This is a genomic window from Robertmurraya sp. GLU-23 (assembly GCF_052983275.1).
In genome coordinates this window covers 56,265-113,935 of record NZ_JBRKCV010000013.1, presented here as the reverse complement: position 1 = coordinate 113,935, position 57,671 = coordinate 56,265, and the positions used below count along the sequence as shown (strand labels likewise).

General features: G+C 40.8%; 51 protein-coding genes and 3 riboswitches (1 of these 54 only partly in view). Of the genes, 39 read left to right on the top strand and 12 right to left on the bottom strand.

Features of this window, described 5'->3' with window-relative positions; translation table 11 throughout:
• The 6 genes from ACVBAX_RS18515 to ACVBAX_RS18490 all read left to right on the top strand — a co-directional run.
• Positions 1–262 carry the final stretch of an MFS transporter gene (locus ACVBAX_RS18515; protein WP_447118312.1) on the top strand. It extends 1,058 nt beyond the left edge of the window, so only the last 262 of its 1,320 coding nucleotides appear in the window; its start codon lies off the left edge, out of view; it ends in the stop codon at positions 260–262.
• 120 nt (positions 263–382) lie between these two features.
• Positions 383–751, top strand: a complete 369-nt coding sequence (locus ACVBAX_RS18510; RefSeq protein ID WP_430774969.1) for an ArsR/SmtB family transcription factor — start codon at positions 383–385, stop codon at positions 749–751.
• A gap of 10 nt (positions 752–761) precedes the next feature.
• On the top strand, positions 762–2,882 hold the full coding sequence (locus ACVBAX_RS18505; protein WP_447118333.1) for a heavy metal translocating P-type ATPase: 2,121 nt from the start codon (positions 762–764) through the stop codon (positions 2,880–2,882).
• Positions 2,883–3,008: 126 nt separating this feature from the next.
• Positions 3,009–3,341: a metal-sensitive transcriptional regulator gene (locus ACVBAX_RS18500; RefSeq protein ID WP_119709870.1), complete on the top strand. Its 333-nt coding sequence runs from the start codon at positions 3,009–3,011 to the stop codon at positions 3,339–3,341.
• Positions 3,342–3,354: 13 nt separating this feature from the next.
• Positions 3,355–3,561, top strand: a complete 207-nt coding sequence (copZ, locus tag ACVBAX_RS18495) for a copper chaperone CopZ (protein WP_430774970.1) — start codon at positions 3,355–3,357, stop codon at positions 3,559–3,561.
• Between the two features lie 195 nt (positions 3,562–3,756).
• Positions 3,757–6,180, top strand: coding sequence for a heavy metal translocating P-type ATPase (locus ACVBAX_RS18490; protein WP_447118311.1), 2,424 nt, complete (start codon positions 3,757–3,759; stop codon positions 6,178–6,180).
• A 501-nt stretch (positions 6,181–6,681) separates the two neighbouring features.
• On the opposite strand, the gene ACVBAX_RS18485 is transcribed toward ACVBAX_RS18490, so the two are convergent.
• From ACVBAX_RS18485 to ilvD, 6 genes are all read right to left on the bottom strand, one after another.
• Complete coding sequence (locus ACVBAX_RS18485; RefSeq protein ID WP_447118310.1) at positions 6,682–7,644, bottom strand: NAD(P)H-dependent flavin oxidoreductase; 963 nt, start codon at positions 7,642–7,644, stop codon at positions 6,682–6,684.
• A 163-nt stretch (positions 7,645–7,807) separates the two neighbouring features.
• Positions 7,808–8,899: an iron-containing alcohol dehydrogenase family protein gene (locus ACVBAX_RS18480; protein ID WP_447118309.1), complete on the bottom strand. Its 1,092-nt coding sequence runs from the start codon at positions 8,897–8,899 to the stop codon at positions 7,808–7,810.
• Positions 8,900–8,963: 64 nt separating this feature from the next.
• Positions 8,964–9,806 carry a MetQ/NlpA family ABC transporter substrate-binding protein gene (locus ACVBAX_RS18475; RefSeq protein WP_447118308.1) on the bottom strand — a complete coding sequence of 281 codons (843 nt, stop codon included), beginning with the start codon at positions 9,804–9,806 and terminating at the stop codon, positions 8,964–8,966.
• A 97-nt stretch (positions 9,807–9,903) separates the two neighbouring features.
• The gene (locus ACVBAX_RS18470) at positions 9,904–10,569 is read right to left on the bottom strand and encodes a methionine ABC transporter permease (protein ID WP_430774975.1); all 666 of its coding nucleotides are present in this window, start codon (positions 10,567–10,569) and stop codon (positions 9,904–9,906) included.
• A complete protein-coding gene (locus ACVBAX_RS18465; protein ID WP_447118307.1) occupies positions 10,559–11,572 on the bottom strand; it encodes a methionine ABC transporter ATP-binding protein in 1,014 nt (337 codons plus the stop codon). Before ACVBAX_RS18465 ends, ACVBAX_RS18470 begins: the two co-directional genes overlap by 11 nt.
• A 73-nt stretch (positions 11,573–11,645) precedes the next feature.
• Positions 11,646–11,752: riboswitch (SAM riboswitch) on the bottom strand.
• Positions 11,753–11,931: 179 nt separating this feature from the next.
• Positions 11,932–13,605, bottom strand: coding sequence for a dihydroxy-acid dehydratase (ilvD, locus tag ACVBAX_RS18460; RefSeq protein ID WP_447118306.1), 1,674 nt, complete (start codon positions 13,603–13,605; stop codon positions 11,932–11,934).
• A gap of 245 nt (positions 13,606–13,850) precedes the next feature.
• Here ilvD and ACVBAX_RS18455 point away from each other — a divergent pair, with 245 nt between their 5' ends.
• The 15 genes from ACVBAX_RS18455 to ACVBAX_RS18385 all read left to right on the top strand — a co-directional run bounded on the left by ACVBAX_RS18455 (position 13,851) and on the right by ACVBAX_RS18385 (position 35,837).
• Entirely contained in the window at positions 13,851–22,490 is an 8,640-nt protein-coding gene (locus ACVBAX_RS18455) for an Ig-like domain-containing protein (protein WP_447118305.1), read from the top strand.
• Positions 22,491–22,493: 3 nt separating this feature from the next.
• On the top strand, positions 22,494–23,060 hold the full coding sequence (locus ACVBAX_RS18450) for a class D sortase (RefSeq protein ID WP_447118304.1): 567 nt from the start codon (positions 22,494–22,496) through the stop codon (positions 23,058–23,060).
• A 134-nt stretch (positions 23,061–23,194) separates the two neighbouring features.
• Positions 23,195–23,381: riboswitch (cobalamin riboswitch) on the top strand.
• Positions 23,382–23,582: 201 nt separating this feature from the next.
• Positions 23,583–24,548, top strand: coding sequence for an adenosylcobinamide-phosphate synthase CbiB (gene cbiB, locus ACVBAX_RS18445; RefSeq protein ID WP_447118303.1), 966 nt, complete (start codon positions 23,583–23,585; stop codon positions 24,546–24,548).
• Entirely contained in the window at positions 24,523–25,602 is a 1,080-nt protein-coding gene (gene cobD / locus ACVBAX_RS18440) for a threonine-phosphate decarboxylase CobD (RefSeq protein WP_447118302.1), read from the top strand. The genes cbiB and cobD overlap by 26 nt, the downstream gene beginning before the upstream one ends.
• Positions 25,581–26,189: a bifunctional adenosylcobinamide kinase/adenosylcobinamide-phosphate guanylyltransferase gene (locus ACVBAX_RS18435; RefSeq protein WP_447118301.1), complete on the top strand. Its 609-nt coding sequence runs from the start codon at positions 25,581–25,583 to the stop codon at positions 26,187–26,189. The genes cobD and ACVBAX_RS18435 overlap by 22 nt, the downstream gene beginning before the upstream one ends.
• Positions 26,170–26,601 carry a bifunctional adenosylcobinamide kinase/adenosylcobinamide-phosphate guanylyltransferase gene (locus ACVBAX_RS18430; protein ID WP_447118332.1) on the top strand — a complete coding sequence of 144 codons (432 nt, stop codon included), beginning with the start codon at positions 26,170–26,172 and terminating at the stop codon, positions 26,599–26,601. The genes ACVBAX_RS18435 and ACVBAX_RS18430 overlap by 20 nt, the downstream gene beginning before the upstream one ends.
• Positions 26,602–26,626: 25 nt before the next feature.
• Positions 26,627–27,118 carry an ECF transporter S component gene (locus ACVBAX_RS18425; RefSeq protein ID WP_447118300.1) on the top strand — a complete coding sequence of 164 codons (492 nt, stop codon included), beginning with the start codon at positions 26,627–26,629 and terminating at the stop codon, positions 27,116–27,118.
• Positions 27,115–27,825 (top strand): ATP-binding protein, encoded by a 711-nt coding sequence (locus tag ACVBAX_RS18420; RefSeq protein ID WP_447118299.1) that lies wholly within the window; start codon positions 27,115–27,117, stop codon positions 27,823–27,825. Before ACVBAX_RS18425 ends, ACVBAX_RS18420 begins: the two co-directional genes overlap by 4 nt.
• A 21-nt stretch (positions 27,826–27,846) precedes the next feature.
• A complete protein-coding gene (locus tag ACVBAX_RS18415) occupies positions 27,847–28,467 on the top strand; it encodes a histidine phosphatase family protein (protein ID WP_447118298.1) in 621 nt (206 codons plus the stop codon).
• A 186-nt stretch (positions 28,468–28,653) separates the two neighbouring features.
• Complete coding sequence (locus tag ACVBAX_RS18410) at positions 28,654–30,198, top strand: cobyric acid synthase (RefSeq protein WP_447118297.1); 1,545 nt, start codon at positions 28,654–28,656, stop codon at positions 30,196–30,198.
• Entirely contained in the window at positions 30,195–30,977 is a 783-nt protein-coding gene (gene cobA, locus ACVBAX_RS18405) for a uroporphyrinogen-III C-methyltransferase (protein ID WP_447118296.1), read from the top strand. The genes ACVBAX_RS18410 and cobA overlap by 4 nt, the downstream gene beginning before the upstream one ends.
• A gap of 127 nt (positions 30,978–31,104) precedes the next feature.
• Positions 31,105–31,881: a type I 3-dehydroquinate dehydratase gene (aroD, locus tag ACVBAX_RS18400; protein WP_447118295.1), complete on the top strand. Its 777-nt coding sequence runs from the start codon at positions 31,105–31,107 to the stop codon at positions 31,879–31,881.
• A gap of 126 nt (positions 31,882–32,007) precedes the next feature.
• Positions 32,008–32,469, top strand: coding sequence for a MarR family winged helix-turn-helix transcriptional regulator (locus ACVBAX_RS18395; RefSeq protein ID WP_430775020.1), 462 nt, complete (start codon positions 32,008–32,010; stop codon positions 32,467–32,469).
• A 3-nt stretch (positions 32,470–32,472) separates the two neighbouring features.
• Entirely contained in the window at positions 32,473–35,508 is a 3,036-nt protein-coding gene (locus tag ACVBAX_RS18390; protein WP_447118294.1) for an MMPL family transporter, read from the top strand.
• Between the two features lie 56 nt (positions 35,509–35,564).
• The gene (locus ACVBAX_RS18385) at positions 35,565–35,837 is read left to right on the top strand and encodes a hypothetical protein (protein ID WP_447118293.1); all 273 of its coding nucleotides are present in this window, start codon (positions 35,565–35,567) and stop codon (positions 35,835–35,837) included.
• A 33-nt stretch (positions 35,838–35,870) separates the two neighbouring features.
• Here ACVBAX_RS18385 and ACVBAX_RS18380 read toward each other — a convergent pair whose 3' ends face one another.
• Positions 35,871–36,005: a hypothetical protein gene (locus tag ACVBAX_RS18380; RefSeq protein WP_447118292.1), complete on the bottom strand. Its 135-nt coding sequence runs from the start codon at positions 36,003–36,005 to the stop codon at positions 35,871–35,873.
• Positions 36,006–36,201: 196 nt separating this feature from the next.
• On the opposite strand from ACVBAX_RS18380, the gene ACVBAX_RS18375 reads away from it, so the two are divergent.
• Positions 36,202–37,062 carry a GNAT family N-acetyltransferase gene (locus ACVBAX_RS18375; protein WP_447118291.1) on the top strand — a complete coding sequence of 287 codons (861 nt, stop codon included), beginning with the start codon at positions 36,202–36,204 and terminating at the stop codon, positions 37,060–37,062.
• 25 nt (positions 37,063–37,087) lie between these two features.
• Here ACVBAX_RS18375 and ACVBAX_RS18370 read toward each other — a convergent pair whose 3' ends face one another.
• From ACVBAX_RS18370 to spoIIP, 3 genes are read right to left on the bottom strand one after another with little or no spacing between them, the layout of a single operon-like run.
• Positions 37,088–37,837 (bottom strand): (S)-benzoin forming benzil reductase, encoded by a 750-nt coding sequence (locus tag ACVBAX_RS18370; protein WP_430775025.1) that lies wholly within the window; start codon positions 37,835–37,837, stop codon positions 37,088–37,090.
• 59 nt (positions 37,838–37,896) lie between these two features.
• Entirely contained in the window at positions 37,897–38,085 is a 189-nt protein-coding gene (locus ACVBAX_RS18365; RefSeq protein ID WP_447118289.1) for a hypothetical protein, read from the bottom strand.
• Complete coding sequence (spoIIP, locus tag ACVBAX_RS18360) at positions 38,078–39,202, bottom strand: stage II sporulation protein P (protein ID WP_447118288.1); 1,125 nt, start codon at positions 39,200–39,202, stop codon at positions 38,078–38,080. The genes ACVBAX_RS18365 and spoIIP overlap by 8 nt, the downstream gene beginning before the upstream one ends.
• A gap of 239 nt (positions 39,203–39,441) precedes the next feature.
• Between spoIIP and ACVBAX_RS18355 the strand changes: the two genes are divergently transcribed.
• Positions 39,442–40,614, top strand: a complete 1,173-nt coding sequence (locus ACVBAX_RS18355; protein ID WP_430775027.1) for an FtsW/RodA/SpoVE family cell cycle protein — start codon at positions 39,442–39,444, stop codon at positions 40,612–40,614.
• A gap of 106 nt (positions 40,615–40,720) precedes the next feature.
• Here the strand turns inward: ACVBAX_RS18355 and ACVBAX_RS18350 are convergent, their stop codons facing one another.
• Positions 40,721–41,698, bottom strand: coding sequence for an ABC transporter substrate-binding protein (locus ACVBAX_RS18350; RefSeq protein WP_447118287.1), 978 nt, complete (start codon positions 41,696–41,698; stop codon positions 40,721–40,723).
• Between the two features lie 239 nt (positions 41,699–41,937).
• On the opposite strand from ACVBAX_RS18350, the gene ACVBAX_RS18345 reads away from it, so the two are divergent.
• The 6 genes from ACVBAX_RS18345 (at position 41,938) to ACVBAX_RS18320 (ending at position 47,388) form a co-directional block, all read left to right on the top strand.
• Entirely contained in the window at positions 41,938–42,942 is a 1,005-nt protein-coding gene (locus ACVBAX_RS18345) for a FecCD family ABC transporter permease (protein WP_447118286.1), read from the top strand.
• Entirely contained in the window at positions 42,939–43,994 is a 1,056-nt protein-coding gene (locus ACVBAX_RS18340) for a FecCD family ABC transporter permease (RefSeq protein WP_447118285.1), read from the top strand. The genes ACVBAX_RS18345 and ACVBAX_RS18340 overlap by 4 nt, the downstream gene beginning before the upstream one ends.
• Positions 43,995–44,019: 25 nt before the next feature.
• Positions 44,020–44,841 carry an ABC transporter ATP-binding protein gene (locus tag ACVBAX_RS18335; protein ID WP_447118284.1) on the top strand — a complete coding sequence of 274 codons (822 nt, stop codon included), beginning with the start codon at positions 44,020–44,022 and terminating at the stop codon, positions 44,839–44,841.
• Positions 44,834–45,631, top strand: coding sequence for an IucA/IucC family C-terminal-domain containing protein (locus ACVBAX_RS18330; protein ID WP_447118283.1), 798 nt, complete (start codon positions 44,834–44,836; stop codon positions 45,629–45,631). Before ACVBAX_RS18335 ends, ACVBAX_RS18330 begins: the two co-directional genes overlap by 8 nt.
• Positions 45,628–45,876, top strand: a complete 249-nt coding sequence (locus ACVBAX_RS18325; RefSeq protein ID WP_447118282.1) for a YusU family protein — start codon at positions 45,628–45,630, stop codon at positions 45,874–45,876. The genes ACVBAX_RS18330 and ACVBAX_RS18325 overlap by 4 nt, the downstream gene beginning before the upstream one ends.
• A gap of 594 nt (positions 45,877–46,470) precedes the next feature.
• Positions 46,471–47,388 (top strand): proline dehydrogenase family protein, encoded by a 918-nt coding sequence (locus tag ACVBAX_RS18320; protein ID WP_447118281.1) that lies wholly within the window; start codon positions 46,471–46,473, stop codon positions 47,386–47,388.
• A 63-nt stretch (positions 47,389–47,451) separates the two neighbouring features.
• On the opposite strand, the gene ACVBAX_RS18315 is transcribed toward ACVBAX_RS18320, so the two are convergent.
• Positions 47,452–47,583: a YuzL family protein gene (locus ACVBAX_RS18315; RefSeq protein ID WP_160546284.1), complete on the bottom strand. Its 132-nt coding sequence runs from the start codon at positions 47,581–47,583 to the stop codon at positions 47,452–47,454.
• 223 nt (positions 47,584–47,806) lie between these two features.
• Here ACVBAX_RS18315 and ACVBAX_RS18310 point away from each other — a divergent pair, with 223 nt between their 5' ends.
• The 10 genes from ACVBAX_RS18310 (at position 47,807) to ACVBAX_RS18265 (ending at position 57,300) form a co-directional block, all read left to right on the top strand.
• Complete coding sequence (locus ACVBAX_RS18310; RefSeq protein WP_447118331.1) at positions 47,807–50,191, top strand: 3-hydroxyacyl-CoA dehydrogenase NAD-binding domain-containing protein; 2,385 nt, start codon at positions 47,807–47,809, stop codon at positions 50,189–50,191.
• Between the two features lie 44 nt (positions 50,192–50,235).
• Positions 50,236–51,411 (top strand): acetyl-CoA C-acetyltransferase, encoded by a 1,176-nt coding sequence (locus tag ACVBAX_RS18305; protein WP_447118329.1) that lies wholly within the window; start codon positions 50,236–50,238, stop codon positions 51,409–51,411.
• Positions 51,412–51,429: 18 nt separating this feature from the next.
• Positions 51,430–53,214, top strand: a complete 1,785-nt coding sequence (locus tag ACVBAX_RS18300; RefSeq protein ID WP_447118280.1) for an acyl-CoA dehydrogenase family protein — start codon at positions 51,430–51,432, stop codon at positions 53,212–53,214.
• A 144-nt stretch (positions 53,215–53,358) separates the two neighbouring features.
• The gene (locus ACVBAX_RS18295; RefSeq protein ID WP_430775037.1) at positions 53,359–53,721 is read left to right on the top strand and encodes an arsenate reductase family protein; all 363 of its coding nucleotides are present in this window, start codon (positions 53,359–53,361) and stop codon (positions 53,719–53,721) included.
• Between the two features lie 35 nt (positions 53,722–53,756).
• Positions 53,757–54,140, top strand: a complete 384-nt coding sequence (gene gcvH / locus ACVBAX_RS18290; protein WP_447118279.1) for a glycine cleavage system protein GcvH — start codon at positions 53,757–53,759, stop codon at positions 54,138–54,140.
• A gap of 99 nt (positions 54,141–54,239) precedes the next feature.
• Positions 54,240–54,479: a YusG family protein gene (locus tag ACVBAX_RS18285; protein WP_430775039.1), complete on the top strand. Its 240-nt coding sequence runs from the start codon at positions 54,240–54,242 to the stop codon at positions 54,477–54,479.
• 127 nt (positions 54,480–54,606) lie between these two features.
• Positions 54,607–54,963 (top strand): toprim domain-containing protein, encoded by a 357-nt coding sequence (locus ACVBAX_RS18280; RefSeq protein WP_430775040.1) that lies wholly within the window; start codon positions 54,607–54,609, stop codon positions 54,961–54,963.
• A 14-nt stretch (positions 54,964–54,977) separates the two neighbouring features.
• The gene (locus tag ACVBAX_RS18275) at positions 54,978–55,283 is read left to right on the top strand and encodes a thioredoxin family protein (RefSeq protein WP_447118278.1); all 306 of its coding nucleotides are present in this window, start codon (positions 54,978–54,980) and stop codon (positions 55,281–55,283) included.
• 245 nt (positions 55,284–55,528) lie between these two features.
• The gene (locus tag ACVBAX_RS18270) at positions 55,529–55,879 is read left to right on the top strand and encodes a hypothetical protein (RefSeq protein ID WP_447118277.1); all 351 of its coding nucleotides are present in this window, start codon (positions 55,529–55,531) and stop codon (positions 55,877–55,879) included.
• A gap of 107 nt (positions 55,880–55,986) precedes the next feature.
• On the top strand, positions 55,987–57,300 hold the full coding sequence (locus ACVBAX_RS18265; protein WP_447118276.1) for an O-acetylhomoserine aminocarboxypropyltransferase/cysteine synthase family protein: 1,314 nt from the start codon (positions 55,987–55,989) through the stop codon (positions 57,298–57,300).
• Positions 57,301–57,407: 107 nt separating this feature from the next.
• Positions 57,408–57,513, top strand: a riboswitch (SAM riboswitch).
• Positions 57,514–57,671: the final 158 nt, after the last annotated feature.

Sequence of the window (57,671 nt, the reverse complement as noted above, 5' to 3'; positions counted from 1 at the left end):
TGGCCGCCTGTTAGATGTAGGCGGTGTGAACAATGCCTCTCCTTCGATCGTCTTTACGATTGCTGGATGCGTCATATTTTTTCTTGTGATGATGTTAAGAAGATGGGGTCCATTAACCGAGTCTTTAACAAGGGCAGCGCAAGATCCGCGAAGGCCGGAGGAGGCTCCAAGGATTTCGGCAGAACCAGCGCAGAATCGAACACATCCTCTACACCGTTTTGAACCAGAAATCTTTTTCCGAAAAAAGCCTACAACGGAATAATAGGTAGGAGGACAGCTAAATTGTCCTCTTTTTCCATTATCTATAGATTTGTCACAACTATCATTTCATCTCATATGCTATAATATTCAAAAGAACGTTTGAATGAAATGGGGAAGTGTAATGGCGAAAGAGGATGTATGTGAGGTCACCTGTTTTGATGAGGAGAAGGTTACGAAAGTAAAAAATGAGCTTAATATGCAAAACACAATGGAGGTCTCGAAGCTTTTTAAAGCATTAGCGGATGACACGCGTGTGAAAATTGCTTATTCGCTAAGTGTGGAAGAGGAGCTTTGCGTATGCGATGTGGCTAATATAGTTGGATGCACGGTTGCTACCGCTTCGCACCATCTTCGACTCCTTCGAAACCTGGGTCTTGCCTCATATCGAAAAGAAGGGAAACTGGTCTACTATTCCTTAGACGATGAGCATGTTAAACAACTCGTTAACATCGCCTTTACCCATCAAAAGGAGGTGGCATTACGTGGATAATTCAACTGCAATGACGAATAGTAAGCAAGTGTACCGCGTTCAAGGGCTTTCTTGAGCCAGTTGTGCTAAAAAGTTCGAAACGAACGTAAAGCACCTGGATGGTGTTTTTGATGCAAATATAAACTTTGGTGCTGCCAAACTAACCGTGTTTGGTGAGGCAACGATAGAAGAAATTGAAAAAGCCGGTGCATTCGACGGTATAAAGGTTCAACCTGAAAAGGCTCGTATTCAAGAGGTGAAGGAGCCATTTCTACAAAAGCATGCGACGGTTCTTGCTTCCTTTGTGCTTTTAATTATAGGATGGATTATTGGTGAGCTCCGTGGCGAAGAATCCTTAGCATCGATGATAGCTTATGCATCCTCCATGGTTTTAGGAGGTTATCGCCTGTTCAACACAGGATTCAGAAATCTACTGCGCCTAGAGTTCGATATGAAAACACTCATGACCATAGCCGTTATTGGAGCTGCGATTATCGGTGAATGGGGCGAAGGAGCAACAGTTGTTATCTTGTTTGCGATTAGTGAAGTGCTTGAATCATATTCGATGGATAAAGCTCGCCAATCGATTCGCTCACTTATGGATATCGCTCCGAAAGAAGCCGTAATACGACGTGGACTTCAAGAGATGATCGTTGACGTAGAAGACATCCAAATCAATGATATTCTACTCGTAAAGCCTGGCCAAAAATTAGCGATGGATGGCATCATCGTAAAAGGCATGTCAGCCATTAATCAGGCAGCTATTACTGGAGAGTCGGTACCTGTTGCAAAGGGCGTGAACGATGAGGTTTACGCAGGAACCCTAAATGAAGAGGGCTTCCTTGAGGTAAAGGTAACAAAGCATGTGGAAGATACCACGATTGCGAAAATCATCCATTTAGTTGAAGAAGCACAAGCGGAAAGAGCGCCCTCACAGGCATTTGTTGACCGCTTTGCAAAGTATTACACACCGCTTATTATGCTATTTGCTCTCGGAGTAGCGGTTGTCCCACCATTACTGTTCGGCTTAGAGTGGAATGAGTGGGTATATCAAGGCTTAGCCGTGTTAGTAGTGGGGTGTCCATGTGCTCTCGTTATTTCTACACCTGTTGCTATCGTAACAGCCATTGGAAATGCAGCGAAAAGGGGCGTTTTAATCAAAGGTGGCATTCATTTAGAGGAAATGGGTGCCATTAAGGCGATTGCTTTTGATAAAACGGGCACCTTAACTAAAGGCATTCCGGTAGTCACCGACTATGAAACTGCTCCGAACATTCCTGCCAACGAGACATTTGCCATTATATCAGCACTAGAGAAGGTTTCTCAGCATCCACTTGCCTCTGCTATTTTAAAAAAGGCAGATCAAAGGGGATTAAATTTCGACCATTTAGTACTTGAGGATTTCTCCTCTGTAACGGGCAAAGGCATCTTTGGGAAAATTGCAGGAACGGTGTACTATATTGGAAGTCCAAGTTTTATTCATGAACAACTTCAGGGTGGCTTGGCAAACGTCTATCGTGAAAGAATTTCTAAGCTTGAGGAACAAGGAAAAACGGTGATGGCTGTTTGTTCATCTCAACAGTTCCTTGCCATTGTAGCAGTGGCCGATGAGATTCGAGAAGAAACAAAAGACGTGGTACAACAGCTTCACTCACTCGGACTGCAAAAGACCATTATGCTTACAGGAGACAATGAAGGTACGGCTAAGGCGATTGGACAGAAGGCAGGAGTAAATGAGGTTAAAGCGAATCTTCTCCCGCAAGAAAAGCTCTCTTTTATTAAAGAATTACGTGCTACTTATCAGCGGGTAGCAATGGTTGGGGATGGTGTAAATGATGCACCTGCCTTAGCAGCTTCTTCCGTTGGCATTGCAATGGGTGGAGCAGGAACAGATACTGCCCTTGAAACAGCGGATATTGCGTTTATGGCTGATGATTTAAGAAAGCTACCGTTCACTGTAAAGTTGAGTAGAAAAGCATTAAATATTATTAAACAAAATATCACTTTTTCACTTGGTATTAAGCTATTAGCTCTATTATTAATCGTCCCAGGCTGGCTTACATTATGGATTGCCATCTTTGCAGATATGGGAGCCACGCTAATTGTGACACTGAACAGCCTACGATTGCTTCGGGTGAAAGATGAATCATAGGGCTTCCTTTTGGGGAGCCTTTTTCATATAGAAGGTGTTCGAAAAATATCCATATATTTCTTTTATTTTTCATTTACATACTATACAGGGGTATGCTATTATAAAAGCATAAAAGGAGGGAGTCATATGAATCCAGATGATTCTTTGCTACATGAAGAGGAAAGCTGCCATAGCAGTGATCGGAAAAGTCATCATTCAGATAAAGTGAAAAGCAATCTTGTCACACGACTAAACCGCATTGAAGGCCAAATTCGTGGAATCAAGGGACTGATTGAAAAAGACACATACTGCGACGATGTCATTACACAAATTTCAGCCACACAATCAGCTTTAAACAGTGTCGCAAAAATATTGCTAGAAGGCCATTTAAAGGGATGTGTGGTTGATCGTCTGCAAGAGGGCGATGTAGAAGTATTAGATGAAGTACTTGTCACAATTCAAAAATTAATGAAAAAATAAGGAGTGGTTAATCATGGAAAAAGTAACACTACAAGTAGAAGGTATGTCATGCGGACATTGCGTAAAAGCAGTAGAAGGTAGCGTTGGGGAATTAGCAGGGGTTGCAGCTGTAAAGGTTGACTTAGAAAACAAATCAGTTGCTGTAGAATTTGATGCTGACAAAGTATCATTAGATTCAATTAAAGAAACGATTGATGATCAAGGTTATGATGTAAAGTAAACAGAAAAGCGGAGCCGACTGTTCTGGCCCGACAAGCATAAGGCAGGCCACGCAGGAATGCCTGCTTTCCGAAGGGGAATGACTTATGACTCGAGGGGCAAGGAGGCGGAGCTAGACAAAAAGACAACGTGCTAGAAATAGCACGTCCTCTTTTCAAAAAAAATATACCCTGTATAGGTATAAGGAGTTTTTCGTATGAGTGAAAAAGTACTAGAAAGCCAATTTCAAATTACTGGTATGACTTGTGCTGCGTGTTCTACTCGCATTGAAAAAGGTCTGAAAAAAATGGATGGTGTCACGGATGCAAATGTAAATTTGGCACTCGAAAAAGCGACGGTGAAGTTTGATGCTGCTGTAATAGGACCAGCTAACATTCAAGAGAAGATTCGTGCCCTCGGGTATGATGTAATCACTGAAAAAGCAGAGCTAAATGTGACAGGTATGACGTGTGCAGCTTGTTCCACACGTATTGAAAAAGGTTTAAACAAACTTGACGGTGTCGTCGGTGCCAACGTGAATCTCGCTTTAGAAAAAGCATCAGTTGAATATAATCCAGCGACTGTATCTGTTACGGATATGATTCAAAAAATAGAAAAGCTTGGATACGGGGCATCTGTGAAATCCGACGAAAATGAAAAGGAAACAGTCGATCACCGTTTAAAGGAAATTAAGAAGCAGCAAGGAAAGTTTATTTTCTCTTTGATCTTATCTCTTCCACTTTTGTGGGCAATGGTAGGGCACTTTTCATTTAGTTCCTTTTTATATGTTCCCGAAGCGTTCATGAATCCATGGGTACAAATGGCGTTAGCGACACCTGTCCAATTTTTCATTGGTAAGCAGTTTTATGTAGGTGCCTATAAAGCACTACGAAACAAAAGTGCGAACATGGATGTGCTTGTTGCGCTCGGAACATCTGCCGCTTATTTCTATAGTGTGTATATTGCCATTGGAACCATTGGTCACAACGCTCACGGTGTCGGATTGTATTTTGAAACGAGTGCAGTTTTAATCACCTTAATCATATTAGGAAAATTGTTTGAAGTGAAAGCAAAAGGTCGCTCTTCTGAAGCGATTAAAAAGCTCATGGGGCTTCAAGCAAAAACAGCTCTTGTTGTTCGGGATGGAGCGGAAGTAGAAATCCCGTTAGAGCAGGTAATTGCTAGCGATGTGTTGTTGGTTAAGCCTGGGGAAAAGATTCCTGTGGATGGCGTCATTTTAGAAGGACAGTCTGCACTTGATGAGAGCATGCTTACCGGTGAAAGTGTTCCAGTTGATAAAACAGTGGGTGATGTGGTCATTGGAGCAACACTTAATAAAAATGGATTTTTAAAGGTGCAAGCAACCAAAGTCGGGAAGGACACAGCTCTTGCACAAATCATTAAGGTGGTAGAGGAAGCACAAGGATCAAAGGCCCCGATTCAACGCTTGGCTGATTATATTTCAGGTATTTTTGTCCCGATCGTAGTCGGAATTGCAGTTGTAACCTTCCTTGTATGGTTTTTCTGGGTCGCACCTGGTGACTTCCCAGAAGCATTAGAAAAATTAATTGCCGTTCTAGTGATTGCTTGTCCTTGTGCGCTTGGTCTTGCTACACCAACTTCAATTATGGCAGGATCTGGTCGTGCAGCAGAATACGGTATTCTTTTTAAAGGCGGCGAGCACTTAGAAATGACGCACCGCATTCAAACGGTTATTCTTGATAAAACAGGTACGATTACCAATGGAAAGCCGGTATTAACGGATGTAGTAACTTCCATGAGTGAAGAAGAATTCTTAACATTGGTCGGTTCTGCGGAGAAGCAATCGGAGCACCCTCTTGCACAAGCCATTGTGGAAGGAATTAAGGAAAAAGGAACAGCGCTTGTCGATGTGACTCAGTTTGAAGCGATTCCTGGCTTCGGAATTAAGGCTATGGTAGCTGAAAAAGATGTGTTAGTCGGGACTCGTCGTTTGATGAAGAAGTATGAAATTGATGTAGAAGAAATGGTTCTTGAACACATGGTCTCTTTTGAAAAAGAAGGGAAAACAGCGATGCTAGTAGCGGTTGATGGCACTTTTGCTGGTATCGTTGCAGTTGCTGATACGATAAAAGAAACGTCACGGTCAGCCATTGCGCGCTTGAAGGAAATGGGACTTGAAGTGATCATGATTACTGGTGACAACGAGCAAACCGCTCAATCAATCGCAAAAGAAGCAGGAGTAGATCGCGTCATTGCCGAAGTGCTTCCAGAAGGAAAAGCCGAGGAAGTGAAAAAGCTACAAGCTGCTGGAAAGAAAGTGGCGATGGTTGGCGATGGAATCAACGATGCTCCAGCTTTGGCAATCGCTGATATCGGTATGGCGATTGGAACAGGTACCGATGTAGCGATGGAAGCAGCGGACATTACGCTTATCCGCGGTGACTTAAACAGCATTGCAGATGCCATCTATATGAGTAAAAAGACGATCACAAATATTAAGCAAAATCTATTCTGGGCGTTTGCCTACAATACACTAGGTATTCCGATTGCCGCACTGGGCTTCTTAGCTCCGTGGCTTGCGGGAGCAGCCATGGCCTTCAGTTCTGTATCAGTTGTGTTAAACGCATTACGGTTACAGCGAGTGAAGCTAAAACAATAAAGACTGCATGCCTCGACTTTGGTCGGGGTATTTTTTTGTTTGGGTTGAGCGTGGTTATGACTTGAAGGGGATAGAATAGGAGGGGGCTCGAGTCATAAAGTGAAGGTTATGACGTGTGAGGCATAGGAAATGGATGGAGATAGGTCATAAAGTGAAGGTTATGACGTGTGAGGCATGGGAAAAGGAAGGAGAGAGGTCATAAAGTGAAAGTTATGACGCGGGAGGCATGGGAAAAGGAAGGAGAGAGGTCATAAAGTGAAGGTTATGACGTGTGAGGCATGGGAAATGGAAGGAGAGAGGTCATAAAGTGAAAGTTATGACGCGGGAGGCATGGGAAAAGGAGGGAGAGAGGTCATAAAGTGAAGGTTATGACGTGTGAGGCATGGGAAATGGATGGAGATAAGTCATAAAGTGAATGTTATGACATTTAAGGCAAGAAAAAGTTAGAGTCTCTGTCATAATATTCAGAGGGTTAGCCACTTCAGCTAACCCTCTCGATATTTATTTACTAATCGCTACTCGATATTCGTTTGTTAGATTTTCAAAGATTTTTTTCACAGGAAGAATCTCTTTAATTTCATGAACTCTTGCTCCTGCAAACACAAGTCCATTTTCAACATCGCCCGCCATAGACTTTAATAGAGAATCAAGGGTACAGAAGCGATACGAACAATTTTTCAAGCAATCCAGGCATTTCGTGATTTTTAGCTTTTCAGAAGTAGTGATTAATTCTGTAAAGTGATTCGCAATCGCGCGACCATGAAGACCAACTGTCGTTTTGACGAGGAGCGTATCTTTCTTCGTCGCTTCGACGTATTTCTGCTTAAAGGAAAGTGGTGCATCACATTCCTCACTCGCAACAAACCGAGTTCCCATTTGGACTCCAGAAGCTCCCATGCTGAACGCTTTGGCAATGTCTGCTCCTGTCATGATTCCACCCGCTGCGATAACTGGGATCGATACGGCCTCCACTACTTCAGGAAGAATCTCAAATAATGGACGTTCAGTCCCAAGATGGCCACCCGCTTCATGTCCTTCAACAACAACTGCCGCTGCACCGAGGCGCTCAGACATTTTCGCTAGTTTCGCTGAGGACACAATTGAAAGAACCGGAATACCTGCTTTCTTGCCCCATGCATACATATCCCTTGAAATCCCAGCCCCTGAAATAATAAAATCGACCTTTTCTTCAAGAGCCGCCTTCATTTTCTCTGCAAAGTCATTCATTGCAAATAATACATTTACACCAATATATCCTGCATCCTTCTTCACAAGCGCTTTAGCTTGACGAATATGGTTTCTCATTTCTTCAACGGAAATCCCTGTACCAGAAATTATGCCAATTCCACCTGCATTTGCAACAGCAGATGCAAGCTTGCTAAGGGAAATTCCAACACCCATGCCACCTTGAATAATCGGAGCTTTCGGAAGCATATGTCCGATTTTTAACTGAGGAAAATTCATGATTATCACCCATTTCTTTTAATCTCCATTAGATTCTAGCATGTAGTATGGGAAAATGATGTGATATATATTACTAGGTACTAAAAATTGATAATAATAGTTGATAACATTTTGTGAACATTGAATAAAAATGTTCCATTTGGATAAAAAACCCCTTGTTCTGTTAGACAAGGGGATCAACAAAGGTTTCCAGTGATAGAATTGCGGTTAATAGATCGTCTGAAGTAAAGTCCTTCTCCAAGTAATGAATGGACTCATCAGAAGCTACTGTTCTCTCGGCGATTGCTTTGAGTTTTTCGAGATCATCGTGGTTTAGGCCTAGATCTCTTAATAGTATTGGAAGCTCTAAAGCTTTGTAGAAAGGCAGAAGAGAGGCAACTTCTTCTAAATTCTCCTCGAGCACTAGCTGAACAAGTATACCGTATGCTACTTTTTCACCGTGTAATAGATGATGGGTTTCTTGAGCTACCGTTAATCCATTATGAACCGAGTGGGCAGCAGCAATTCTCCCGTACCGGTCTCCGAATCCACCGACCATTCCACCAGCTACAATGATCGTTTCAATTACTTGAAGAAAAGCAGGTGAAGAAGTGTTTGCTTCCATCGCGTTCAGTGCAGTTTGACTATGTTCAAGTAAAACAATCTGGCAAAGCCTCGCACTTTGATGGGCGATTTTTACAGGCAACGGAAGGTCTTGTAAGTCGCGTACTAACACATCAGCTTCGTACCATTTGGCCAATGTGTCTGCAATCCCTGCTCGAACATATTTAATTGGTGAATGAAGAATGATACGCGGTTCTATTAAGACGATTAATGTACTTTTCGGAAAAATGGTGTAATGCGTGAATTCGCCTTCTTCTGTATAAAACACGCTTAATGGAGTCCAAGCAGCGCAGGTGGAGGCAAGAGTCGGGATAAGAATGGCTTCTTTGTTTGTTTCATTTGCCACTGCCTTTGCCAGATCAAGCACTTTTCCTCCGCCGATACCGATGATGGCGTCGATATTTGTACCACTGACGATCGTAGAGATTCTCTGTACTTCAATTAATGAGCACTCCCCCCGATAGGAAACAAAGGTGAGCTTTACATTTGACATATTTGGAAAATAGGATGCTGCTGCTCTCCAAGATTGTTCTCCGTGAATGACTAAGCAGTGATGAATTGAATTCAAGAGAAGTAGATTTTCAAGGTCATTTAACGAACCCTCATGACATGCATAATAGGAGGGAGCACCACGCACTTCGAGTTTTGTCATTGTCTTCATTCCTTTCTAGTAAAAACAACGCCGGTAAGGGCGTTGTTTTTTACTAGTTTATCAATTAGCGATTTACCATCCATTCAGGTTTACCAAAGCCTTGGAAGTCCTCGTCGATGATGGTTTCAAATTCTTCTGATTCAACAACTTCTTTCAGATCTTTTGCAAATTGGCTGTCAATATTCTTTGTGTCAACTACCACACGGTTACGGTATTGATCTGGCATATTTTCAAGCTGTAATGCGTCTAATAAGTCCATTTTTGCTGCTAAAGCGAAGTTACCTGGTACAGCAGCAAGGTCCACGCTGTCAACCGCACGTGGTAGCTGAGCTGCTTCAATTGGTTGGAATACTAGATTTTTTACGTTCTTTTCTACGTCTTTTTCTGAAACCGTTAATGGGTCAGCATCTGCGTTTAATGTGATTAACCCAAGATCTTCTAAAATTAAGAAAGCACGTGCTGCGTTTGTTGGGTCATTTGGAATAGCTATATCAGCACCCTCAGCAATTTCATCTATAGAAGTAAACGTATTTGAGTAGATTCCCATTGGTGCAGTTGGTACGGAAATAACATCAGTTAGTTCAATCTTATTTTCTTTTGCGAAGTTTTCCATGTAGATTTTGTGCTGGAATAGGTTCGCGTCAATGTCTCCCTTGGAAAGAGCGAGATTTGGTTGAACATAGTCACTGAATTCTACTACTTCTACTTCATAGCCTTTTTCCTCTAATAAAGGCTTAATTGCGTTTGAAACCATGTCACTATATGGACCAGAGGTTGCTCCAATTTTCACTTCTTTTTTCGTAGTTGCACTTTCCTCAGAAGAAGAAGCTTCCTCAGAACTTCCACCGCAAGCTGCAAGAGCCGCAATAGCAATCAAAATGACAAAACTCAAAAATAACTTTCTCATCGTAAATATTCCTCCAATAGTTTTATGGTGTCTGTCACCCTTCGTGGACAGTTGGTGCGTTTTTGTCCTTCTGGGATGGACAGTGGTCACATGTGATTTATTTTTTGTTTACTGCTTTTGCTAGTCGGTCACCGAAAAATTGGATGAGCTGGACTAAACAAATTAGGATGATAACGGTGGTGATCATGACGGTGTTGTCGTATCGGTAGTACCCGAACCGGATGGCAAGGTCCCCAACACCACCACCGCCAACAATTCCAGCCATCGCGGAGTAAGCGACTAAACTAATAATCGTAATGGTCACGCCTTGGATGATCCCTGGTTTGGCCTCTGGAAGAAGAACCTCCTTGATGATCATCCACGGGGAAGCTCCGACCGCGACCGCTGCCTCAATCACTCCTTTATCTATCTCACGCAGTGACTGTTCTACCAATCTTGCAAAGAAAGGAATCGCAGCTACTGAGAGTGAAACAGAAGCGGCAGTTGGCCCAATTGTTGATCCAGCGATCAAGTCAGCCAATGGTAAAAGGGCAATGAGCAAGATAATAAACGGGACCGAACGAATCATGTTCACTAAAAATCCAACAATCTGATTAAATAGGGAATTCTCTAAAAATAATCCGCGGTCGGTAACAAACAATAGGACTCCCACGGGCAATCCGACAATCATAGCTACCACAATCGATATTCCCACCATATAAATCGTTTCAAAAAAGGCTTTGTTTAAATCGGGTAGCAACTCTATTAAGCTATCAAGCGGCATCTCGGATCACCTCCAAGCTTTCTGTGCGAGATGTGATATATTGAATCGCATGTTCTACTTCAGCGGTGTCACCTGTAAGTTCCATAATGAAGATTCCAAGTGGAGTGTCTTTTATGTACTCGATTTTGCCGTGTAAAATATTGCCCTTCACTTGGTACTTCTGTAGTGCATCTGAAATCACTGATTCTTCAGCAATCGCCCCGCGGAAATGAATCTTTACAATTTTTCCTTTGCTTGAAGATAGCAAGTGTTCTGGTAAATCAAATTGTAGAATGGTATTAATGAATTCCTTGGTAAGTTCGTTTATTGGATTTGCGAACAAGTCATACACTGGCCCTTCCTCAACAATTCGCCCGTCCTGCATAACTGCCATTCGGTCACAAATCTCTTTTACGACTTCCATCTCGTGTGTAATCAGTACAATTGTTAACCCTAACTCTTGGTTAATCTTTTTTAACAAAGATAAAATCGATTTCGTCGTGCTCGGGTCTAGGGCAGAGGTAGCTTCATCACAAAGGAGAACGGAAGGGTTATTCGCTAACGCTCTCGCAATTCCTACTCGTTGCTTTTGTCCACCGCTCAACTGAGACGGATACACATCACGCTTATCTGACAAGCCAACCATATCAAGTAGCTCAGTTACTCTTGCATCAATCTCTGCTTTCGATTTATAAGCCGCTTTTAGAGCAAAAGCTACGTTTTCAAAAACCGTCTTTGAGCTTACGAGATAGAAGTGTTGGAAAATCATCCCGATTTTCTGGCGAGCACTTCGTAGCTCCTTTTTTCGCAGTGACGTAAGAGAAACCCCGTCGATCTTAACTTCTCCTGAGGTAGGAGCCTCCAATAAATTCAAACAGCGTAGTAACGAACTTTTTCCAGCGCCGCTATACCCTACAATTCCAAAAATTTCGCCTTTGTTCACGGTTAGTGACACATGGTCCACACCTATTACTTCACCTTTTTTTGTTTGATAGACTTTCACCAAGTCTTTTACTTCGATCATTCATGTCACCCCTTAAGCTATAAAAATACAAAAAAACCTCTTTCCAGTCAGAAAGAGGCATCGTTATATATACGACTTATCTTTCAGAATGGAATCATTCTGTAGGAAGTGGCACCGTTCCATGAAATGGAGGTTGCCGGACGTCATAGGGCCTAATCCCTCAGTCACTCTTGATAAGTAAAAGGTCTTATTAATTTGTTACATGAATCATAAATCTAATAGGGGAGAAGTGTCAACAGCTGTTTTTGATAGAGGGAAGTGTAGGCAACGCTTACATAACTGAGGCTGTAGGCAGGAAAAAAATTTATAAAAATAAAAAAACACCCATCCACAAATCGTGAATGAGTGTCGAGAAATGATTAGATTTTCATAACTCCACCGGTGCTAGCAGATGTTACAAGCTTTGAATAACGAGCAAGATAACCCTTTTTCACCTTTGGTTCAAAGCCTTTCCAGTTAGCTTTACGCTCGGCCCATTGTTCGTCAGAAAGAACAACGTCCATGGAACGAGCGTCAACATCGATGACAATTTGATCTCCATTTTGGATAAACGCTAATGGTCCACCTTCAGCTGCTTCTGGTGAAGCGTGACCGATAGACAATCCGCGTGAAGCTCCAGAGAAGCGGCCATCTGTTACAAGAGCAACCTTCGCACCAAGTCCCATTCCCATGATTTGAGAAGTTGGAGCTAGCATTTCAGGCATACCAGGTCCACCTTTTGGACCTTCGTAACGGATAACAACTACGTCGCCTTCTTTTACTTTTCCGTTTGCAATGCCGTGAAGGGCTTCGTCTTGTGAATCAAATACAACAGCCGGTCCTTCATGGCGGTTTCCACCTGTAATTCCACCTGTTTTAATGATGGCACCATCTGGAGCAAGGTTACCAAACAATACAGCTAGGCCACCCTTTTCGCTATGTGGGTTATCAATGGAATGAATGACATCGAAGTTCTTTACATCACAGCCAGCGATATTTTCACCGAGTGTTTTCCCTGTCACCGTTAATGTATCTAAGTGAAGAGCTCCTTCTTTCTTAGATAATTCGTTTAGAACCGCAGACACACCACCCGCTTCATGCAAATCTTCAATAAATACATCAGAAGCAGGAGCAAGCTTAGACAAATGAGGAACACGAGCCGCTACTTCATTGATTCTTCCGATTGGATAATCGATTTCTGCTTCATGAGCTAATGCTAATGTGTGAAGAACTGTATTAGATGATCCACCTAATGCCATATCAAGGGCAAACGCGTTATCGATTGCTTTTTCTGTAACGATATCACGAGGCTTAATATCCTTTTCAATCAGTTCCATTAACTGAGTTGCTGATTTCCTAACGAAATCTCTACGCTCAGGCGCTACAGCTAAAATTGTTCCATTACCAGGAAGAGCCAATCCAAGAGCTTCTGCTAAACAGTTCATCGAGTTTGCTGTAAACATACCTGAACAAGAGCCACATGTCGGGCAACCAAACTGTTCTAATTCTAAAAGTCCCTTGTCATCAAGTTTTCCAGCTTGGTATGCACCTACACCTTCAAATACAGAAGAAAGTGAGATCTTTTTGCCTTCACTAGTCACTCCAGCCTTCATCGGTCCACCACTTACGAAAACAGTAGGGATATTTAAACGAAGTGACGCCATTAACATACCTGGAGTAATCTTGTCACAGTTTGGGATACAAACCATTCCATCGAACCAGTGAGCAGCGACAACCGTTTCAACTGAATCAGCAATAATTTCACGGCTTGGAAGCGAGTAGCGCATGCCGATATGACCCATTGCAATTCCATCATCGACACCGATTGTGTTCATTTCAAATGGAACTCCACCTGCTTCACGGATAGCATCTTTGACAATTTTTCCAAACTCTTGTAAGTGCACATGTCCTGGTACGATATCGATGTAGGAATTAACTACCGCGATAAATGGTTTACCAAAATCCTCTTCTTTTACCCCAGCCGCACGCAATAGGCTTCGGTGTGGTGCACGATCAAATCCCTTTTTTATCATATTACTTCTTAATTCTGCCAATCTAATTCCCTCCCAATCTATCAAAACACGATGGTGTTAATGTTTTAAATTATTTAAAAATTTTAACAAATAGAATGAGACTTGTAAAGAAAGATGACAGAACATTGATTTGGTAGATTTTGAGCGAAGGGGAAATTTATGAATAAATAATAGCTTTTCCACACTTCCTACCGTATTGATAGTACAAAATACCTATGATACTATTGGGATATTGTATGTTGAAGAATGTCGAAAAGAGGCAGAGTATGAGGAAGAAATGGTTAATGAAATGCAGCAATATTTTGGTTGTAATAGCATTACTAGTGACTCCATTAAGTAATGTTGTATCAGCGGTGACTACAGATGCGGGCACACCCATTACAACCCAATTTATCCCTTATGAAAACAGTGAGGGACAAATCATGTACGATCCTACCAATGAGCCAGGTATTTCTCCAGATGAAGTAGATTTTACTAGCGGGAACGATGGCCGGAATGAGGTAGGAGACAAGCCAAGCTTTTATGTGTATGGAGACTCGGACAATCTTTATTTTCGCATGAGATTGTTAGGGGATCCATATGATCGCAAAGGTGGCTTTTTATCATCGGTCTGGAATGTGGATATTCTAGTAGATGAGTCGCACCGAGCAACCGTTGGGATTGATGGGAAAAGCCCACATGAGGACTATCTGTTTGTAGCTAGTCCTGACAAGGAAAAGGTATTGAAGGTAACAACAACAGACTCAACAGGTTCTGCTGTTCCCGGAACTAGCATTTCGGATGCAGAAAATGGACATTATTTTTTAGATTTTAAAATCCCGATTTCAAAAATAAAAGAAATCATCCCTGATTTAGATACGAGTAAGCCGAACGTATCATTTGGTTTTAATACCTCTAAATCTGCTAATCTACGAGTTATTAATAAGGATGGATTAGAAGCAGCTGAACAGGGCGCAAATGTGAAGCTTGTGCCGTTTGGAATTTATAAGCCAACAATCCTGTTTGATCCAATTATGACATTTGACGATCCTAATCCGGCTATTAGTGGTATTACGACAAATGCGGTAAATGGTAGTACGGTCACGCTTATGGCAAACAGTAAAACCTATACTGGAACTGTAATGGAAGGTAAGTGGAGTATCCCAACGGATTTACCAACTGGAACCTTTAATGCCACTGCCACAGTTATGAACGAAGAAGGCAATATGGCAACAGCGAAGAGTACGATACAAATAGGGAAAGAAATTTCTATTGATGGACCTGCTGTTGAAAGGCTTTATAAATTTCCCGTTAACGTTACAGGAAAATTCCTTAACTCAGATAGTGGGAATAAACAAGTAGAACTTGTAATTACGAATGTTACCAAAGGAGGAACTGTAACATCCAAACCTGTTAACCCCTCAAGTAACTTATGGACAGTTCCAACAAGTTTTGCAAATACAGCAGAGTTGGGTGAGTATACTTTACAAGCCTCTGGGAGATCAACTGGGAAAGATTCAGTTCCCGTTGAAGCAAACAAAATAATCCATATTATCCCACCTCCAACAATCACCACTCCTGTTGTAGAAGATGGGAAATTAGTTGTAAAAGGCACAGGAGAAAAAGGAGAAACAGTTGAGCTATGGGTAGATGAAGTTCTCTACAAAAGCGTTAAGGTAGATGATACAACAGGCGATTGGACAGCTACTGTTGACACGCAGCTTTCACTAGGAACACATACATTTCTAGTAAAAGCGTATGACGATCACTTAGCCGTGGGGCAATCTCTTCCTGTAACATATCAAACTAGTAATATCACTGTTAGCATCGCAAATGGTGATTCAACCGTATCAAACGATCCTACCCCAACCATATATGGAAAAACATCCGTCTCCAACAATGGAATAGTAGAGGTATCGATTGATAATGGTCCAGCTCTTACAGCGATGGTAAATAACGGGAAATGGAGACTTCCTTTACAAACGGCTTTAACCGAAGGATCTCATGAGATTTCAGCGGTTGCGAAAGAGAACGGCTTAACCTCTGCACCCGATACACAAAATTTACTATTGGACTTAACAACTGGGGTTACACTAGTGTCACCGACAGAGTACTCAAAAACTAACAACATATTCACGGGTACTGGGGAAGCACTAGGTGATGTGTCAATTCAAGTAGATGACGGTCCAATTAAAATTATTAATCTAAAAGATGTGTCAGAAACAAATACAAATTGGACATTCCAAACGGGTGAATTGGCATATGGGACGCATACAATTACCATTTCTGGAATGGATGAGCTTGGAAATACGAAGCAAGTAAATAGAGAAGATGCGAAAATCACCCGTGAATTCACCATTATAGATCCTACGAAGCCAGTGCCTTCAAATGACAATGCGTATACAATTAAAAACCAAGCAAAATCAGGTGAGTTAGTTGTTGCTGATCAAAATATCGAATCACTTCTATACACGATCAAGTCAAATGGTGAAAAAGGGACAGCAACGATTGATGCGACAGGAAATTGGACCTATGAGCCCAATCTTGATCAATTAGGTGAGGATCGTTTTATAGTAGAGGTCACAAACCAAAATGGGAATAAAGCAGAAGCAACAATCACAATTCAAATTTTAGAATTGGATGTGGCTATCAACGGCTTACCAGGCCTACGTACCGATGACCATACACCAAGTTTTACTGGAACGGCTAAGAAAACAATAAATAGTGTTTTAACTGTTCAACTTTTATCAGAGGAAGGTACGGAAGTGACTAGTGCTGAAGTTTCCATGACGGAAAATGGCGACTGGCAATATGTTACACCAACGCTTACGGCAGGGAAATATACACTAAAAGCTGTTATTAGAGATTCAGAGCTTGGAACACAGGAGGTAGATACGAAGAGTTTTACCGTATACGATGCTTCTTATAAAGTTACTTTGGTAGCTACCCCTGAGAAAGTTGTAGCGGATGGAGTATCCAAAGTGACGCTGAAAGCCGTAGTGACTGACCAGGACATGATGCCAGCGGCAAATGAAACGGTCAAATTCGCTGCCGAACAAGGGCAGCTTACAGCTACAGAAGCAAAAACGAATGCTTATGGTGAAGCAACGGTAGAATTAATCACTCCAGACTATTTCGGAAAGACAACGAGTCAAACCGTTATAGCAATGGCGTCTGTTAATAATGAAGAAAAGAAATTACAGGCAGAAGCACCTTATTTACTCACTTTTGTACCTGCATTCGTGAAAGGAATAGTACTTGATGCCATTACAGGGGATCCGATTACGGAAGCAAGTATACGTGTAAATAAGACGTATGAAGATGGTGAAATTTTTACGTATCAGGGTAAGACAGATTCGCTTGGGAATTATGTTTTCCCGGTAAAACGCGGGAACACCTCTTATGACGTTGAAATCAGTGCTACTACTACTGTAGAAGGTAGAGAGGTACCTATTTCCTTTATTCAAAGTGTGAAGGTTGATGGAGGAGAAGAAACAGATTTTGAGAGGAAAGCGGAACGCACAGTGTCAGGTAAGGTATTTGTCATAAACCCCGAAACTGATGCTCTTCAAGATATTAAGACAGCACTAGGAGACGTTTCGATTGTCCCTGAGATTGAGCATCCTACCGAGAATATACAGATTGTCCCAACAGAGTCTGGTCAGTACAAGGTGACAGGTGGAGAAATCGGAAAAACATACAATGTCAGATTTACTATTAAACATAAAGATGACATTTTTGCTGGGAAAACAGTAAAAATCAAAATTCCTGAAGACGGACAGGCTACGATTTTACCAATCTTAATTGATCCATATGGTACCGTAACAAATGCGAAGACAAACGAAATCATTGAAGACGCAGAAGTTACTTTATATTGGGCTGAAACGGAAAGAAACAGACTAGCCGGAAGAGTGGCAAATACGAAAGTAGAATTACCAATCATCGAAGGTTTTGCACCAAACAATAATCAAAACTCTCAGTTCACCTCCACTATAGGCTCTTATGCCTGGATGGTTTTCCCTGAAGGAGACTATTATATCGTCTCGAACAAAGAGGGTTATTATAGCTATAGTAGTTTAGAAGAAGGAAGAACGGCACCAGCCAAAGAAGGCGAAGATAGCTTTGTAGAAGATGGAATAATCCGTGTTGGATACTCGATGGTGAATTACGATTTCAAAATGGAACCACTTCCTGTGAAGGAGCCAGAGAGTAAAAATGAAGCTCCTATTGTGACAAATGACGAAGTAACTACACTCAAACATACAAAGGTTGAAGGAAGCGCACAAGCTATTGATGCAGAGCAGGACCTATTATCCTACACCCTAGGTACAGATGGACAAAATGGAAAAGTGACAGTTACAGCAGATGGTGCTTGGACATATGAGCCGAATCTAGACTTCGTTGGTGACGATGTTTTCACGATCCTTGTGAATGATCAGCATAATCAATCTGTACCTTTAACGGTGGTTGTTCATGTAGTAAAGCCAAACCTCATCATTACCATTGATGGTGGAGCGGAAGATCGTACGGTTGATCACACGCCACTTTTAAAAGGAGAAGCATTAGGGATGCTTCAAGGTAATGTAGATGTGGTTATTAAGGACAAGGAAGGTAACACGATTGAAGCAGAAAGTGTTCCAATTGAAAATGAAAAATGGACCTACCAGTTGAAAACCGAGACAAACCCTGAAGAGTACCTAGTGGAGGTAACTCTTAAGGACAGCTTTTACAAGGAACAAACAAAGACGGAGCAAGCTCTCACAATTGTACAAGTTCCATTACAAATGAACTTAACTGCCACTCCACAATCCGTCTTGGGAGATGGAAAAGCAGAAGTTAATTTAAAAGCTGTCATCACAGATGAATCAAACGAACCTATTGTAAACGAAAAAGTCACCTTTAGAACGGAATTAGGGACCCTAAAGTCAACTTCCGTCATAACAAATGAAAAAGGTGAAGCAACTGTTATTCTAGTTGCTCCAAAATTAACGGATGAAATAGACCCATTCAATAACCTAATCACCGTATCTGTCCACAATCCGGACAAAGGCCTTGTGGATCATGAATCTATTAATCTAGAGTTCATCCCAAATAAAGCACCGGTTGTAACAGATGACGAAGTAACGACCCTTAAAAATACGGAAGTAACTCAATCATCTAACGTATCAGATAAAGAAAATGATGCCTTGACGTATAAGGTAGGAACAAACGCGCAACACGGCCAAGCGACCGTAACATCATCTGGTACTTGGACGTACAAACCAACCCAAGACTTTGTGGGAGATGACTACTTTACTTTGTTAGTAAACGATGGAAATCATGAAGACGTTGAGTTAAAAGTCATTGTACATGTAGTAAAACCAAATCTCGCGATCACAATTGACGGTGGAGAACAACAAACCACTGTAGACAGAACACCGCTTTTAACAGGTGAAGTAAAAGAAATGGTGGAGGGCAAAGTTACCGTTGTTATGAAAGACAAAGACGGTAGAGTGATCGAGAATTCGACGGTCCCTGTTGTAAATGGAAAGTGGTCGTATCAGGTAGAGAAGGAGCTTTCACCAGCAGATTTCCAGGTAGAAGCTAATCTAACGGATTCTTTCTACAACGAAACGGTAAAAGATAAACAAACACTAACAATCGCGTACATCCCTTTACAAATCGAACTCACCGCAACACCAAACTCGATTGTAGGAGATGGGAAAACAGAGGTTACACTTAAGGCAGTTATTAATAATGTCTTTGGTGAACCAATTGTGAACGAAAAGGTTTCTTTTAATACTGAACTAGGTACTTTAAAGTCAGCAGAAGCAATAACCAATAATAAAGGTGAAGCAACAGTCATGTTAGTCGCTCCAGATTTAACGAACATGACGGACCCAATCACTAACGTAATCACCGTATCCGTCCACAACCCAGACAAAGGTCTTGTGGATCATGAATCTATTAATCTAGAGTTCATCCCAAATAAAGCACCGGTTGTAACAGATGACGAAGTAACGACCCTTAAAAATACGGAAGTAACTCAATCATCTAACGTATCAGATAAAGAAAATGATGCCTTGACGTATAAACTGGGAACTGGTGCAGAACACGGTCTAGTAACAGTAACCACTTCAGGAACGTGGACGTACAAACCAACCCAAGACTTTGTGGGAGATGATTCCTTTACTATTTTAGTAAACGACGGAAATCATGAAGACGTAGAGTTAGAAGTCACTGTACATGTAGTAAAACCAAATTTCTCGATCACAATTGATGGTGGAGAACAACACACCACTGTAGACAGAACACCGCTTTTAACAGGTAATGTAAATGAAATAGTTAACGGAACAGTGGAAGTATCTATTGGAGACAAGGCTGGTCAAGAAGTTGAAAAGGCAACGGTCCCTGTAATAAATGGAAAGTGGTCCTACCAAGTACAAAAGGAGCTTTCACCAGACGAATACCAGGTAGAAGCCAATCTAACAGACTCTTTCTACAACGAAACAGTGAAAGATAACCAAACGTTAACGATTGCGTACATTCCCTTACAAATCGAACTCACCGCAACGCCAAGCTCGATCGTAGGAGATGGGAAAACGGAAGTCACACTAAAAGTAGTAATTAAAAATAGCCTTGGAGAACCAATCGCAAATGAGAAGGTGGTCTTTGATACCGAACTAGGCACCTTAAAGTCAACAGAAGCAACAACCAATGACAAAGGTGAAGCGACTGTGATACTGGTGGCTCCGGATTTAACAGGTGAAACTACGACAATAAATAATAACATCACCGTTTCGGTTCACAATCCAGACCAAGGTCTTGTAGATGATGAAACAATAACCATTTTCTTCATACCAAACAAGGCACCAAGTGGTACAGATGACGAAGTAACGACCTTGAAAAACACAGAAGTTTCGCGATCAGTAAAGGCAACTGACAAAGAGAGCGATGCCTTGACGTACAAGGTAGGAACTAACTCTGAGCACGGCGAGGCAACAGTAACTGCATCCGGCACTTGGACCTACAAGCCAAATAAGGATTTCGTGGGAGATGACTCCTTTACTCTTTTAGTAAACGATGGATATCATTCTGATGTAGAAATGATAGTCGTGGTCCATGTGGTAAAACCAAATCTAGCCATCACGATTGACGGTGGAGAAAAACAGACCTTTGTAGACCGAACCCCATTGTTAACTGGAGAAGTAAAGGAAGCGGTAGAAGGAAAAGCAACAATCGTTATTCACGATATAAACGGGGAAATGGTTGAAACGGCTCCGGTGAACATAGTAAATGGCAAATGGTCACATCAAGTAACAAAAGAACTGATACCTGCTGATTATGAGGTGGAAGTCACGTTAACTGATACGTTCTATAATGAAACGACTAAAGACAATCAAGTGGTAACAATCGCAAATCTTCCCCTACAAATGGAACTAACGGCAACACCAAGCTCGATCGTAGGAGATGGGAAAACGGAAGTCACACTAAAAGCAGTAATTAAAAATAGCCTTGGAGAACCAATCGCAAATGAGAAGGTGGTCTTTGATACCGAACTAGGCACGTTAAAGTCAACAGAAGCAACAACCAATGACAAAGGCGAAGCGACTGTGATACTGATTGCCCCAGACTTAAGTGGAAACCTGCAGTCCATTGTGAAAAAGGTAACCGCATCAGTTAACAATCCCGACAAAGGCTTAGTGGATTCAAAGTCGGTGAATATTACCTTTGTTCCAGCAAGAGTATCAGGCCAAGTTATAGATTCTGTTACAAAAAAACCAGTACCTAATGCAACGATTACAATCAAGGAAGATTTTAATAAAGATGGTGTTGTTGACTTTGAGACAGTGGTAAAAACAAATGTCAACGGTGAGTACGATATTGTCGTACCGAAAGGAAACTGGAATTACAAGCTACAAATTACTACAACGATGACGGTTGAAGGAGTGGAAGTTCCTGTAACATTCACACAGGATGCAAACGTAGGAGAAACTTCTGGTACAGGTGAACAACTTAAATCAGACCACACGGTTATCGGGCAGCTCTTTATGGAAAATAAAGAAACCGGTAAACCAGAAAGTATCACTTCGATGGTACCGGGTGCAAGATTTACCGTACAACCAGTTGACGGTGTAAATATAGACATTACTCCTACAGGACAGTACATCATCACAGGTGGAGAAAAAGGAAATTCATACACTTTTGCAGTTACTGTAATAGTGAAAGACAAGGATGGAAATGATGTGATTCTTGCAGGTCAAAAAATGACTGTAACGATCCCTGAAGATGGGGTTGCATCCATTGAGTCGACCTTAATTGATCCATACGGAATTGTTCGTGACCCAGATACGTTAGAGCCAATTGAAGGTGTCGACATGCAACTTTACTGGGCTGATACGGAAACGAACAGAAAATATGGAAGAGAACCACATACACTTGTTAATTTACCAATATTAGAGGATTTTGCACCGAACCAAAACCGTAACAATCAATACACAACAAGTGATGGCCAATACGCGTGGATGGTTTTTGCTGACGGTGATTATTACATCATCGCTAAAAAGGATGGTTATCCGGTTTATGATAGCCGAATTGAAGGTAGAACCGTTGAAGCACTTCCTGGTGAAGACAGTTATATCACAAATGGAATTATCCATGTTGGACAGACGATTGTTGAATACAATATGAATATGTTCTCTAAACTGACTGAAACGATAGAAGAACCACCTGCTGTTGAGAAGCCTACTACTGAGGAAAGCAACCCTGTTGCAGAGGCTCCAATTCAGAAAGAGACACCTGTTAAAGAGGAAGCTACACCAGTGACGAACTTGCCAATCAAGGTGTTGCCAAAAACAGGTTCTCCTTTTACAACATGGACACTTCTAATGTTAGGAACGGCATTCGTTGTTCTTGGACTAGTGGTCAGAGGAAGAAGGAAGGTATAAAAGTTGAGAAAATGGATCGGAAATGTACTGTTAGCATCAGGGGTATTTGTTTTAGCTTACGTAGGTTTGCAGCATGGATACCAGTTCTATCTTGAGAAAAAGATACTTTCCGAAACAATCGACACAGCGGAGGCACTTTTGCCTTCTGGTGTTGTAACTAATCAAAAGAGTGTGTTGAACGACATGAGGCTCGTTATTCCAAAGCTTTCACTCGATATTCCCGTACTAGAAGGGGCAACAAAGGATAATCTCCGGGTTGCTGTCACTCATCTAGAAGGAACGGGACGAGTTGGGGTAGAGGGGGAAAACAGTGTAATCCTTGGACATCGCTCGTTTGTCACTGGAGAGTTCTTTAGTGAGCTTGATAAGCTAAAAGAAGGGGATACATTTTCAATCACCTCCTCATCTATTCAGTTTGAGTATGAGGTGATCGAACAAAAAATCATTGAACCCTCCGATCTTAGTGTTCTTTCTGCAACACCGGACGAGTCACTTGTTACGCTCATCACCTGTCACCCAAGGTACTCAAGCAAGCAGCGACTCGTCGTTATTGCCAAGCAAAAAGGATAGAAAAGTCAGAGTATGGTAGAAAGAAATTTCTATCATACACTGGCTTTTTATTCATTTGTTACAACAATTAAATTAATGTAATAGATTACCTTGTCATTCCCTGTTTACAAGATTAGTATTAGAATATGAAAAATATATATTGTGCAAGAATAGGCGTACTTCTTTTTTAGAAGTCTAGGGAAGTTGGTGAAAGTCCAACGCGGTCCCGCCACTGTATATGGGAGCATACTGTAAAAACCACTGTGCAATAAAGAAATGCATGGGAAGGTACAGAAAGCAATGACCATGAGCCAGGAAACCTGACTATCTCTTGACACCGTGTACCTACGAGGATAGGTGGTGTGGTCGGTTTCTTACATAAGGAAGAAGCTTATTCCAACATCTCCATTTCTATGTGGAGATGTTTTTTTATGCAAAAGTGGGCCAGTTTCATCCTCCGTAAGCTGGTGTTGCTACGCAACTAAGGCTTTCTTCGGGTGGAAACTGTCCAACTTGTTAAATATTTATGAAGGAGGGTTTATCATGTTTCTTCAACATTTATTCGCAATGACGATTGCTTATTTTATTGATTTACTTCTCGGTGATCCCATCGATTGGCCACATCCGGTGAAGTGGATCGGAACACTGATTTATAAGCTCGAGAAAAAGTGGAATAAAGGAACGCGGAAAAAATGGAACGGAATCGCTATGGTAGTTACGCTTCTCTTGCTCGTCGTGGGGATTACGATCCTAATTACGATGTTAGCTTATCAAGTTCATTTTATGGTCGGAATTATGGTTGAAGCGGTGATCATTTGGACGACGATTGCACAAAAAAGCTTAAAGGAAGCAGCGATGACGGTGTATGGTCCGTTAAAAAAGGGAGATCTAGTGGAAGCTCGTCACAAGCTATCGTATATCGTTGGTCGTGACACGGATCAACTTGATGAACAGGGTGTGGTTCGCGCGACAATTGAAACGGTCGCAGAAAACACAAGTGACGGAGTAACAGCTCCACTTTTTTGGGCGTTACTCGGTGGGGCGCCCTTTGCGATGTTATACCGGGCAGTGAATACTTGTGATTCCATGGTTGGTTATAAAAATGAAAAATATATGGAGTTTGGCTGGGCATCGGCAAAGCTTGATGATTGGTTAAATCTGATTCCAAGTCGCCTAACCTCTATCTGCATGTTGTTCAGTAATAAGCCAGTTCAATCGACTGTTAAAGAGTCAGCTAAAATTGTTCTCCGTGATGCCAAAAAACATCCGAGTCCAAACAGTGGATGGGGAGAAGCAGCCGTAGCTGCCTTACTTGGGATTCAGCTTGGAGGCATCAACTTTTACAAAGGCATTCGCTCCGATCGAGCCAAAATGGGAGAACCCTATTTTCCTGTTACTGGAGAGCATATTTTACAAACCAATGGTATTTTAACTCGAACAGTACTCACATTTTTACTTTTATTATGGATTGGAGGGATGATCGTTGAAGTGGCCTACGCACGGATCTAATCCACAATTTTTATATAAAGCACTTCATCTTGACATGCCTGAATCAGTGATTGATTTTAGTGCCAATATTAACCCGCTCGGCCCACCAGCCATAGTAAAAGACAGGTGGAATGAGCTGTACTCGCTTGTATCTGATTATCCCGATCCAACGGCAGAAAGGCTCACAGGTTTGCTTGCAAAGAAAGAAAGCGTAAGAAAAGAGCAAATCTTAGTGGGGAACGGAGGGGCGGAGCTTATTTCTTTGGTCGGACGACTGCTCTCTGGTAAAAAAGCGCTTATCGTACAACCAGCCTTTTCCGAATACGAAGAAGCATGCCGAGTGAATCAATGTGAAGTACGCTATCACCTGATGGATGTTGACAGCTGGGAATTACGTTTAGATGAATTACTAGTGAACTTACGTGAAGTAGACGCTGTATTTCTGTGCAATCCAAACAATCCAACGGGAATGTTTTTTCCGAAACTAACGATTGAGATTCTTGCCCGTGAATGTGCTAAATATGAAACCATGCTTATTGTCGATGAAGCCTTTTACGACTTTGTGTCAGAGTACGAATCAACCGTTTCCTGCCTTCAATCCTGCGAGAACATGATCATTCTTCGTTCGATGACAAAAATGTTCAGCATTCCAGGGATACGACTTGGGTACATCATTGCAAATGAAGCAATGCTTTCAAAGCTTAGGTCTAATAAACCGCACTGGAGTGTTAATGCGATAGCCATGAAGGTGGGGGAATGGTGTTTGTCAGAAGAAGACTATGTAAAACAAACCATTCATCTAATAAAAAATGAACGGGAAAGGCTTATGTCTTTTTATCGTGAAAATGAGTTTTTTTACTCCCCTTCATACGTAAACTTTTATTTATTAAAAGATGACAAAATCCGCGATCAATTTCCCTTTTTCCTTTTTTTAATGAAAAAGGGGATAATTCCACGGCATACAATGAATTTTCCTGGACTAGACGGAAAATGCCTGCGACTGGCAATTAAGGGGCCGACCGAGCATGAAAGGTTATTAGAGGTGATGAAGGAATGGCGGAAGCTGGACAGCTGATTTTTATCAGTGGTGGTGTTAGAAGTGGAAAAAGCAGTTTTGCTGAGAAAACAGCCATGGAGCTAACAAAGAATACTAAAGGAAATCTCCATTATATTGCTTCTGGAGTTGCCTTTGATGCGGAAATGAAGGACCGAATTCATAGACATCAAGTACAAAGAAATGAAGGGGAGCAACAATGGACAACATGGGAGGAGCCCTACTTTTTACATAACCTCTCCACTTTTTTTCAGCCGAATGATATTGTGCTCTTTGATTGCCTTACGAATCTATTAAACAATCGTTTGTTCCAAACCGAGGAGAGACTGATGGACCCGTCTTTTCATGAAGAAATCAAGAAATCGATCATAGAGGGGATCCTTTCGATACAGAAAAATTGTCATACCCTCATCGTCGTTAGTAATGAAATCTTGAATGAACCGATTTACTCTAGTGACCTTGTTCTTGTGTACGCAAAGCTCCTTGGCAGGCTAAACCAACAGGTCGTTTCAATGGCAAAGGAAGCGGTTCTAGTTGAAGCAGGAGTTCCGATTTATATGAAAAAGGAGGGTGATGAGGTTGCACTTCGTGATGGGTGGAGCATGTAACGGAAAGGCCGATTGGGTACGTAGCCATTACGACATGTGTCAGTATCCGCTAGAAAGTTGGATAAAGGCTTATGATTGCTCGTATTACGACTGGCTTAGCGAAGATTTTGCCGCGTCCTTAGTGGTGGTCGAAGGAATCGAGTATTGGATTAGGGAACTATCGCTTCAGCATGAATCGGATACAGTAAGAAACATATGGAAAGAAACAATGCAGAAATGGGATTGTTGGGAAAAGGATGGTTGGAAGAGAAAGGTCGTTATCATTGGTTCAGATATTACAAGAGGAATTGTCCCTGTTGAAAAAATGGATCGAAAATGGCGCGATGATGCGGGATGGACGTTTCAGGATACGGTCCAATTATGTGATCGAGTGGATCACATCTGGTACGGAATTGGTCAACGTGTAAAGTGATTATAATCCAAAAGGAGGAAGAAAAATGAAGGTGACAAAAGTAACATGGATGGCTGTATTTATAGCTTTAACCGTTGTAGGAGGTGCGATAAAAATTCCAGCAATCATTGGAAGTGTCGCGCTTGATTCGTTTCCAGCAATAGTGGCTGCCGCGCTTCTAGGTGGAATTCCGGGTGCAATCGTCGGTGGATTAGGACATATGGTCTCTGCGTTAATTGGAGGAATGCCTCTTGGGCCGATGCATTTTTTAATTGCTATCGAAATGGCCTTGTTAGCATGGGTATTTGCGTATTTTTATCATAAAGGAAGCAAGTGGACTGCTTCTATCTTATTCGTGCTAGGAAATACCTTTGCAGCACCACTGCCATTTATCTATTTAATTTCAAAAGCATTCTATGTAAGTATGGTTCCATCATTACTGATTGCATCTATTCTTAATACCGTTTTAGCTGTGATCGTTGCGCCTCGGTTAGCTAGCATAATGAAACCAGCCGTAGCGGGGAAATTTCAAAAATGAGAGATGTCCAATTGCTTAAAATGGGAAAAGAAACCCTTGTGGTAGCTTCTGATAATAGCGGGGCGATCGGATTAAAAAAGCTCGATGCGGTAAAAGTTCCTTACGATATTGTTGGTTATTATACCTTCCGTGTGGCAGCGATGGAATGCTACTCGGCGGGAGCTATTCCCGAAGCAGTGATCCTTCAAAATTTCTGTGGAGAGGGAGCGTGGGAAGAACTCGTAAAGGGAATAACAAGAGGTCTACTTGAGTTTGAATTACCAGGCATTCCGATCAATGGAAGCACTGAAAGTAACTTTTCACTTGTCCAATCTGCCGTTGGGTTAACGGTATTAGGAAAAAGAACAAGTCATGCTCCCTTGAGCGCAACTCCCTTTCTAGAGGATACGAAAGTGGCAGTTATTGGTCTTCCTCTTGTTGGAAATGAAGTAATAGAGCAGGAAACCGAAATAGCTCCATTACGATTAGTGAAGGAGCTCTCAGAACTAGAAGACGCTGTCTTATTGCCTGTTGGCTCAAAAGGAATACTTTATGAAATGAATCGTCTCTTTTCAAACCGAAATTTTTTAAAAAATGAAGTGAAGAGTGTGATCAATTTAGAAAAAACATCTGGACCATCTACCTGCTTCCTGATCGCATTTCCAGCTGAGAAAGGGCATATGGTGAAGGAACTCTCAGGACATTATTATCATGAAGTAACTTTTTAAATCGAGTAGGGAGTGACCAAAATGGTTGATTTATATATTGCTAGGCATGGACAAACCACTTGGAATGTACAAAAGCGAATGCAGGGCAGCTTGGACTCCTCCCTTACAAAAAAAGGAGTGGAGGATGCTAAACGATTAAGAGACTACTTAGCTGATACGCCTTTTGATAAGGTAATTTGTTCACCCAGTGGAAGAGCGTATACCACCACGAAGCTTGTCCGACCATATGAAACAAATGTGACAACAGATCCGCGCCTAATGGAAATTCATCTAGGGAAATGGCAGGGAAAAACGGATGATGAAATTCATCGTGAGTTTCCGTTGGAGTATGATCATTATTGGAATGCTCCAGAGCGTTATTACAACGATGGAGGAGAAGCCTTTACAGATGTGATTACAAGAGTGGAAGACTTTCTTCAAGAAATAGAAAGAATGGACGGTGACGGAAGAGTGCTAGTTGTCACTCACGGAGTAACCATCATGGCATTTTTATCTATCGTGAAAAAACATTCACTAAATAAATTCTGGTCTGCTCCCATCTGTGAGGGAACAAGTTTAACCTTGATACGGCTGGATAAAGGGGAAAGAAAGCTCCTGGTTGAGGCGAGTATAGAACATCTCTCACTAGTATCCGTATATTAATCATATTTGTGAGAAATTTATAGGCACCTGGATTTTTTTATAAGGGAATCCTGGTGCCGTTTTTATCGACGAGTGAATGGAATATGGAAGATATTCTTACAGCTTGCTGTACTCAATTGAAGGAAAATGGAAGAATCGTTGTAAATGGAAGAATACTTTTTATTTCATGATGTAGGGGGTACATCTATGCGTAGAGCACAATCCATTATGGTTCAAGGAACACATTCAGATGCAGGAAAAAGTGTGATATCAACAGCTCTTTGCCGAATTTTTTCGGATATGGGCTATAAAACAGCACCATTTAAATCTCAAAATATGGCGTTAAACTCTTATATTACGTTGGATGGTAAGGAGATTGGGAGAGCTCAAGGAGTTCAGGCCGAAGCCGCACGAACCATAGCGACTACGGATATGAATCCAATTTTAATCAAACCATCTAGGGACTATGAGGCACAGATCGTTGTTCATGGGAAGCCGTATAAAAATATGCAAGCGGGAGCTTATCGGCAAGATTTTTTCCAACAAGGGCTAACTTTAATTAAAGAGGCGTACGAGCAACTTGATCAACAGTTTGAGCGAATTGTGATTGAGGGAGCGGGAAGTCCAGCTGAAATCAATCTAAATGACCGTGAATTAGTAAATATGAGGGTCGCGAATTTGACGGAATCACCTGTTATCTTAGTAGGTGACATTGAGCGTGGCGGAGTGTTTGCGAGCTTGGTCGGAACTCTGCAGTTAATTGAAGCGAGTGATCGGGACCGAGTGATAGGGGTGATTATCAATAAGTTCCGGGGAGATGTAAGCTTACTCGAACCAGGTCTTGATTGGTTTACCGAGTATACTGGCGTGCCTGTTCTAGGAGTCGTTCCCTATACGAACGTGAAGGTGGATGCAGAGGACTCCGTTGCCTTAAAGCAATACAGCACAGAAAGAAATTCAGCGAAAGAAATAGATATTGCAGTGATTCAATTTCCTAAAATATCAAATTTCACAGATATTGACCCATTCTTATCCGAAGAAGACTGCCATGTACGCTTGGTCTGTAGCAAGGAAAAGCTTCAAGACCCTGATCTGCTTATCTTGCCTGGCAGTAAAAATACCATTGAGGATTTGATGTTTCTTAAGCAATCGGGATTGTATGAAGAAATTCAGAGGCTTTCGAAAAATGGGAAAACGATGGTGTATGGAATATGTGGAGGCTACCAAATGCTTGGAACAACGGTCGAGGATCCAGAGGGTATTGAATCCAAGGTATCAATCGAAGACGGTTTAAACCTATTGCCAATCTATACAACCATCACATCTGAGAAAACGACCACCCTATCAGAAGGGACCATTCAAATAAATGAGCAAACTCATAATGTGGAAGGATACGAGATTCATATGGGAGTTACGACGTTTCTAAAGCCGTGTACACCATTAATTACTCATGGTACAAGCACAGATGGAGTGATAAGTGAAAATCAACAAATTATAGGAACGTACTTTCACGGAATCTTTGATAATGACTCGTATCGTTCAGCTATTATAAATCAAATTCGGAAAGTTAAGGGGCTAGAAGAAAAACATGACCGACCTTCCTTTCGCTCCCAACGTGAGGAAGCGTACGACCAGCTGGCTGACCATGTAAAAGAACATATCAATCTATCATTTATAGAAGAAAAGATGCGCGAGTATTACGAAAAGAAGATCCATGCAGACATTCAAACAGCGATGGAGGGAACTCGATGAAAAAAGGAAAGGTCTATCTTGTTGGAGCAGGTCCTGGTGACCCGAAATTACTAACTTTGTATGGGCTAGAATGCATTCAGAATGCTGATGTTATTTCCTATGATCGGTTAGTGAATAAAGAATTACTGAAACATGCAAAAGAAGACTGTGAACTAATTTACAGTGGGAAAAGACCGGGTAAGCACCATTTGATTCAAGATGAAATCAATCAACTACTTGTGGATCAGGCGATGAAAGGGAAAATTGTAACCAGGTTGAAGGGCGGAGATCCATTTGTATTTGGTCGTGGAGGAGAGGAAGCAGAGTTTTTAGCCAAACATGGGATTCCTTTTGAGGTGGTCCCAGGAGTAACAGCCGGAATCGCAGCTTCCGCTTATGCAGGTATTCCTGTCACCCACCGAGATTATGCCACCTCATTTGCTATGGTAACGGCACATGGGCGAGTGGAAAAGGGAAGTGAATTTTTAAATTGGGAGGCTCTCGCTAAAGGGATTGATACGATTGCTTTTTATATGGGTGTAAACAATCTTTCTAATATTTGTGAGAACCTAATATCTCATGGGAAAAAGGCAACAACACCGGTCGCAGTCATTCATTGGGGGACAACCTCTGTTCAAAGAACCGTGACAGGTACGTTGGAAACAATTGAAGAGATAGTGAGTAAGTACCAAATATCTCACCCTTCTATCATTCTAGTGGGAGAGGTTGTTCAATTGAGGGAGAAGATCCAATGGTTTGAAGAAAACCACACTGAAGCGCTAGCTATGGCAATGGGGTAAGGAATGCAAGAGCAGGGAACTGCATGACGGAAAAAGGGTACTCTTTTTTGGGGAGTATCCTATTTTTTTGTGGTCATGAAGAGCAGTTGTAGGATAAAGTAGAGGGAAAGAATGGAGGGATCGTTGCTTGGGGAATTTTATTACGGTAAAAAATATTCGTATTGGCGTAGGAACACCGAAGATTTGTGTACCTATGACAGGGAGAACAGAGGCAGACCTTTTAGCAGAGGCAGATCTTATTCAATTAAATAAGGATTTTGTCGATATGGTTGAATGGCGGGTAGACTTTTTCAATGATAGTGAAGACCTCAGTAAGGTGATGACTACACTATCAACTATCTATCAGCGTTTGAAAGAGCTTCCTCTTGTTTTTACATTTCGAAGCCTAGAAGAGGGTGGGGAAAAGGAAATTCATCCTTCCTATTATTTCGACTTGAATGAAGCGGTAACAAAGTCAGGTTTGGTAGATTTAGTAGATATTGAGCTACGTCATCGAGATGAGGATATTAGTCAGATTCTCTCCATCATTCATGAGAATGGTCGATTAGGGATCCTTTCTAGCCATAATTTTGCCTCTACACCATCTAAGGATAAAATGGTGGGAATTCTTGAGCGCGGTAAGAAGCTAGGTGGAGATATTCCCAAAATAGCAGTGATGCCGACCTCTGCTAGAGATGTGCTAGCACTGTTGGAAGCGACTGTTGAAATGCAAGAAAAGCATCCAGATACTCCGATTATCACCATGTCTATGGCGGGGCAAGGCGCCATTAGTCGCCTATCTGGTGAAGTATTTGGATCAAGCGTGACATTCGGAGCGTTAAAGAAAGCATCAGCACCAGGACAAGTAGAAGTAACTGACCTCAAACGAACACTAGAAGTCATTCATCATAGCTTACAAAAGTAACGAGCCAATTTTATTGGTTCGTTTTTTTTATTCATTGACACAAATATATGTCTCCATTATGATATTTGAGTAGATAGTTAAACAGTTGAACAATTAAATGATGAAACTATTTTTAGAGGTGATAGGGTGCCAGACCAGCATATTAAAGAAGTGGTAAATAAATATATTTCTCTATCTTTTTCCGTTAATAAGATAGGGGAAGCACTTGTTAAGGAGCAGCTTGATTGTGACCTAACAAGTGAGCAGCATTATATGTTGCGTTACATTTATCAAAATCATTCTTGTACATCGTCAGAGCTTGCTGACGTTTTTTCTGTGAAAAAGAGTGCGATCACTGCCATTATTACTCGATTATGGACGAAGGGTTTTATAAAAAGAACGAGAGATGAAAATGATCGTCGAGTGGTGTACTTAACGTTAACGGATAAAGGCAACGAGCTTTATTTAGAAACGGAAGCTAGAATTCATAAATTGGTGGAGTCGATTATCACGAAATTCGACCAACACGAAATCGAAATGTTTATTCAATCATACGAGAAATTGCATGATGTACTTTTAGAAACAAAGAAGAATCAACTGGAGGATTAGCCCATGTATGCGATTATTAAAAATAAGTGGTTAGTGTTAGTGGCATGGATTGCTCTAATTGTTGGACTATTCATGCTAGCTCCCAACATGGCCGACCTTGTTCGTGAGAAGGGACAAATTGATGTTCCAGAAGGATATTCCTCTTCACTAGCGTCTGACATTATGGAAAATGTCCAAGAACAGGAAGGCGGAGGAGATGATACGCAGGTCGCCCTCGTTTTTCATAGTGAGGAAAAATTAACGGATAAAGAAATACAGGAAGCTGAAAAAGCGATTCGGGCACTTGAAAACAAAAAAGAAGAGCTTGGGATTACAGAAATTCTAACTCATTTTAATGAGGAGATTCTAGAAGAACAGTTGGTATCAAAGGATGGAAAAGCAATTCTTACCTCGCTATCCATTGAGTGGAAGGATCGTGAACCAAAAGAATTAAGTGAAGCCCTTTATGAAACGATTGAGGATGTGAAGGTCGACCACGATTATACGAGTAACTGGTTAATCAATGAAGACTTAATGACAAGCTCTCAAGAAGGACTAAAAAAGACAGAAGGAATAACAGTTGTATTTATTTTAGTCGTATTGCTACTTGTATTCCGTTCGGTGGTAGCACCGGTCATCCCATTGTTAACGGTTGGGTTCTCCTATTTAGCGGCTCAATCGATTGTCTCGATTTTAGTAGATAAATTGGATTTTCCGGTTTCGAGTTATACACAGATTTTCCTTGTGGCAATATTATTTGGAATAGGAACGGACTATTGTATCCTGTTACTAAGCCGTTATAAAGAAGAACTTACACATTACGAAAATCGTGCTGATGCGATCGTAGCGACGTATCGTAATGCCGGCCGCACGGTATTTTTCAGTGGATTAGCTGTTATGATTGGTTTTGCTGCAATCGGATTTTCAAAATTTGTGCTTTATCAATCAGCAGCAGCTGTTGCGGTTGGAGTAGGACTTTTGTTGATTGCCTTGTTTACGATTGTTCCATTTTTTATGGCTGTACTTGGTGGAAAAATCTTCTGGCCTTCAAAGAGTACGGCGGAACACGGAGAAAGTAAATTCTGGGGTGTAGTTGGTCAATTTTCTCTGAAGCGTCCAGTGATTGCACTTCTTATAGTAGCAGCTGTTTGTGTACCGTTCTTGGTCACATACGATGGTAAACTTTCTTATAATTCTCTAGAAGAAATCAGTGGAGATGTCCATTCTATTCGTGCCTTTAATGCCATTGCTGATGGCTTTGGACCGGGGGAATCGATGCCAACCCAAATCGTTTTAAAAAATGATGAGGCAATGGATTCGATGGAATATATTAATTTAGTGGAAGAAATTAGTAAGCAGTTAGCACGCGTACCACTAGTAGACACCGTTCGTTCGGTGACACGACCAACGGGTGAACCGATTGAAGACTTTTTAATCGCGAAGCAAGCTGATACGTTACAAGAAGGACTTGGAGAAGGAAAAGAGGGTCTTGATCAAATTAGCTCAGGTCTAAAAGAAGCAAGTGATGGTCTTGAGAGTTCGGCACCACAACTTGAACAGGCAACAGCCGGGATTGGGGAACTCGTAACGGGTACATCACAGGTTCAGTCAGGATTAACTGAAATTCAAACAAACTTAGCAAAAATTGAAGATGGTATACGTCAAGGAGCAGCAGGTTCTGCTCAAATCAAAACAGAGCTTGGAAACGTGAAGTCTGGTGCGGAGCAGCTGTTAGCGGAGTATAAAAAGCTTGCTGGCGTTTATGGACAAATGGGAGCTGGTTTAAACGAGCTTTCTGCCGCACTTGCTTCTACTGAACAGTATTTTACCGCTTTAGAAAGCAGTTATCCTGCGTTACAAATGGATGAATCTTATCAAAGATTAAAGGGAACGGTTCAAACGGTTCAGCCGCAATTAGCTGGAGTAGCTAGTGGCATGGCTGAGGCTAATGCTGGATTTGCCGTCATTAATGAGAACCAACAGAAAATTGTTTCTGGTTTAGAGCAGTTTATCGTTGGAATTGACAAACAGCTTGCCGGCCTCAATCAGCTTGCAAACGGTCAAGGGCAAATTGTAGATAATATGCCAAAGCTAACTTCTGGCTTAGCAGGAATTCGTGACGGTCAACAGCAGCTTGCAGAGGGCTTTGGTGAATTAGGTGGTCAATTAGGTCAACTAACAGATGGCTTGAACCAAAGTGTGGATGGCTTAAATCAAATTTCAGATGGATTAGGCTCGGCACAAGACTATATTAAAGGTCTTTCTGAAAACGACAATGGTGCGTTCTATCTACCACCTGAGGTTCTTGAAAGTGAAGATTTTGTGCAGGTATTGGACACCTATATGTCTAATGATCGTAAAGTAATGACGATTGATGTCATACTCGAAGCAAATCCTTACTCCAATGAGGCCATCAATCAAGTGGATAAACTAAATGAAGCGGTCAAGAGTGCCACAGCGAATACGAAGCTTGAAAATGCCGTGGTTGCCGTTGGTGGAGTGACAAGAACAAATGCTGACCTTGATGCCATTTCAGGAGAAGATTACTCGCGAACTGTTGTGCTGATGTTAGTCGGGATCACCATTATCTTAGTCATTCTGTTCCGTTCAATGATTATGCCAGCGTATATCATTGCATCGTTGATTTTAACGTTCTATACATCTATGGGAATTAATGAAGCGATATTTGTTAACCTCTTAGGTTATACAGGAATTAGCTGGGCCGTACCATTCTTCGGCTTTGTTATCTTAATCGCACTCGGAGTTGACTATAGTATCTTCTTAATGGACCGTTTTAATGAATATAAGGACATATCCATTCGGGAAGCAATGCTTGAATCAATGAAAAAAATGGGAACGGTGATCATTTCAGCAGCTGTCATCCTAGGTGGAACCTTTGCTGCGATGATGCCTTCAGGAATGCTATCCTTACTACAAATTGCATCCATCGTATTAGTAGGATTATTCCTATATGCCCTTGTGATTCTGCCATTATTTATCCCGGTTATGGTAAGAACATTCGGAAAAGCCAACTGGTGGCCGTTCTTACGGGGAAAATAAATTAGTTTGTAGGAATCCCGCCATGGTTGGCGGGGTTTTTAGTAGGAAATAAATCAATGGATAAGAAAAAGGAGTGGAAAGATACTATACATGAGGTGAGTGAATTGCAAAATAAAGAAAATGAAGTGGCAGCCATAAATGATGCAAATATTGAGCTGACAGAAAGACTTGAGGATAGTGATGTACACTCTTCAAGTCCTGGTGACACGGAAGCAACGAAAGCAAATTTGGAAATTGATAAGGCATTTTCCCATGATCAAACAGCCGACCCTCTTCCCACCTATGTTATGTACAACACACCAGCGATCAAGATTAATCCAAAAAGATAGGTGCTGAAGAAATTCAGCACCTTTTTTCATGTCTTAATCAAGATCTGTCTTATCGTTTTGATCCTTATTACGTTTGTTTCCTTTGCTATTGTCGCCACTTCCTTGTAAGACGCCATGGTTTTTAGGAGAATTTTGGTTATTACTGCCCTTATTATACTTTTTAGTCATGTTATGAGCTCCTTTCAGAATACCTTCGATGATAGTTTGGCTCACAATGGGTTCCTTCAACCATGAAAAAAGAAAAAGACCTCCACTACTGGGAGGTCAAAGAAAAAGGGGGAATTACACTTGTACTATTATCATCACCAATGTGTTACCATTTTATACATGTATAGGAAAAAATTTTAATTATTGGAGAAAGTATATGGAATTCGTAAAGAATTACAAAGACCAAATGACTCTTCGGCACAGTTTTAATGACCTTGCATTATCGACCTTTGGTATTCAGTTTGAAGATTGGTATAAAAAAGGCTACTGGAATGAGCGGTATATTCCGTATTCGTTTGTCGTTAAAAACAAGATAATTGCCAATGTGTCGGTGAATGAACTAACTCTTCTTATAAATGGGAGAATGAAAAAAGCCGTACAAATTGGAACGGTTATGACTGACGAACATTTTCGAAACAGAAGGTTATCAAAGGCTCTTCTACAAAAAGTGTTTGAGGATTATGACAAACAGGTAGACCTCTATTATTTATTTGCGAATCATACGGTTCTGGATTTTTATCCGAAATTCGGATTTAGTCGAAGAAAAGAACATCTTTTCAGAAAAGAACTCCCAACAAAAACACATGATAAAACGCTCAGAAAGATAAACCTAGAAAAAGACCTCTATTTACTCGAAGACTACAGTACCAATAGAAAGCCATTGTCACAAGCATTTTCAAGTTTGCATACAGAAGGAATTAACTTTTTCCATTTTCTTCATGTGTTTTCAAACGATCTTTATTATGATGAATCAACAGAATCGATTCTTATTTATAAAGTGATCAACAGTGATATTCATTTATTTGATTGTATAAGTAAAAGAGAAGTAGTCTTAGATGAGCAAATTCAAGCATTATCATCGTTAGCGGAAAACGTGTATCTTCATTTTACACCTGATCAACCTGAAAATTACAAAGTTCATCCAATAAATTCGACTGATGATGTACTGTTTGTGAAAACCTCTTCTCCTTTTGAATGGCCTGATTATTTTAAGCATCCAGTTACAAGTCAAGCATAAAAAAAGTAGCTTCTGTAAACGGAAGCTACTTTAATAGATTATTCACGCTATAAATTTTTCCGTTTTCAACCTCTTCAGTAAGAAGCAAATCAATGAGTGCATCGGCAACAATTTTTGTACTTCTTAGCATCCCATTTTCTTTATAGGCAATAAATTTATTTACTTCTTGGAAGGCATGTTCCGTTGAAGAGCGAATGACTCCTTGCATATCAGTATCCATAATTCCTGGACTATAGCCAATAATCGTTGCATTGCCTGTATGATTTTGTTCTACTGCGACAGTTTTGGTAAACATATTTAATGCTGCCTTTGTGCTACAATACACACTCCATCCTTGAACCGGCCTTTCGGCAGCACCCGATGTAACATTAACAACGGTTAGCTTTGTTCCGTTTGCCTTTTGTAAGAAAAGGTTAGTCGTAAACATCGGAGCAGCAACATTGAGTTGAAGGGACATTTCAATTGCCTCATGATCTAAACTCCCCACTCGGTCAATCGGTTCAACCACACCTGCGTTATTAACGAGTAATACTTCATTGTCTTTACTAGAAAAAATGATCTCGGCAACTGTAGAAAAGGTTTGTTCGGTGTCTCTACTGTTCGTCAAATCACATGTTAGATGCTTATAAAATAATTCATTTTCCAAAGCAAGCTGTTTAAGTTCAGGATTTTCATTTCTAGAAATAGAAATGAGCCCGAATTGTTCCTGTAGAACTCTTTCGGCAATCGAGGCACCAAGTCCTTTGGAAGCCCCGGTAACAACTGCATATTTCATCGCAACACGTCCTCTCATTATATGAGATATTTTACCATACCTGATAAAAAATCATCACATCATAAGTCTTTTTCTGATTGCTGAAATTTGAGGAGCTGATCCTCAATTAAAATGTAAATCGAGGTAATAATGCCAGCTGAAAGCCAAGCAATCGTGATTAAGTGGTAGCCCAAAATGAGATACAATAAAAAGGATGAAATAAAAGTGAAAAATAAATAGTGGTGAGGGAGAACATGATATTTATCCATTGACCTTCTCTGCCTTCCAATAGTATTCACTAAAGATCTCTGCAAAGGCTTCAATCGTGTTGTACAGCTCGGTTAAGTTATTATCTACTCCGCCAAACTCTACGAGAATCGACCCGGATGATAAATCTTGATTGTAGACTCCGTTTCCTTCTGTTAGTCCTTTTGCTAGAACACCGCGACTCAGATTCGGATATTTTTCATCAATCATTTCATTTAATTCAGTTGCCACTTTTAGATTTTGTTCGTAATTTTTATTTGCCTTTCCGACTACAAAGAATAGTCTTGCGTAAGATTTGCCATTAATCACCTCTGTTGTTTTGTCTTTTCGAAGCGCGTCACGGTGAATATCGATGACGTAATCGATACCATCATTTCCTCCAAGCGCCTCTTGGACGAGTTTACGGGAAAGATCGTAGGAATGATCGGTTGTTAGATTCTTCTCCTTTAATAGGTTAGGCATGCTTGTTGTATCGTGAAGAACACTAATGCCATTCGTATTTAGTTCCTCTGTAAGCTTTTTCCCGACTGCAATAATATTTGCTGATTCATTGTTACTCGTAGCTTCTTCAGGTTCCTTGGCATTTTTCAATAATGGTAAAAATGATTCCCAGCTATGTGTATGATAGATAAATACACTTTTCTTTCCTGCTACAACTGGGGTATTGCCACCTTCAGCCTCTTTTAGCATTTCCTTTGCTATTTCTCTTTCTTGTAATAATATTTCTACCGGTGGAGCGGATTCGATCGGAAGATTAGTGAAATTCGTACCGCTACCAGCAACTACGATATTTGTATCAAACACGGAAAATCCAGGGAGTTCTCTTCCTAGAAACGTTCTTGTATCCTCTGGTTGAATATTAGTTGCGAGTTTGAGAGCGAGCTTTGATAAGGAAGAAACGGTTATACTCGCTTTTTCGTTATATATATGGTGGTTTTCCGATTTTACAAAATAAACAAGCCATTCATGTGTGTCAATATTCGAAATCCACTTTTTGACGGTTTCAGAAGTAAAAGCATTTGAGTAGGTTGTTGCGATTCCTGCAAATAAGAACGTAGCTAGCATGATAGCCAACCAGCCCTGAAAAAAGGTCCAAAATGATAGCTTTGAAGACTTCATGTCAACACCTCCATAGCTACTATATGAGCCTATCCACATTTTCAGAAGAAAAAAAGGAAACAAGCATGTCATTTACAGTGTTAGAAATATCAGTTTCTCACTTTTTTCACATTTGTACGGTACATTAGTTACAGGTCTGATATGTAATCATTCCCAAACAAGAAAGAAGAGTTGTGCTTTATAAGAATTAAAAATATAATGGAGAATTGAATACCATGTTTTCAGATGGGAGTATTATTATGTCTTCAAATCAACAGCCTTCGTCTAAAATAGACTTTCATTTAATATTTATCTTAATGCTTCTGTTTTTATCGAGTTGTGTTGCTATTTACAGTGCGCAATCGACAGGACAGTATGATTCAAATTTTTTATTAAAACAGATCATCTGGTATGGAATTGGAATAGGGATTATTGTTGCAGTCATCACACTTGATTCGGATCAGCTTAAAAAGCTCTCCTGGTATGCCTACGGATTTGGTGTATTTCTATTGGCCTTCCTCATTATTGCTCCATCTAGTATTGCACCTGTTATTAATGGGGCCAAGAGTTGGTATAAAGTGCCATTTATGGGGTCGTTTCAGCCAGCTGAACTCACGAAGGTCTTTATTATACTCGCACTTGCCAGAGCAATAGGAGATCATCATGAGAAATACCGATTGAAGACGATTCAAACCGATTTTATTTTATTAGGAAAAATTGTTCTAATCACGATGGTACCGTTGCTGCTCGTCATGCAACAACCAGATTTAGGAACATCTCTTGTCATGATAGCGATTATGATAGGAATGATCTTTATTTCGGGGGTATCATGGAAGATCCTGCTTCCAATCTTTTCAGCAGGAATCTCTTTGATCGGAGTCATTTTCTATTTAGTACTATGGAAACCTGAAATACTAGAAAAGTATCTCGGAGTTAAGGAGTATCAGTTTGGGAGAATTTATTCCTGGATTGATCCTTACAATTATCAAAGCTCTACTGGCTTTCAGCTGACCCGTTCCTTGCTAGCTATTGGTTCAGGAGAAACGACAGGGAAGGGTTACGGTACAAGAGAAGTCTACTTGCCAGAAAGTCATACGGATTTTATTTTTAGTATTGTGGGAGAAGAATTTGGTTTTGTTGGAGCTAGCGTAATTATTAGTGTGTTTTTCTTACTGATCTATCATATTACAAAGGTTGGTATGGAAACGAAGAATGAGTTTTACACGTATATTTGTGTCGGAATTATTAGTATGATTACCTTCCACGTGTTTCAAAACATCGGAATGACAATTGGTCTTTTACCAATCACGGGAATTCCACTTCCGTTCATTAGTTATGGGGGAAGCTCAATAATGGGGAATTTCCTAGCAATTAGCTTAATTTTCTCGATCCGATATCACCATAAAAAGTACATGTTTTCAAGTGATGATTAAAAACCCTCGCCATTATGGCGAGGGTTTTTTAGGGGAGTGCTCGATTTCCGTTGAGGGGGGTAAGAAATCTGAGCTAGTCATATATATATCAAATTTAAGAAGTTAACTATTGTAAGAAATACTTTTCGATGTCATCAAGCATCAGGTTTGCTGCGATAACTCCGCCAGCTGTATTCCAGATAGCATCGTCAATTTCATGAACGTTTCCTTGCTTGGCTACTTCTAGGTTTTTAAATAATGGATCTTCAATCCATTCTTTCGCAACTTGAGTGGCTGCTCCGTCACCTGTTTCATAAGTGAAATAGAATAGAATGTCTCCATCCATCAATGGAATCTGTTCTTTTGTTGCGCCTTTGATCGCAAATTCATTCACATCTTGACTTTCAGGACGAGCAAACCCTAATTGATCTAATACCACACCAGAGAAAGAGTCCTTTTGGTAAATACGAACATCAGCTGCTAGGAAACGGACGATGGATACCTTTTTCTGAAGTTGGTCACCAAGCTCTGTTTTCAAGTCAGACACACGATTATCGTAATCAGAAATCACTTTACTTCCTTCATCTACTTTATTTAACGCTTTTGCGTAAAGCTCAAAGTTTTCTTTCCAGTCTCCGCGTAATGTTTCAGAGAATACAGTAGGAGCAATCGCGCTTAATTGATCATAAATCGATTCTTGACGCATTTTGTTTCCAATAATTAAATCTGGTTGTAAAGCAGCGATGGCTTCAAGATTTACTTGTGTATCTGTTTCAAATCCAACCACTTGAACATCCTTCATATCCTCAGCAATGTGCTCATACCAAGGGTCTCCATTTGCTGTCCAAGATTGAACCGCTCCAACAGGGGTTACTCCTAATGCTAATAAGGCTTCTGTTCCTTCATTTGTTAAAATTACAACCTTTTTAGGTGTATCAGGAATAGTGGTTGTCCCCATTGCATGCTCAACGGTATAGCTAGTATTTTCCGTCTTTGCATCCTCATTATTAGTACCTGGGGACGCTTCTTCAGTGCTTCCGCATGCTGCTAGAAGACTCAGAATTAAAATGGTTAACATAGTGAAAGAAAATTTAATAAGTTTCATAAGTTCCTCCTACAATGGTGTATGTAATTGTTAATGATAATCATTTTCACTTACGGATATTATCATAAAATGAATTGTAAAGGGTGTCAATAGGTAATTGAGATTTATTTTCAATTAGATAATAAAAAACAGTTGTTTGCATCATTGAAAATGATTCTCAAAATCATTGACAGTAAGTATGGCATCCAATAGACTGAATCTTGTAAGCAGTAACAATATGTAGAAAAGGATTAAGAAGGATGCTGTTAAAAAATAATTCTCAAAGAATCGTCGGACTCATTTTTATCGTTTTATTATTTCTCTATTTAATAGGTGCAAGCATTGTATATGGATATACTGATACATCGTGGAAAATGGCATGGGAAGCCTTTCAAAACAATGATGGATCAAACGAGCATTTAGTGATTGAAACCGTTCGATTGCCAAGAGCATTAATTGCAGCGGCAGTGGGGAGTAGTCTCGCCATCGCTGGTGCTTTAATGCAAACATTAACAAAGAATCCATTGGCGTCACCGAGCATTTTTGGTATTAACGCTGGAGCAGGTTTTGCGGTGGTTATTGCCGTATCACTTTTTCAAATCAGTCATTTACAAGCCTTTGCGTGGATTGCATTTCTAGGTGCTGCGGTTGCTGCCATCAGCGTCTATTTCATCGGGTCGCTCGGACGAGAAGGGCTAACTCCGATGAAGCTAACATTGGCTGGTGCTGCCATTGCTGCGATGTTTTCCTCCTTTACACAAGGTTTTCTTGTATTAAGTGAAGTTGCACTCGAACAAGTATTGTTTTGGTTAGCTGGTTCTATTCAAGGGAGAAAGCTTGAAATTCTTGTGTCTGTTACCCCTTACTTCGTCGTTGGATGGGTTGGTGCATTACTTCTCGCTTCCAAGCTTAATGTTTTATCTATGGGAGAAGATGTGGCTAAAGCACTTGGTATTCGAACGGGGTTGTTGAAAATTGGAATTGGTGTAATGGTTATTTTATTAGCAGGTGGGTCCGTAGCAGTAGCTGGTCCTGTGGGGTTTATTGGGATTGTGATTCCACATATAACAAGAAGTATTGTTGGAATTGATCATAAATGGGTTATTCCTTATTCCGCATTTTTAGGAGCCATTCTTTTACTTTTGGCTGATATTCTTGCAAGGTATGTTATTATGCCTGAGGAAGTACCAGTCGGCGTAATGACAGCGATTATAGGGACTCCTTTCTTTATTTATATTGCTAGAAAGGGGTTTAACGCAAAATGAAGCAATATCAAAATCTTCGATGGTTTCAAGGGAAAGTGTCTATATTAATAGATAGAAAAGCAAGCTTTGTCATGCTTTGCTTGCTGCTAGTGACAATGGTGGTTTTCATTATTAGTACTGGTTTAGGTGATATGAAAATAAACCCTGTCACGGTTGTCTCGGTTTTCTTTGGCGGGGGAACCGAAATGGAAAAGCTCGTGGTTCAATCCTTTCGTCTGCCAAGAATCATTGTCGCTTTAGTCGTAGGAATGTCACTGGCTGTGGCTGGGGGCATTTTGCAAGGGATGATTAGAAATCCACTAGCGTCCCCAGATGTTCTGGGGATTACTGGTGGAGCATCAACAGCCGTTGTGTTATTTTTGGCCATCTTTAGTAATGATAGCAATGCGTTAACGGTTAGCATTCAATGGATGCCGCTTGCAGCTTTTATTGGATCGGCTGTTGCAGGCCTACTCGTCTATATCTTTGCATGGAAAAACGGAGTGTCCCCGGTTCGTCTTGTATTAATTGGGATCGGTTTATCAGCCCTTTTCCAAGCATTAACTACGATGATGATGCTCCTTGGCCCGATTTACCGGGCAAGCCAAGCAAATATTTGGATTACAGGAACGGTCCATGGCTCCACTTGGACCAATGTGTTTACGATTGTTCCGTGGGCATTGACTCTTATGTTGGTTGCCTTTTTTATGGCTAGAAAAGTGAATGTCCTAGGATTAGGTGATGATGTAGCCACAAGTGTAGGGACTTCTGTGCAAAAACTAAGATTTATGCTGTTGCTCATAAGCACAGCTTTAATAGGAAGTTCTGTTGCCTTTGCCGGAGGAATTGGATTTGTTGGTCTCATGGCACCCCATATGGCTCGACGTCTAGTGGGTTCAGTTTATGGGGCATTACTTCCGGTTTCCGCTTTGATCGGTGCCATCTTGGTTATGGTGGCCGACTTGATTGGCCGAACCATGTTTTCTCCATTAGAGATTCCAGCAGGTGTGTTTACAGCAGGTATCGGTGCACCGTACTTTATTTATCTTCTTTTTAAAACAAGAAATGCATAATGTCAGGGAAGGAGTGCGAATTAGGATGAAAAAAGCCATTGAAACAAAACAATTAACGCTATCATATGGTGACTCCATCATTATAGATGAATTAGATTTGACGATCCCAAAAGGCGAAATTACTGTATTTATAGGCGGAAATGGTTGTGGAAAGTCCACTCTTTTACGCTCGATTGCTCGGTTATTAAAGCCCAAAAGCGGGGAAATCGTATTAAATGGAAAAGAGATTGTAAAAATGTCCTCAAAGGATGTGGCAAAGCAAATGGCTGTGTTGCCGCAAGGACCGGTTGCACCTGAAGGTCTAACGGTTCTTCAACTGGTGAAGCAAGGCCGCTATCCCTACCAAACATGGCTTAAGCAATGGTCTAGTGAGGATGAAGAGAAGGTCTATAAAGCACTTGAAGCCACCGGGTTGCTCGATTTAAAGGAACGGTCAGTGGACTCTCTTTCAGGTGGTCAACGTCAAAGAGCGTGGATTGCGATGACTTTAGCACAGGATACGGACTTTATTCTTCTGGACGAACCAACCACCTATTTAGATATGACCCATCAAATTGAAATCCTAGATTTACTATTTGAGCTGAATGAGAGGGAAAATCGCACGATCGTGATGGTCCTTCATGACTTAAACTTAGCGTGTCGTTATGCCCATAATATCGTGGCAGTAAAGGACAAGAAAATAGCAGCAATGGGTAAGCCCGAGGATGTAGTGACAAGAGGCCTTGTGAAGAGAGTATTCGGAATGGATTGCGAAATATCTTTTGACCCATTATTCGGGACGCCACTTTGCATTCCATATGGAAAGGGAAGAACGGTATTTAGACAGGCAGGAGCAGTCAATGGATAACTTTTTTTCAGAAACCGAATTAAGTCAACTGAAGAATTACCGATTTACCTTGGAAAAAGTGCATCAGGAATCTGATCTATCGATTACGTTAAATGAGCTAATTCAAAAAGATCAACTTCGAACCTTTATTAATCGTGCTTCCGAGCATATTGGGTCGCCCAATGTAAAAGTAACAGCTTCGATGTTTATTAAAAGATATGCTTTTTTATCAGCCATTTATTTGTATGCCATGACCGCTTTTAACAAACGATTTCATATCCAGCTTGAACATATGCATCTTCAAACAGACGAACAAGATCCACTTTGGCTTCCGACGTTCTATTTCTCAAAGTGGAGAATCAGTGAACCTACGGGTGATAGAGACCAATGGAGATATGAAGCCATCGCTGACTTTTTCTCCACTATCGTTACTCCCATTGTGGAGAGTGTGAAGATGGAGTCAAAACAATCCAAACTCGTACTATGGGAAAATATTGCGATTTATATTTTCTGGCTGTATGAAACCGTGTTAGCTGAACATGAAGATGAAGAGGTTCGGGGGCGTGCAGTGGAGGATTTACAGTTCATTGCTCAACTTGCACCTGGATCCTTGTTTGGACATTATCATGAAAACCCCATTAAAAGACATTTTCATGATAAACGTTATATTCCTGATCTTGGAGAAGAAGTTCGTGTACGTACCACATGCTGCTTCTTTTATGCCTTAACAGGAACGCCAGATCGTTGTAAAATTTGTCCACAAACTTGTAATCGACCAAAAAAGGTACATAAGAACGGAGGGAACTCGTGAGCGATAATCTAGATGAAAAGATCAATGGATTACTAACCAAATATACCGAGTTATTACTAGGTGAGGCAGATGCGGATCATGTGGAAAAAGTGAAGGCTTGGATCCTTTACTCTCACATGAGTAAATCAATGCCAGCTCTTGTTAAACATTGGAACGACACGTATCCCGATGCTAAGAATGAGATTAAGGAAACAATTAACGAAATCAAAGAATTAAACGAAGCGCACAGACAAGCGAAGAAATAAAACCGAGTCCAACTTGGTAACGGGTCCTATTACCTGTCACAAAAATCCAAAATGTATATAAAAATGACCATCAATTTGTATGTGAATTTGATGGTCATTTTTATTGATATAACGCGAATAATTATAAAAATAGGCGTAAAACTCTAGTCCAATTTGTATTTCAAAATGTAAGGTTACAGCTGTTACCTCGCAAATGGGACGGCGAAATGCTGTGTTTTTTATTTGCAAAATTTCTTTGGACTTGGGTTCTGCAATTATTCATAGATGATTTCGTATAGGTAAGAGAAATTAATAGGCGGAGAATTTCCGGCTAATGTATAGAAAGGAGGCTTAAGAAGTAGAGATAAGCGGAGGAATTCCGGTTAACTGCTCTAAATAAGCCAAAATTCAAAGATTTGGATCACATAAACGGAAAAACTCCGCTTATTCTTTAGGAAATATGGGTATTTCCCAATTTAACCGGAATTTTTCCGGTTATTTTTTAAACATAGTGAAATCAACATCAGTAATAACAGTACATAAAATGACAGTAAGAAACGCTTTGCTTTTCCTTTTCATATAGCTATAGTAAACGCTTGCAGGAGGGATATCACAATGGAACAACTGATGAGAGATTTCTTTTTATTCCTTTCTAAAAATCGAGCATTAACGAAACTAGCCAAGCGATATGGATTACGATTCGGTGCGTCACGGTTTGTTGCGGGTGAATCGATTGAACTTGCAACACGAGTTATTCAAGACCTCAACCAAAAAGGTCTACTTGTTACAATTGATTATTTAGGAGAATTTGTCGACAATGAGAAAGAAGCAAGTGAAATGGCCGACAACTCAATACTTGCGATAGAGACAATCGGACGGGAAAAACTTCAATCACAATTATCATTAAAAATGACGTCGATGGGATTAGATATTTCAGACGACGTTGTTCTTCACAATATGAGAAGAATTTTAGAAGCGGCGAAAAAGAACGATGTGTTCGTAACGATAGATATGGAAGACTACTCTCGTGCGCAGAAAACGATCGATATTTTTAAGAGATTAAAAAGTGAATATGACAATGTTGGTACAGTCATTCAGGCCTATTTATATCGAGCGGAAAAGGATATCGAGGAGCTGAATGAGTACCATCCGAATTTACGACTTGTGAAGGGGGCATACAAAGAATCCCCACAAGTAGCATTTCCAGATAAAAAAGACGTTGATGCTAATTTTAAAAAGATTATTAAGTTGCATATGTTAAACGGAAACTACACCGCCGTTGCGACTCACGATGATGCAATCATTGAATACACCAAGCAGCTCGCCAAGAACAATCGCATCAGTAACGACCAATTTGAGTTCCAAATGCTTTACGGCATCCGACCAGAACGGCAAATTGAGCTAGTACAGGAAGGTTACAAAATGAGAGTATACGTCCCGTATGGAACCGACTGGTACGGCTACTTCATGCGCCGCCTAGCCGAACGCCCAGCGAATGTTGCTTTTGTATTAAAGGGAATGTTAAAAAAATAAGCAAGGGAAATTGTCCCCCAAAAAATGTACCCGACACCAAATCCAGTGCGGGTACATTCATATTTATCTCTTATACTGGTTGTTCTGGCTGTTTCGTTTGCCGCCACCATCATTTTCAACAGTTGGGCCAGCATCACCCTTAACACTAGCGGCACTTACGCCAGCCTTTGATGGGTTTTTCTTCATCTTTGCCATGTGTACACCCCCAAACTTTTTTCCTCGTGTATAACATATCCACAATCATAGGATTCTATTGGTCGCATAAAATAATGTAAATTTCAAAAAATTTTCAAATTTCAACCTCAAAGGATTGCGTAAAATTTTTAAATATCTTATGATAAAAGTAATTAAAAATGAATGAGTATTCATTCAAACTAACGAATCCACTCAAAAATGCTAAAGGGGGAGACAAAAGTTGATCCAACAAATTAAAAAAGCTGCCGTTTTAGGCTCAGGGGTAATGGGGTCTGGTATTGCCGCACACCTTGCCAATATCGGAATTCCAACATTGCTATTAGATATTGTTCCGCGCGAACTAAGTGACGACGAGAAGAAAAAGGGGTTATCGCTAGAAGATAAAGCGGTCAGAAATCGTATCAGCCAAACAGCTCTACAAAATCTGTTAAAGCAAAAACCTGCACCATTAACCTCAAAAAGTAATTTAGCCCTCATTGAAGCGGGAAATTTTGAAGATGATCTATCAAGACTCAGCGAAGTTGACTGGATCATTGAAGTAGTTGTTGAAAACTTAGCCATTAAGCAGCAGATTTTCGAGAAGGTTGATCAGTATCGAAAGCCAGGTAGCTTTGTAAGCTCAAATACATCAGGTATTTCTGTAGAAGCAATGGCAGAAGGTCGTTCTGAAGACTTCCAAAAGCATTTCCTTGGTACTCACTTTTTTAATCCACCTAGATACTTAAAGCTTTTAGAAATCATTCCAACTCAACATACATCACTCGATGTACTTTATTTTATGAAGCAGTACGGGGAAGATATACTCGGAAAAGGTGTGGTTGTTGCTAAGGACACGCCAAATTTTATCGCTAACCGAATTGGTACGTACGGTCTGTTAGTTACAGTAAGGGAAATGTTAAAAGGTGGATACAGTGTTGGAGAAGTGGATTCTGTAACAGGACCGCTTATCGGACGACCAAAGAGTGCAACCTTCCGTACATTGGATGTGGTTGGACTAGATACATTTGCTCACGTAGCAAAAAACGTGTATGACCAAGTGGATGGTGCAGAAAAAGAAGTTTTTGAGGTACCTGCCTTCATGAATCAAATGCTTGAAAAAGGTTGGTTTGGAAGCAAATCTGGTCAAGGATTCTTCCTGAAAAAAGGAAAAGAAATTCTCGAATTAGATCCGGCCACTCTTGAATACGTGGAACGAAAAAAATTAAAAACGGCCTCCGTTGAAATGAGCAAACAGGAAAAAGGCTTAGTTAATAAAATGAAAGCGCTTGTATATGCAAACGATCGAGCAGGAGAACTACTATGGAAAATTTTTAGTCCGGTACTTGTGTATTCTGCGGATTTACTCGGTACGATAGCCGATGATATTGTCGCGATTGACTGTGCCATGAAATGGGGCTTCGGCTGGGAGCAAGGTCCATTTGAACTATGGGATGCCATTGGGCTAGAAACATCAATTGCCAAAATGGAGAAGGATGGTCTCACTGTTCCAAGCTGGGTAAAGGAAATGCTAGCAAATGGTCATTCCAGCTTTTATCAGGAAAAAGAAAACGGTGAACTTTTCTTCTATACCAATGGTGATTACAAGTTTGTAGAAGAAAACCAAAAGGTGATCAACCTGAAAAAAATTAAAAAACAGCGGGGCGTTATTAAGAAGAATAGTGGTGCAAGCTTGATTGATCTTGGGGATGGAGTAGCTCTTCTAGAATTCCACTCACAAAGTAATGCGATTGGGCTCGATATTGTGCAAATGATTAATTTTGCGGTTGAAGAAGTGGAAAAGAATTTCAAGGGCTTGGTGATTGGGAACCAAGGGAAGAACTTCTGCGTTGGGGCAAATCTTGCCATGATTCTTATGGAAGCACAGGATGATAATATTTTTGAAATTGATATGGTCGTTCGTCACTTCCAACAAGCGATGATGAAAATTAAGTACAGTACAAAACCAGTCGTTGCCGCACCATTTGCAATGACCCTAGGTGGTGGTACAGAGGTTTGTCTACCAGCTGCGCATATTCAAGCGACAATGGAAACCTATATGGGGCTTGTGGAAGTAGGAGTAGGTCTTATTCCTGGTGGTGGCGGTAACAAAGAGCTATACATGAAGTTTTTAAACAGCATGCCAAACGGAGTTCCATTTGACCTACAAAACGTGGCAAATAAAGTGTTTGAAACGATTGCGATGGCAAAGGTGTCCACGTCGGGAGATGAAGCGCGTGAAAACAACTTTTTGAATAAAGCAGATGCTGTCAGTGTAAACGGAGACCATCAGCTTTATGATGCAAAGCAGGCTGTTCTAGCTCTTTATGACAAAGGGTATAAGCCACCAGTCCGAAAGAAGATTCCAGTCGTCGGTGAAACGGGTTACGCGACCTTACTTCTAGGGGCGCAAACGATGTATTACTCCGGATATATTTCAGAGCATGATTTGAAAATTGCAAAGAAACTAGCATATGTGATTGCGGGCGGAAAGGTTCCTTTTGGAACGGAAGTTGATGAACAATACTTGCTTGACCTTGAGAAAGAGGCTTTCTTGAGCTTAATTGCAGAGCCAAAATCACAAGCAAGAATGCAGCATATGCTTCTAAAAGGAAAACCATTGCGCAACTAATAGATTGATAGAGTTATAGCATAAATAGGAAGCGAGGGAACGTGATGAGAGAAGCGGTTATCGTTGCTGGGGCACGAACTCCAGTCGGAAAATCAAAAAAAGGGTCGCTTGCCAGCGTTAGACCTGATGATCTTGGTGCACTGGTTGTAAAAGAGACCTTAAAGAGAGCAGGAAATTACGATGGAAATATTGATGACTTAATTATTGGCTGTGCTATGCCTGAAGCAGAGCAAGGGTTAAATATGGCAAGAAATATTGGGGCGCTTGCAGGGCTTCCTGATACAGTACCTGCAATCACGATCAACCGTTATTGTTCATCAGGGCTTCAATCGATTGCCTACGCGGCAGAAAAGATTATGATTGGTCATGCCGACACCATCATTGCTGGTGGAGCAGAATCAATGAGCTTAGTACCGATGATGGGTCATGTAGTAAGACCAAATGTCAAACTGGCTGAGACAGCACCACAATACTATATGGGGATGGGGCACACAGCAGAAGAGGTAGCAAGAAAATTTGGAATTTCTCGTGAAGATCAGGATGCTTTTGCGGTAAGAAGTCACCAAAAAGCAGCAAAAGCTCTTCAAGAAGGAAAGTTTGTTGATGAAATTGTACCAGTAGACGTAATTCTACGCTCGGTTGGAAAAGACAATAAACTAATCGAAAATCCATTCGTTTTTAGTCAAGACGAGGGAGTTCGTCCTGAGTCAACGGTAGAAACATTAGCAAAGCTTCGTCCGGCCTTTTCGGTAACAGGAACCGTTACAGCAGGAAATTCCTCGCAAACAAGTGATGGAGCCGCAGCCGTCATGGTTATGGATCGTGAAAAGGCAGAAGCTGGGGGACTCACACCGCTTGTCAAATTCCGATCATTCGCTGTTGGAGGTGTGCCACCTGAAATTATGGGGATCGGTCCAGTTGTAGCTATTCCTAAAGCATTAAAGCTTGCTGGATTAGAGCTATCGGATATCGGATTATTTGAATTAAATGAAGCGTTCGCCTCTCAATCGATTCAAGTCATTCGTGAGCTGGGAATTGATGAGGAAAAGGTGAATGTGAACGGAGGAGCGATTGCACTAGGTCACCCACTTGGCTGTACCGGTGCGAAGCTAACCCTTTCTCTTATTCATGAAATGAAGAGACGCAATCAACAATTCGGGGTTGTTACGATGTGTATCGGAGGCGGCATGGGTGCTGCCGGAGTGTTCGAACTTTTATAAAAGAACGGAGGAAAAAAGATGACTAATCACACAGATAAATTAATTAAAGGTGGAAGCTTTTTAATCGAAGATGTTTCATATGATCGAGTCTTTACGCCAGAGGATTACACAGATGAGCAAAAAATGATCGCTAAAATGACGGAAGATTTTGTCACGAATGAAGTTCTCCCTCAAGTGGAGCATATTGAAAACCATGAATTTGACCGTTCGGTAAAGCTTTTAAAAGAAGCTGGTGAACTCGGTCTTCTAGGGGCAGACGTTCCGGAAGAGTATGGCGGTTTGGCACTTGATAAAATCAGCTCTGCACTAATTGCAGAAAAAATGTCGCGTGCGGGTGGTTTCTCGATCTCACATGGTGCGCATGTTGGAATCGGATCGCTGCCAATCGTATTGTTTGGGAACGAAGATCAAAAGCAAAAATACTTACCCACACTAGCCACTGGGGAAAAGTTAGCTGCCTATGCATTAACAGAACCAGGCTCAGGTTCAGATGCATTAGGGGCAAGAACAACGGCTGTCTTGAATGCAGAAGGAACGCATTATGTGCTTAATGGCGAAAAGCAATGGATTACCAATGCAGGCTTTGCCGATGTATTTGTTGTTTATGCAAAAATTGATGGCGAGCATTTCTCAGCTTTTATCGTTGAAAGAGAGTTTTCAGGAGTGTCTGTTGGTCCAGAAGAAAAGAAAATGGGGATTAAGAGTTCTTCCACTCGTACTTTAATTTTAGAAGATGCGCAAGTACCGGTTGAAAACCTATTAGGAGAGTATGGCAAAGGTCATATTATTGCCTTTAACATTTTAAATATTGGTCGTTATAAGCTTGGGGTGGGGGCAGTCGGAGGTTCTAAGGCCGCTTTTGAAATTACGACTAAGTACACAAACCAACGTCAACAATTTAAAACAAAGCTATCTCAATTTAATTTAACAAAAGAAAAATTAGCCACCATGGCTTCCAAAATCTATGCGGCAGAAAGCTCTGTCTACCGTACTGTTGGTCTATTTGAAGAGCGCATGAGCAAGCTATCGGATGAAGAAGTGAAAAATGGAAAAGCGGTAGCAGCATCGATTGCTGAATATGCAATTGAATGTTCTTTGAATAAATTCTTCGCGACGGAAGTGTTGGATTACGTAGCGGACGAAGGGGTACAGCTTCACGGCGGTTACGGCTTTATGAGCGAGTATGAAATTGAACGAGTGTACCGCGACTCTAGAATTAACCGTATTTTTGAAGGAACAAATGAAATCAATCGTCTATTAGTTCCTGGCACTTATTTAAGAAAAGCATTTAAAGGAGAGCTACCATTATTCCAGAAAGCGCAAGCCCTTCAAGAGGAGCTCATGATGCTTATGCCAGAAGAGCCAGGAGATGAGCCGCTAGCTCAAGAGAAGTATTTAGTGAAAAATGCGAAGAAAATCGGCCTTCTTGCGGCAGGCTTAGCGGCTCAAAAGTTTGGCAAAGCACTAGAGCGTGAACAGGAAATCTTAGTAAACATCGCCGATATCGTATCGAATGCTTATGCGATGGAATCAGTCGTTCTACGAACAGAAAAAGCAATCGCTAAGGACGGGGAAGAAAAGGGCAAGCAAAAGCTTTTATACACACAAATTTTCTGTCAAGAAGCGTTCAACGAAATCGAGCAGCATGCAAAAGAAACACTTGTCGCAACAGAAACAGGTGACGCACTGCGCATGATGATCTCCGCCCTTCGCAAATTTACAAGACACACACCAATCAACGTCATTGCGAAAAAGCGTGAAGCATCAGAAAAACTAATCGAAGCAGAAAAATTTGTCCTATAAGTACTGTGAATCCCCCCTTTAAATAGATGAAGGGGGGATTCGTTCGTAAACAGAGAAATTCCCCGAAATTTTCGTAGTCAAAGTTATGAATTTGTACCTAATTATGTTAATATGCAATTGAAAGTGTAAAAGGATGGTGGTAACATGGCATTGACCTTCTATTGGTATCCGAAATGTGGAACCTGCCGAAACGCAAAAAAATGGCTGGATTCTCACAATATTGAGTATCAAGAGGTACATATCGTAGAGCAGCCTCCTTCAAAAGCGGAACTTGAATCCTACTATAAAGCAAGTGGACTTGAGCTGAAAAAATTCTTCAACACGAGCGGACAAAAATATCGTGAGCTTGGTGTGAAAGATAAAATGGCAACATCTTCAGAGGACGAGCTTCTTGAGCTTCTTGCCTCAGACGGAATGTTAATCAAGCGCCCATTGCTAACAGATGGAGAGAAAGTAACGCTTGGCTTTAAGGAAGCAGACTATGAAAAAGTATGGCTTACAAAGTAACCAACAATTAATACATAATAATGGAGGGTTTTATCGTGAGTACACCAAAGGATCTACGTTATTCTGAAGAACATGAATGGGTAAAAACAGAAGGAAGTACCGTTCGTATCGGTATTACACATTTCGCTCAATCAGAGCTTGGTGACATCGTATTTGTTGAACTTCCAGAAGTAGGTGACACAGTAACTGCTGATGAGCCATTCGGTAGCGTTGAATCTGTTAAAACAGTATCTGAACTTTATGCTCCAGTAAGCGGAAAAGTAGTTGAAGTAAACGAAGATTTAAACGACAGCCCAGAGTTCGTTAATGAGTCACCATACGAAAAAGCTTGGATGATTGTTGTTGAGCCAACTGATGCAAGTGAAGTAAATAATCTAATGACAGCTGAGCAATATGAAGAAATGATTAACGAAGACTAATACAGAAGGCACCTTTTAGGTGTCTTTTATTGTCTCTTTTTTTTCTAGCAAACATGGGCATGCTACTCCTAAGATAGAAAAGAAAGGGTGGCAAACAACATGACTTTGCAGCAAGGAAAATTAGATATTACAGACCGTGTTGTTGGAAAACTTCAAAATGGCGAAATTGTGCTTTATCTAGAAAATGAGAGAATCGGAAAGGTAACTTTACCGAGTGGGAGTGATATGCAACTTGAGCATCATTTTGAAAACGCTGGAGAGAAGATTTTTCAGCTTGTATCCACTCCATCCAGTGACGAACCAAGATACACGGATTGTGATGAAGGTGGATGGTGTTAATCAAAGGGCAGCGGTTTTTTTTCGCTGTTTATTTTTTTATAATCGTAAATAGTTAGAGGAATTGTACACCTCTTTCGAGAATAATGAATAAAGTAAAGAAAATACAACATGTTCACAGGTGATGCATATGACTGAAGTGAGACCTGAAAAAGTAATTATTGTAGAAGGTACGTCAGACAAAAAGAAGGTGCAAAAGGTTATTAAGGAGCCTGTAGACATTATTTGTACGAATGGAACGATATCCCTTTCGAAGCTCGATGAAATCATTGATGATTTGTTTGGAAAGGATGTCTACATCCTTGTTGATGCTGATGAAGCGGGAGAAAAGCTTCGAAGACTATTCAAACGGGAATTTCCTGAAGCAGACCATTTATACATCGATCGAACTTACAGGGAGGTCGCAACCGCACCAGAACATCATTTAGCTACTGTGTTGTTAGGGGCAAACATCGACGTCTTTACGCAATTTTTAGACAAAGTGTAAGAAGGGGTAACAACATGCAAGAATTGCTAGATAGTAACAGGGAACGGCTCCTCTCGGTTGAGGAAACAAAATTTCTCTACTTGTACACACCATTATGTGGTACATGCCAAGTAGCAGGAAAAATGCTCAGGGTCGTTGAACAGCTATTGCCACAACATAACTGGTTAAAGGCAGATCTGAATTTTGTTCCAGCGTTAGCTGAGCAATATTCGATTGAGTCTGTTCCCTGTTTACTTGTTATAAGAAACAATAAACTAGTTAAGAAAATTTATGCTTTTCAATCGGTACCATTTTTATATGAAAGTTTAAAATCATTTTAGGAATCAGACGGTACTAGTCTGATTTTTTTTATTTGCGGATGCACGAATCCCTTCGACAGTAATAGCAATTTCGTTCAAAAAGGTGACATATTTCTCGGGAAATGAACTCTAACTACAGCATTCGATACAAAGCTTGTTAGGTACCCCTGACAAACGCCCCGAAAATTTGTCGAAAAGATATTAAAGGTAAGCCTTCTCTCAGAGTGGAATATATATGTATCCGTATATTTAGAGGAGGAAGACCGATGCATGTTCAGTTACAAAGAACAGTGAATGAATGGAATAACCGTAGTCATTTACTGCCTTTTTTAAAGAAGGCACCCGTTGTTATTTGTATTAGATCAGAAGATGAGGCCTTCTTTATCCATATAAATAAGGGGAAAGTTGAACTTCTATTCGAAAAAGATCATCATCATATTGACGCACATCTTCAAGGAAAGAAGGAAGATATTATATCCTTGCTCCGTGGGGAAATCAAACTCAGACAAGCAACATTATCAAATTTTATTTCCTTACAATCCTCGTTTAGAACAGCTTTATACTTAGAAACGTTGTTCTTTTTAGTAAAGCCATATAAGCATGCCAATAATATTTGAAATTTTTCTGAACTTTCTAAAATATTATTGACTTGTCAATTTTACCCATGATACCATCATCTACGTGATTAATAAAAATTCTTATAAAGAGTGGTGGAGGGACTGGTATGACAGAACAGAAGAAGTATCGGTTAGAAACACTTGGTGTCCATGGTGGATTAAGTCCAGATCCTACTACAGGAGCAAGAGCAGTACCGATCTATCAAAACAATGCTTATCAATTTAAAAGCACTGAACATGCTGCTAATCTCTTTGCACTTGCTGAACCGGGATATATTTATACACGCATTCATAATCCAACTACTACAGTGTTCGAAGAAAGAGTGGCCCTCCTTGAAGGTGGAGTAGGAGCACTCGCTGTATCGAGCGGAATGGCAGCGATTACACTGGCGATCCTAAATTTGGCTGAAGCAGGGGATGAAATCGTTGCAGCTTCGAATCTATATGGAGGTACATATAATCTATTTGCTATAACATTACCTAAATATGGTATCAATGTGAAGTTTGTCGATTCAACCAATCCAGAGAATTTTAAGCAAGCTATTACAGAGAAAACAAAGGCGATCTTTGCAGAGACCATTGGAAACCCAAGCTTGCGAATTCTGGATATCGAAAATGTCGCAAAGATCGCACATGATGCAGGTATTCCTCTTGTTATCGATAATACCTTTGCGACTCCTTATTTATGTCGTCCAATTGAGCATGGTGCAGATATTGTTATTCATTCGGCAACAAAATGGCTTTTAGGGAATGGTACAACTCTTGGGGGTATTATCGTGGATGGCGGAAAGTTTGATTGGAATTCGGCGAAGTTTCCTGGATTCACAACCCCTGATGCCAGCTATCATGATATTGTATATAGTGAAGCAATTGGTGCTGCAGCTTATATTGTAAAAGCAAGAGTTCAATTGCTACGTGATCTAGGTCCAGCATTAAGCCCTCAAAATGCCTTTCAATTCACTCTAGGTTTAGAAACTTTGCATGTGAGAATGAAGGAGCATGTGGCAAATACGAAGAAGATCGTAGAGTATCTAGAAGCACATCCAGCGGTTAATTGGGTGATGTATCCAGGAAATGAGAAGCATCCAGACTACGAGCTTGCGAAGAAATACTTACCTAAAGGAGCAGGTTCTGTCGTTGTCTTTGGAATCGACGGAGGGCGAGAGGCTGGAGCAACGTTTATAAATAGTCTCAAACTTTGGGCACATGTTGCCAATGTTGGTGATGCAAAAAGCTTAGTCATTCATCCTGCAAGCACAACTCATCAACAGCTTGACACAGAGGGGTTAAAAGCAGCAGGCGTTCCAGAGGATTTAATTCGTCTCTCGATTGGGATTGAAAATGTGGAGGATTTAGTTGAAGATTTAGAGCAAGCGATTACATTAGCGACAGGAAAAACCTCGCTTACTAGCCATGTGTAATCCATAAGATTTTTGTCGAAATTTATCGTTGACACTCCCGTTTTTCCATGATAAGATAGCACTCGTGATTAAGACTACAACTAAAAAAGTTCATATAGATTGATAAGCTCTTATCAAGAGAGGTGGAGGGATGTGCCCTATGAAGCCCGGCAACCGTCAAATTATTGAAATGGTGCCAATTCACACAAAGCGTATTGCTTTGATAGATGAGAGAAAGGTGATACTTTCTGCCTTTCTGCTCATGCAGAAAGGTTTTTTTTATGTTCATTTAGAGTGCTCTCATTCGAATAGGAATGAACCGGATGATAGAACCTAAGTTGTATTGTACCTTTCTGTAGCATGACAGCATGTAGTTTTATCAGAATAATCGG

Excerpts from the sequence above, each read along its gene's own strand:
- ACVBAX_RS18480 (WP_447118309.1), bottom strand. The coding sequence starts at position 8,899 with ATGACAAAACTCGAAGTGCGTGGTGCTCCCTCCTATTATGCATGTCAT.
- ACVBAX_RS18280 (WP_430775040.1), top strand. The coding sequence starts at position 54,607 with ATGACTGAAGTGAGACCTGAAAAAGTAATTATTGTAGAAGGTACGTCA.
- ACVBAX_RS18390 (WP_447118294.1), top strand. The coding sequence starts at position 32,473 with ATGTATGCGATTATTAAAAATAAGTGGTTAGTGTTAGTGGCATGGATT.
- ACVBAX_RS18335 (WP_447118284.1), top strand. The coding sequence starts at position 44,020 with ATGAAAAAAGCCATTGAAACAAAACAATTAACGCTATCATATGGTGAC.
- ACVBAX_RS18380 (WP_447118292.1), bottom strand. The coding sequence starts at position 36,005 with ATGACTAAAAAGTATAATAAGGGCAGTAATAACCAAAATTCTCCTAAA.
- ACVBAX_RS18340 (WP_447118285.1), top strand. The coding sequence starts at position 42,939 with ATGAAGCAATATCAAAATCTTCGATGGTTTCAAGGGAAAGTGTCTATA.
- ACVBAX_RS18485 (WP_447118310.1), bottom strand. The coding sequence starts at position 7,644 with ATGAATTTTCCTCAGTTAAAAATCGGACATATGCTTCCGAAAGCTCCG.
- ACVBAX_RS18415 (WP_447118298.1), top strand. The coding sequence starts at position 27,847 with ATGGTTGATTTATATATTGCTAGGCATGGACAAACCACTTGGAATGTA.
- ACVBAX_RS18315 (WP_160546284.1), bottom strand. The coding sequence starts at position 47,583 with ATGGCAAAGATGAAGAAAAACCCATCAAAGGCTGGCGTAAGTGCCGCT.
- ACVBAX_RS18320 (WP_447118281.1), top strand. The coding sequence starts at position 46,471 with ATGGAACAACTGATGAGAGATTTCTTTTTATTCCTTTCTAAAAATCGA.
- ACVBAX_RS18510 (WP_430774969.1), top strand. The coding sequence starts at position 383 with ATGGCGAAAGAGGATGTATGTGAGGTCACCTGTTTTGATGAGGAGAAG.
- ACVBAX_RS18300 (WP_447118280.1), top strand. The coding sequence starts at position 51,430 with ATGACTAATCACACAGATAAATTAATTAAAGGTGGAAGCTTTTTAATC.
- ACVBAX_RS18295 (WP_430775037.1), top strand. The coding sequence starts at position 53,359 with ATGGCATTGACCTTCTATTGGTATCCGAAATGTGGAACCTGCCGAAAC.
- ACVBAX_RS18265 (WP_447118276.1), top strand. The coding sequence starts at position 55,987 with ATGACAGAACAGAAGAAGTATCGGTTAGAAACACTTGGTGTCCATGGT.
- ACVBAX_RS18425 (WP_447118300.1), top strand. The coding sequence starts at position 26,627 with ATGAAGGTGACAAAAGTAACATGGATGGCTGTATTTATAGCTTTAACC.
- ACVBAX_RS18375 (WP_447118291.1), top strand. The coding sequence starts at position 36,202 with ATGGAATTCGTAAAGAATTACAAAGACCAAATGACTCTTCGGCACAGT.
- ACVBAX_RS18370 (WP_430775025.1), bottom strand. The coding sequence starts at position 37,837 with ATGAAATATGCAGTTGTTACCGGGGCTTCCAAAGGACTTGGTGCCTCG.
- ACVBAX_RS18420 (WP_447118299.1), top strand. The coding sequence starts at position 27,115 with ATGAGAGATGTCCAATTGCTTAAAATGGGAAAAGAAACCCTTGTGGTA.
- ACVBAX_RS18455 (WP_447118305.1), top strand. The coding sequence starts at position 13,851 with ATGAGGAAGAAATGGTTAATGAAATGCAGCAATATTTTGGTTGTAATA.
- ACVBAX_RS18365 (WP_447118289.1), bottom strand. The coding sequence starts at position 38,085 with ATGGATAAATATCATGTTCTCCCTCACCACTATTTATTTTTCACTTTT.
- ACVBAX_RS18355 (WP_430775027.1), top strand. The coding sequence starts at position 39,442 with ATGTCTTCAAATCAACAGCCTTCGTCTAAAATAGACTTTCATTTAATA.
- ACVBAX_RS18475 (WP_447118308.1), bottom strand. The coding sequence starts at position 9,806 with ATGAGAAAGTTATTTTTGAGTTTTGTCATTTTGATTGCTATTGCGGCT.
- ACVBAX_RS18435 (WP_447118301.1), top strand. The coding sequence starts at position 25,581 with ATGGCGGAAGCTGGACAGCTGATTTTTATCAGTGGTGGTGTTAGAAGT.
- ACVBAX_RS18285 (WP_430775039.1), top strand. The coding sequence starts at position 54,240 with ATGACTTTGCAGCAAGGAAAATTAGATATTACAGACCGTGTTGTTGGA.
- ACVBAX_RS18410 (WP_447118297.1), top strand. The coding sequence starts at position 28,654 with ATGCGTAGAGCACAATCCATTATGGTTCAAGGAACACATTCAGATGCA.
- ACVBAX_RS18350 (WP_447118287.1), bottom strand. The coding sequence starts at position 41,698 with ATGAAACTTATTAAATTTTCTTTCACTATGTTAACCATTTTAATTCTG.
- ACVBAX_RS18275 (WP_447118278.1), top strand. The coding sequence starts at position 54,978 with ATGCAAGAATTGCTAGATAGTAACAGGGAACGGCTCCTCTCGGTTGAG.
- ACVBAX_RS18385 (WP_447118293.1), top strand. The coding sequence starts at position 35,565 with ATGGATAAGAAAAAGGAGTGGAAAGATACTATACATGAGGTGAGTGAA.
- ACVBAX_RS18330 (WP_447118283.1), top strand. The coding sequence starts at position 44,834 with ATGGATAACTTTTTTTCAGAAACCGAATTAAGTCAACTGAAGAATTAC.
- ACVBAX_RS18500 (WP_119709870.1), top strand. The coding sequence starts at position 3,009 with ATGAATCCAGATGATTCTTTGCTACATGAAGAGGAAAGCTGCCATAGC.
- copZ (WP_430774970.1), top strand. The coding sequence starts at position 3,355 with ATGGAAAAAGTAACACTACAAGTAGAAGGTATGTCATGCGGACATTGC.
- ACVBAX_RS18305 (WP_447118329.1), top strand. The coding sequence starts at position 50,236 with ATGAGAGAAGCGGTTATCGTTGCTGGGGCACGAACTCCAGTCGGAAAA.
- spoIIP (WP_447118288.1), bottom strand. The coding sequence starts at position 39,202 with ATGAAGTCTTCAAAGCTATCATTTTGGACCTTTTTTCAGGGCTGGTTG.
- ACVBAX_RS18345 (WP_447118286.1), top strand. The coding sequence starts at position 41,938 with ATGCTGTTAAAAAATAATTCTCAAAGAATCGTCGGACTCATTTTTATC.
- ACVBAX_RS18470 (WP_430774975.1), bottom strand. The coding sequence starts at position 10,569 with ATGCCGCTTGATAGCTTAATAGAGTTGCTACCCGATTTAAACAAAGCC.
- cobA (WP_447118296.1), top strand. The coding sequence starts at position 30,195 with ATGAAAAAAGGAAAGGTCTATCTTGTTGGAGCAGGTCCTGGTGACCCG.
- cbiB (WP_447118303.1), top strand. The coding sequence starts at position 23,583 with ATGTTTCTTCAACATTTATTCGCAATGACGATTGCTTATTTTATTGAT.
- ACVBAX_RS18465 (WP_447118307.1), bottom strand. The coding sequence starts at position 11,572 with ATGATCGAAGTAAAAGACTTGGTGAAAGTCTATCAAACAAAAAAAGGT.
- ACVBAX_RS18270 (WP_447118277.1), top strand. The coding sequence starts at position 55,529 with ATGCATGTTCAGTTACAAAGAACAGTGAATGAATGGAATAACCGTAGT.
- ACVBAX_RS18490 (WP_447118311.1), top strand. The coding sequence starts at position 3,757 with ATGAGTGAAAAAGTACTAGAAAGCCAATTTCAAATTACTGGTATGACT.